Origin of the sequence: Bacteroides rodentium JCM 16496, from assembly GCF_000614125.1 — a bacterium.
Lineage (GTDB): Bacteria > Bacteroidota > Bacteroidia > Bacteroidales > Bacteroidaceae > Bacteroides > Bacteroides rodentium.
Window position 1 is genome coordinate 1 of record NZ_BAKJ01000015.1, and the last position, 57,671, is coordinate 57,671.

Consider the following 57,671-nt stretch of genomic DNA (forward strand, 5'->3'; position numbering starts at 1 on the left):
GCTCCGGTATTTTCCCCGAAAACCTTGCCTGTGGAGGCGGTCCGCATCCTGGCCCCTGAAATTGGAAATGACATGTTTCACCTTTTAATAGCAAATGATCATGAAAGCAAAGGAATGTATCGAAAAACCGAGAACCGGCAAATGGATAAAAAGAATGGCACTGGCCGCCGCAGCTTCATAATGTTCAGTTATCTTTATTCAAGAGGGATTTCACCGGTATGGGCGGCAGTCGCCATCGTCTGTTTCAGGGGATTCTTCAGGTTCCTCTATAAAATCGCCTGCCTTCTGGTAGCGGCGGCGATACTTTTCTGCATCCTCAGCTGCCTGGTATTCTGATTCCACCGGCATACAATATCGGGAAATGAAACAAATGCGGCATATAAACCACTGCAACACCTTGCAGGACAGGGCTGTCCCAACGGACGGCTCTTTTGGTATCCCATACTTTATGAAGACAAGGATGACGGGATCAGGGACGGAAAGGAAAGAGAGGCATATACAGCCATTGGCAGACCGGGAACTACAGGGCAAAGTTGGCAAACGCTTCTTTTCGGACGGCAAGGCCGGGACTTCGGGTTTCGCGGAAAATCATCCTCGCCCGGAGGGCTTGCGGTATTTTTCCCGAAAGCTTTGCCTTTCCGGAAGCGTCTGCCGTAAAGCCCATGTAGTTCAACGGGCTGCCAAAGCCCGAGTATCCACAATTAAAATGATAAAGTCATGAATCAAGCAATCATCTCAAGACCGCCGACGGCACCGGTACAGATACCAATGCCGATACCGGCAAGAAGAAAGTACCATGTCCCGGAACCGACCGTCAAATTCCCTCCACGGGAAAAGGGCGGACCCGTACACATCTCCACACTGCTGGACCCGATACTGGAGATAAGCAGTCATCCTGACCGGAACAGGCTGCTAGCAGAGTTCTTCAACAGATAGAAAGAATACGGTTATTCACACTTTAATCCATATAATTATGTTTTTTACAGCAATCAACCAGATGATGACAGAAGGAGTCGACCTGACACTCGTCATCCGTAAAGCGAACGGACAAATGGCGGTATCCGTACTGCCGAAGTCAAACGGGCTGAAAGACGAAGCCCAGAACCACATTATCCCGTTGACCCTCAAGGGAGTTCCGCAGGAACTGGATACCGGATTCCTGCAAGCCGTCGCCCGGCCGGTGCAGAAAGCCACGGGACTGATCACCAACATGGCGCAGTTCGAGGCACAGACGGAAAAGGCCGCTTCCGAGAGCAAGGCGGCGAAGGATGCAAAGGCCAAGGAGACGAAAGAGGAGAAAGAGAAACGGGAGAAGTACGAGAAGCATCTCAAGAAAGCTGAGGAACTGATTGCCGCGGGAAACCATAAGGATGCAGTGACGGCTCTCGGACAGGCCCGACTTTATGCCAAGCCGCAGGACCAGAAGAAGATTGACGAGATGCTGGAGCAGCAGAAAAAGGCCATGAACCGGGGAAGCCTGTTCGAGCTGATGGAAGAATCGCCTGCACCGCAACAGCTTCGGTCACAACTACCGGCAGCAACGGCACAACAGTTGCAGCCTGCACCGCACTGTCCACCGCAATCCCAGGCATCAGGACCGGCGGGCGGACAAATTCCTGACGGGCAGCAGCAGACAATGTGGCCGCCACAGCAGCCTGCGCAAAGGCCGGCACCGCATCAGGCTCCCCCACAGCCGCAATACGCCGGACAACGGCCGATGAGCCGCCAGCTCCCTCCACAGCCTGCATACGCGGAACAACAGATTTCATACCGGCAGGAACAGGAGCAAAATCCCGAAGACCTCTATCCGTACTATCAGAGGGGACAGGAAGTCCCTACCTACCGCCCGGAAGATTATGAGGAATATCCCGATTTTCCGCAATCCATGTTAGAACCCAATGTTTCACATTATCAAAGCATTTAATATTATGGCATTAGAAATCAAGGGAATGACACGTTCATTCACATTCAAGAAAGGCAACGGTATGGTCACACTCGATGACCCGAACACGTCGGACAGCCCCGAAATGGTCATGAACTACTACTCGAACTTCTATCCGGAACTGACCACGGCAACGGTGCACGGGCCGGTCATCAAGGAAGACAAGGCGGTGTATGAATTCAAAACTACCATCGGGACAAAAGGATAAAAGCAATGGGAAAGGACAATAAAAAACAGAAGAAATCATGTGTACCATTGGACGAACAGCAGGTGGAACGGCTTGCAAGGCTCATCATCGGACAGACCGTACGCAATATCCATTACAGTACGGACAGGAAAGAAAGGATTACGGCACCGGGGGGTGCCGTTCCTCTTTTCTGAACGCCACGTTTCAGCCAAAACCTTTGCCGAGTCTTGTCGTGGAAGATTCCGACGGGAAAAGGCATAATCTCATCACGCGGGACAACTACAGGTTCCTGCGTGACTCCTTCTTCAGATATGCCTGCCTAATGGAGAAGGAGGCGGTACATACCCCGGGCCGGACGTTCGGGGAAGGGATCGCAAGGCTGCACGAGGAGATGGATGCCCTTGTCGGTGAGGGCTGAACGTCAATATCGAAGAGCAAGACGGACGGTTGCTGTTCAAGCTCTGGAAAGCCCATCATTGGGGAAAACTGACACTGTATTATTTCCCGATGAAATTCGTGGAGGCGCTCGGACCGGAATTGAGGCGTATCTCCATCACATTCATCCATGAATTGATGAAGGCAAACGGAATACAGACCGTTCTGGACGAGGACGACACGGAATATGTCCTGACCTGGATTTCAGAGGAAGTACCGGAAGAGGCCCCGGAGGAAAGGAAAAAACGGCTGAGGCTCCTGCACTCCTACGAGAACGGCAGAATAAAGAGGCTGCTCCAAAGGGTGGAACGCAAGTGCTACTACAAGAACCTGCCGAAGGCACTTGACAGGTATAAAGCCCAGAACGACTACGAACGGTCGCTGGTCTCCGCCATGAAGGAGGGGTTACAATTCCTGTCACCGGAACGCGGCATCATGGAATACTGCTACGATCCTTTTTATGAGGAGGAACCGGAGTTCCACCCCATGTACCTCTACCAACAGATACGTGTAATCTATGACAGTTACGATATGGTGACGGACTATCTCGTGAATTGTTACAATTCCCACAGCAGGGAGACCTACGACATCATACCGGTCACGACACTCGCCCTGTCTCCCGAAACGGGAGAGCTGTTCCACATGGATGACTACCCGGAACGCTTTTTCAAATGGGCGGACAAATTCATCAACATAATAATTTGAACACTATGATGGAGACAAACGAACTTACAAGAACTTTGAAGACCCAGCTTATCCCCAAGGCGGCACTGATAGCCTACGTCTCGGAGGATGACAAGAATTTTTTTCTGGAGATACGGGACATAAACGATCGTGGAAACATGGCGGAAGGCAGGCCTATAACGCAGGAATTCATGAACGAGCTTGTAAAGGGATATTCGGAAAGGCATAGCAGCACGCCTTACGGAAAAGTACCGTCCAACCTGATCTATTGCGATTCACGCAAGGGCAGCGAGCGGTATGTATGGTACAATCCCCCGCATAAACGGATGATGTTCTTCAGTCCGGGACTTGAAATAGAGAATGCGGAATACAACCTGCCGGGAGTCGTTTATGAGGCGGGAGAACACGGAATGAGGATATATGCCTACAAGGGTGACATGCCCGGCAAGGACACGCCGCTATATGCCGCGCCGTTCTTTAATGTGACCGGCTCCAGTGTATGCCTGGGTTCTGCCAATATAGACTTGCCCAAGGACCTGACATACGAAAGCCTGCTGCAATACTGGGAAAAGAAATTCTGGCTGACGGAGTTCTCCCATCTGGGAGGTGACGGAAACCCGACCAGATCCAACCTGGTTCTGGTAACGAAAGCAGCCAGGGACATGCCTTTCAATCTCGATGAACTGAAACCGTTGAACAATATGAAACTTAAAGACATACTGACATGAAAAGAGTACATTATACCGACAGTTACCTGATGAGTCCGCAGCATCCGGTAACGGTAAACCTGATCGGAGCGGGAGGAACCGGGTCGCAGGTACTCACCTGCCTGGCACGTCTTGACACAGCTCTGAGGGGACTCGGACACCCGGGACTGTTTGTTACACTGTACGACCCTGACACCGTGACGGAAGCCAACATCGGTCGCCAGCTTTTCGGACCGTCCGACCTGGGACAGAACAAGGCACAATGCCTCGTCACCCGGATAAACAACTTTTTCGGGAATGACTGGAAGGCGCAAGCGGACATCTATCCGGCAGTATTGAAGGATACCAGACGGGACAACCTGGCCAATATCACGATTACCTGTACCGACAACATCAAGTCACGGATTGACTTGTGGAATCTGTTGAAGCTTTGCCGCAACCGACATACTGCACTTACGAGACCCCGCTGTACTGGATGGATTTCGGGAACACGCAGACCACGGGGCAAGTCGTGCTGGGTACCGTACCGAAGAAAATCAAACAGCCGGCGTCCAAACTCTATGAGACCGTCAATTCGCTGAAAGTCATCACCCGCATGGTGAAATACACGAGAGTGAAGGAAACCGATTCCGGTCCGAGCTGTTCGTTGGCTGAAGCGTTGGAAAAACAGGACCTGTTCATCAACTCCACACTGGCACAACTCGGATGCGGCATCCTATGGAAAATGTTCCGAAACGGAGTGATCGAGCATAACGGATTGTACCTGAATCTGGACACGATGAAAGTGAATTCGATAATCATATAGACAGGTCAGCGGTTATAAATTCTTTCGCTCGAATGGAAAGAACTCAGGAAACAGCCTTTCCATTTCGAGTTTTCCATTTTCTATATGGCAAGATATTCTTTGCATTGGCTCTGACACTCCGTTTCAAGTCTTCACGCAATATACAGAACGCGGTCTTTTACTTTGTCATATTATTCAATATAATGCTTTTCAGAGATAAAAATAATTAAAGCGTTTTTTATCAATCAAGAATAGTTTAGCAGGAGATATACATAACAGCTTGAAGTTTTTTGAATTGCTTCCTGTTTTTATTCCATATGTTAAACTAATAATTGATTATTTATGACTAGTGTAAAAGTAAAATTCACTCCTTCATCCGTTATCCTTAAAGAGGGAACGGTTCATTATCAAATAATTCATCATTGTAAAGTACGGCATATCCGCACCGGTTACAAACTGTTTCCAAGTGAGTGGATTTCTGCTTCTAGTGAAATCAATGTCTCGGCAGGAAGTGGAGAAGGCCGAAAAAGCTATCTTGTTGCATTAAAAAATCAAATTGATAAAGACCTTTTCCGAATAAAGAAATGCATTAACCGATTGAATCAGGAGAACAGCCCTTTCACAGTAGACCGTATAATAGAACTTTACACTACTCCAGAAGGAAATTCCACCTTTCTTCTATATGGAAAAGAACTGCTGGTTGAATTGAGGCAAATAGGTAAGGTGCGTACAGCTGGTACCTATCAGAGTGCCTTGAACAGCTTTGAACGTTACTTGAATAACCGTGGAGATGTCCCGTTGGACGAAGTGGATTCCAATCAGATGATAGCCTATGAAAGCTGGCTCAAAGGGAATGGCATCTGCCCGAATAGCTGTTCGTATTATATGCGTAACCTCAGGGCCATTTATAACCGGGCCGTGAATGAAGGGCTTGTTGTTCAACGAAATCCCTTCAAGCATGTCTATACCGGTATAGACAAAACGAAGAAACGGGCGGTTTCCCTCAGCGTGATTCGAAGAATACGGGATTTGGATCTTAATAAGAAGTCTCTCATTTTTGCCAGAGACATCTTTATGTTCAGTTTTTATACACGTGGAATGTCCTTTGTGGATATGGCATTCCTGAAAAAGAAAGACCTCCAGAATGGAATCCTGACCTATCGGAGAAAAAAAACCGGTCAGCAATTGTTTATCAAATGGGAAAAGCCCATGCAGGAACTTATTGATAAATACAATACCTCTGAAACTTCCTACCTGCTACCAATTATTCAGAACAATGGTGTGGACGAATGGCATCAATACCAAAATGAAGCGCACCGTATCAACAGAAATCTGAAACTGATTGGCAAACAAATAGGTTTGGGTATTCCACTTACCACCTATGTTGCCCGCCATGCTTGGGCCAGCATCGCCCAAAGTAAAAATGTTTCTTTGCCTGTCATCAGTGAGGCACTGGGGCATGATTCGGAGCAAACTACCCGAATTTATCTTGCCTCTTTAGACACATCTATTGTAGACAAGGCAAATAGTCTCATTTTGATGTCTATATAAATAAATACCGAAAATGGTACATATCTTCTTAAGAGAAGTACATCTACATATAAAACTTGAAAGAGTAGCTACGGTCACTTTATCTTCTTAAGAGAAGTACATTTTGAGTGCAAAAATACAAAAAAAATCTAAAAATCAAGGTATAAAGTGAACTCTTTTTTTATTACTTATTTTTAAGAATCTTCAACATAATGTGTAAAATGAAAAACAATCATCCCCATATATCCTCTAACATGACTTTGTTTATCAAGTTATTATCGCTTTATAACTAAAAGATGTACTTCTCTTAAGAAGAGTAGTATGTTTTAGTATAAGTGAACACTTGCCTTTTAGAATAGCGATGCAAGGGATGATTAAAGGAATAAAAGATTCCTACTTTTGGAAAGTGTTTTGTAACTGCTTGATTATTAACAAATAAAATAATCATGCAGGATTGGTGATATTTGCCTGAACTAAAGTATATCAATGGGAAATACTGAATACGCACAATGGTATGTCATGCGTGATTTGAAACGGTGCAATGCTAAAAAGCCGGCATACAAACAATTGCAAGAAGCGGGTGTAAAGGTATTTGTCCCCTTGAAATGGCAAATCATTTTGCAAAAGGGCAAAAAGGTGCGTGAGAAAGTTCCGGCCATTCAAGATTTGCTCTTTGTTTATGATTCCCGTCAGCATTTGGACTCCATTGTGGAAAGAACCAAAACGCTTCAATACCGTTGGTTGCGGAATACGTTCCGGGAACCTATGACTGTGTCTGATTTGGAAATGGACAGATTCATACAAGCCGTCAGCAGTTCCGATTCCCCCAAATATTATTTGCCGGAAGAGATAACCCCTCAGATGTGCGGACGCAAAATTCGGATTATAGGAGGTCCTCTCAATGGATATGAGGGCTGTTTGCTTAAAATACGAGGCAGCAAGATAAAACGCTTGCTTGTCGAATTAAAGGGTTATCTCGCTGTTGGTGTGGAGGTTCTTCCTGAATATATTCAATTTGTCTGATACGATATTTATGACTGTTATTTTGAATGTAATGGACAATCCTAGGGCCTTTTGGGTTGTCAATTCCTTGTTTGTATTCGCCTTGAGCGTATTTTGTGCCGGCGTCTTGATTCCACAAATCTTGTTGATATCATTTCGTAAGCGTCTGTTTGATGTGCCTGATGAACGGAAGATCCATCAGGGGGTAGTACCCCGTTTAGGAGGGATAGCCTTCAAACCGGTTGTCTTTTTCTCGGTGGCACTTGCTTTGGGACTCAGTATGTTGTTGGGATACAGTCAGCTTCTTGGTAATATCGGCAGTGAAAGCCGCCCGTTGGCATTCGGCTTCTGTACCATTATGATGCTTTATCTGGTTGGGATGGCTGATGACCTGATTGGTATCCGTTACCGTGCCAAGTTCGCCATACAGATTATTTGCGGATTACTGGTTATTGCAGGCGGGCTGTGGATCAATAACCTGCACGGTTTGCTGTTTATTCACGCTCTTCCTGAATGGATTGGATACCCCATTACCGTATTCGCTGTGGTATTTATTATCAATGCCATCAATCTGATAGATGGGATAGACGGATTGGCTTCCGGATTGTGTGGAGTGGCTATGCTTTTTTATGGATTGGTGTTTTTTATAATAGGCGAATACATTTATGCCCTGCTCGCTTTTGCGACACTTGGAGTGCTCGTTCCCTTTTTCTATTATAACGTATTTGGAGATCCTGCCAAAAAGAACAAAATATTCATGGGTGATACCGGTAGCTTGACGATTGGTATGATGACTTGCATTTTAAGTCTGAAACTGCTTGACGGGTTTCCGGTAAATCACTCTATGCAACAGCCTAATGCTTTCTTTTTAGCCTATTCACCGCTTATCATTCCCTGTTTTGATGTGGTACGGGTTTATTTGCACCGTGTGCGAAACGGAAAGAATCCCTTTTTGCCAGATAAGAACCATATCCATCACAAAATGCTTGCTGTTGGCATGAGACAGCGTACAGTTATGATTGCCATTGTACTGGTATCTGTCTGTTTTACACTGTGCAATATTCTGCTTTCACGTTATATAAATGTAACCTTGCTTTTAATACTGGACATCTTTATATGGACCTTGGGTAATCTATGGTTAACCCGTAGAATCCATATTACTCATTCGAAACTATAGTTTTATATCAATATGAATTTTTGCAAATTTAATTGGGGCAATATTACTCCTGTTTTTAGGAGCTTGCTCAACTTCAAAAGAAGTCACTTATTTTCAAGATTTACGTCCGGGCGAAAGCGAATTGGCGCTAACTGCTCCGGTAGAGATTAAGATTCAACCGAAAGACAAATTGTCTATTTTAGTCAACAGCCAGGATTTGCGCCTGACCAACCTGTTTAACTTGCCAATTGTTTCTCAACAGATCGGCATGGAGGGCTCTTCCGGTTCTAATCGTGGTGTGTCTGGTTATACGGTAGATTCCAAAGGGAACATTGACTTTCCCGTGTTGGGAGAAATTCACATAGCCGGTATGACCCGTGAAGAGGTGGCTGCCTATATTAAGAAAGAGCTACAGTCGCATGATTTGATTAAAGACCCTGTCGTTACGGTGGAATATATGAATCTCAGCGTAGCCGTAATGGGTGAAGTGAACAATCCCGGCCGTTTTAGTATCGACAAGGATAACCTTACAATCCTGGATGCCTTAAGCCAGGCGGGAGACCTCACTATCTACGGAAAGCGGGAAAAGGTATTGGTGTTGCGTCAAGAAGAAGGAAAACAACGGGTTTATGGAGTCAATCTTTGCTCTGCCGAGCATCTTTACACTTCGCCTGCTTATTATCTGCAACAGAATGATGTGGTATATGTGGAGCCTAATGCTACCAAAGCCCGTCAGTCTACCGTAAACGGGAACAATGTGCGCAGCACCTCTTTCTGGATTTCCCTGGCTTCTTTATTGACCTCCATCGCTGTACTTATCGCTAAATAAAAAAGAGAAATGGCTACTATTCAGAATAAATCAACAGTACAAAATACGCAGGATTTCATTACCATACAGGATTTATTTTACCTCTGTCTCAACAAATGGCACTGGTTTGCCATTTCATTGGCCTTATGTTTGGGGGGTGCGACCTTTTATCTGTTAAGAACCCCATCGGTATATGTCAGAACTGCCTCTATTTTGATTAAGGACGATTCCAAAGGGAAATCTTCTTCTACGGATATGGAGTCTTTTTCCGATCTGGGACTGTTCACGACCAACACCAACGTTTATAACGAGATGGGAACTTTGAAGTCTCCCGACATCATGCGTGAAGTGGTGTCTCGATTGCATTTGGAAATGAATTATCAGACAGACGGACGTTTTCATAAACAGACTGTGTATGGAAACCAACTTCCTGTCCAGGTGGTGATTCCTAATCTTTCCGAGAATGAATCCGCAACTTTCGAACTGCATCTGGCAAAGGATGGTGCAGTGGAATTATCCTCTTTTACACGGAATGGAACAGAAATAGAAAATGATGGTTTTGTGAAAGGCAATTTGAATGACAGTATTCAAAGCCCCCTAGGCCCTATTGTCGTTATTCCATCGGCTGCCTATTCAGATAAAACGGTAAGCACAATTTATGTAACCCGCCAGTCTTTGTCTGCGGCATCAGCTGGCTGTTCTGCTCGCTTGAATATATCCCAGAACGATGAGAAGTCCAATATCATCACGTTGTCTTTCCAGGATGTGTCCACCCAACGGGCGGAAGATGTGCTCAATACCCTTATATCCGTTTACAATGAGAACTGGGTAAGGGACAAGAATCAGATAGCGGTTAGTACATCCATGTTCATCAATGAGCGTTTGGGTGTGATTGAGGGTGAGCTTGGCAATGTGGATGATGATATATCTTCTTTCAAAAGTGAGCATTTGCTGCCGGATGTACAGGCGGCGGCAAATATGTATATGACTCAAGCCAATGAAGCCAATGCTGCAATTCGTGAATTGAACAACCAGGCATATATGGCCCGATACATAAAGAACTATTTGACCAATGAAAACAATAAACATCAGTTACTCCCTGCCAATTCCGGCATTGAAAATGCAAGCCTTGCCACACAACTGAATGAATATAATACCAAGTTATTGGAGCGCAATAGCTTGGTGTCTCACAGTAGTGTCAAGAACCCCTTAGTCAGGGAAATGGACAAGTCGTTGGATGATATGCGAAGCGCTTTGATCACTTCCATTGACAACCAAATGGTAGCTTTGCGTGCACAAATCAGAAGTTTGGAGGCCATTGGGGGACAGGCTACTTCGCAGATTGCCTCCAACCCGAAGCAATCCAAATACCTGCTTAGCGTGGAACGCCAACAAAAGGTGAAGGAGTCACTTTACCTATATCTGTTACAAAAACGTGAGGAGAACGAGCTTTCTCAGGCATTTACGGCCTACAATACCCGTATTATAACAAAGCCTGGAGGAAGCATGATTCCTACCGCTCCCGTAAAGAAGAACATTTTCCTGGTGGCTTTTGCTTGGGTATATTGATACCGGTAGTCATTGTGTTCATGCGTGAAAACATGAATACCCGTGTTCGTGGAAGAAAAGACCTGGAGGGCTTGAGCGTTCCTTTTATCGGAGAGATTCCTTTGTCTATACGTGGTAAGAAAAGAGTAAAATCACATGAGGCACATACCATTGTGGTTAAAGAAGGAAGCCGTGATATTATGAATGAGGCTTTTCGTGTCTTGCGTACCAATCTGGAATTCATGATTGGCAAAGATCAATCCTCCAATGTGATTGTAGTTACCTCGTTCAATCCGGGCAGTGGAAAATCGTTCTTGACCATGAACATAGCCATGAGTCTTGCCATTAAAAATAAAAAAGTATTGGTTATTGACGGCGACCTTCGCCATGCCTCTGCTTCAGCTTATATCCATTCGCCCAAAATTGGTTTGAGTAATTATTTAGGAGGACAAATCGACAAACTTTCGGATATTATTGTTACGGACGAGCAGCACCCTTCATTCAGTTTCATCCCTGTCGGCACTATCCCCCCCAATCCGACCGAACTGTTGTTTGATGACCGGTTACGGGAAGCAATCGATACTTTAAAGCAACAATATGATATTGTATTGATTGACTGTCCGCCGGTTGAACTGGTAGCCGATACGCAAATCATAGAGAAATTGGCCGATCGTACGATTTTTGTGGTACGTGCAGGCCTGTTGGAGCGCAGCATGCTTCCAGAGTTGGAAAATATTTACCGAGAAAAGAAGTACAAGAATATGTCTGTAATTCTCAATGGAACGGAAGGATCTGGCGGACGGTACGGTTATCAGTATGGTTACAAGTACGGCTACAATTATGGATATGCCGGATATACGAAGGAAGAGTAAACGGAAAGATGTGGCCTTTCAGAAAGCGTATCAGCCTTGCTGACAGTGGAATCTTTCGGGAATTCACCGACTGGCACTGTCATCTGCTCCCCGGAGTGGATGACGGCGTGCAGACAATGGAAGAGAGTCTGCAAATCCTATCCCTCTATGAACAGTTGGGTGTAAAAGATGTTTGGTTGACTCCGCACATCATGGAGGATATGCCAAATACGACATCCATTCTGAAAGCCCGTTTTGAGGAATTGAAAACTGTTTATCAAGGAAACATCGCACTGCATCTTGCAGCTGAGAATATGCTCGATAACCTCTTCGAGGAACGCTTGGCGAAGAGTGACCTGCTTCCGTTGAGCAAAAACGGGAAGCACCTATTAGTAGAGACTTCCTACTTCAATCCTCCGATAGGATTGAACAACATCCTACTCCGCATCAAGTCGAAAGGATATACACCTGTTCTGGCGCATCCTGAACGGTATAATTACATGGAGGAGAGCGACTACCGTCAATTGAAAGGATTGAGTGTAAAATTTCAACTTAATCTCTTCTCTTTGGTCGGTGCATACGGAACAGAAGTAAGGAAGAAAGCCAGATGGCTGATGAAAAAAGGTTTCTATGACTTGGCGGGCAGCGACACACACGGTTTCGCTGTCTTGGAGTCAACTATATACAAACAAAAATTACCACAAACCGGCTATGAACAGATGTTCAAAGCCGATCTATGGTAACTGAAAACAGATTAAGTAGCAGATTCAATGTTATGGTATTCACACATTCGTAACTATTCAGCAATAAATATTTTCACTAATGGTTGTATTAAGAAGAAAATAGTTTTATGCAAGAAAAATAAAAAAGAATATGTAAACAAATAGAAAGTAGATGTATCTATTTTGCATGCTTTTCTCTTTTTCTTAGCAAACACTATCATCGGAAATATCTGATTATCAACTTTGTTTAATCGCTGAATAGTTACATACATTCTTTTAATTGTTAATTATGTGTAAAGTAAATTTGTATCATGTCAGAAGGACACGGACATGATGTACCGCACCGGACACTTTATCTTTATAATCGAACTCTCCGAAGTCTTCCAATGAACTGCGGATCGTATCCGTGAAATGTTTCTTATTTCTGAAAGCCAAGCCATCATTGCTAACCATTATGACAACATTTATAAAAAAATAGATAGTGTGTCCAGTTTGATGTCCTAGCTTTTAGTTCAAAAAAGATATGATATAAGTTCCAAAGTTTTGATAATCACACCTCTTTAAAACATAATGACCTCATGAATTAGCAATACTTTTTCGTCTGTTAAAATTGTACCTAAAAACAATACTATTTCAGTTAATAATCAATAGATTAAGTTGTTAATTCAATATCAAAAACGAGAACGTAGAACAGGACACCCTAAAAAATAGATGCTTACAAGAGAATGCCTACAGTCGTTGCACGCTTAGAACCAAGTAAGAAAAATGCCGGGTATGGTACGGTTTATTATCGAATCTACAAGGGGCACAATCGGAGGATGGAATTTTCTTCTCGTCTTCACATATCTGTTATTTCTTGGGATGAAGCCATGCGGACAGTAAAAGGAGATAATCCCGAAGCTTGTCGCTTCCGTACCCAAATCCGGACAGACCTTGAACTTTTGCGTAAAATCATTACGGAAGATGATGCCGGTCTTCTGACTATGGGCGACATAATACATATTTTCAAACGCCAAAGAACGGTTTTTAATCATCCAAAATAGAAAGATGGAAATTTTAAAAAAAACTTTTAACGGATGTAGGGACTATGTCAACATGGTGTATAGTAAAATCACTTTGGCTGTAAGTTACTATTAAATTCAGATTCTATATTGATTTTGTTTAACATTTGGCATATTTAAAATATTAAATTAAGACAATCTTTATGAAATTATCAATTATCATACCAGCTTACAACGTTGAGCAATATATAGGTAAATGTCTGGATTCCGTTTATAAATATCCCTCATCTGAAAGGGATTTTGAGGTGATAGTTATTGATGATGGTTCATCGGATAACACCTTGACTATTGCAAATGACATAAAGTATGCACATACGAATCTAAAGGTAATCCACAAGGAGAATGAAGGTGTGTGTACTGCTAGAAATTTAGGATTGGAGGAAGCAAAGGGTGAATATGTCATGTTTGTAGATGCCGATGACTGGATAATGGGGGTAAAACAGCTTATTGAAAGTATAGATAGGCATAAAGGGGCAGAAGTAATAGCTTTTCGTTGCTATTTGGATGACGGGACAACAGAGTTCGGAAAATGGAACTTCCCAACATACAAAGTATATAAAGGAACCGACTTGTTCTTGTCACATAGTTTTGTTCGAGGCAGTGTGTGTGGGGCTTTCTATTCCCTGAAATTTCTGAATAAGTATTCCATAAGATTTCCGCTTGGTATCACACACGGTGAGGACACATTTTTCTCTACCCTTGTAGGAATGTATGCTGAAAACTACCAATTTGAAGACAAACATATATACACCGTTTACGCAAGACAAGGAAGCGCATGCAGGACACATGATATGAAACGGGTATATCGATATAAAAACAACTTGATAACCATTAACGAATATCTGAACGATCATCCAAACCTTACCGAAGAACAAAAAAGCATGATGAGAAATCTCTTATTCAATGTACTAAGTAGTTCCATCATCATGTATATGTTCGTAGGCGGGCGCAATCCATGGTATCTAAAACGAATGTTAGGAATCAAGCAATACCTGCCCATCAGTATCAACGGTGTATCAAACATGATAACGAAAAACAAGATACGGTTAATGAATTTCTCGTACGTACTGTATTTCGTATTGTATCAAGTGTATTTTAAATTCAAGAAAATAATATAGGATTACAATAATGGTAAGCAGTGTAAGAAGCAATTTCCTTTGGAATTTATTACTTAATATATCAGGTTACTTATACTCCATTCTCACATTTCCATATGTAACACGGGTATTGGGAGCTGAAGGACTTGGTATTGCGAGTTTTGCTTTGAGCATCATTGATTATGCAATACTGTTGGCTTCACTCGGAATAAGTGCAGTAGGAATACGCTATATCGCACAAAATAGCGACGATGAGAAGAAAAGGACAGAAGTGTTTAATGGATTGACTTCGATACATTTGACTTTGTCACTTGTTTTGTTGCTAATTTACTTGCTTTGTGTTACTTATATCCCCCAATTAAGCGAATATAAGACGCTTTATTGGATAGGCGGAACAAAGATACTGTTCAATGTCTTTCTCGTGGAATGGTTGTTTCAGGGTATGCAGGATTTTAGATATATTACGCTGAGAACCTTGTTTATAAGAACACTATATATTTTAGGCATCTTTCTTTTTGTCAGGGATAGAGGTGATTATGATAACTACTTTTATGTGACCATTGGTCAAATAGCCGTTAATGCTACAATAAACTGGAAATATTCAAGGAGATATGCCGGATTTAAGTACAGTATTCGGAAATGCAAAGAATATCTTTTTCCTATCTTATCTATGGGAATAGACAAGATACTGCTATCTTTCTACGCTACATTCAATGTTCTGTTTTTGGGATTCAGTTGCGGGAATCTTGCAGTAGGCTACTATACAGCTGCAATAAAGTTATATACAATCATCCTGTCTGTAATCGTTGCATTCAACTCTGTATTTGTTCCCTATCTTAATGATATCTATGCAAAAGGTAACTTGAATGCATTTCGGGAGATAATCATAAGGTCGATACGACTGATTAGTACAGTATCTATACCATTAATTGTAGGTGGAATCATACTGGCACCACAGATAATCATGTTAGTCGCAGGGGCAGGTTATGAGAATGCAGTCTTTCCTTTCAGGGTGATACTCATTCAAGTTTTGTTTGTCGGCTTGGCACAAGTATTCAAAGACCAGATATTATTAACATATAAAAAATTCAAGCAGATACTTTTTGTCACATGTTTGACAACCAGTCTTTCACTTTTGATGATTGTCATATTAGTTCCTCATTATGCAGAAAAAGGAACGGCATTGGCAGTTGCAGTACCGCACCTGATTGAAATTATCATGTTTACTCATTATGCACGTAAATGCATAGACATTCCCCCTATATATCAGCATTTGGCTACTAATTGTCTGATTAGCGTTCCCATCATTGTAATATGCGAAATCGCAAAAACATATATAAACCATTATGTGATAGTATTGGTGACAGCTATCATTATTTCTTTTACCTATTGGACTTTTGTGCAGTTCTATATCATAAAAGACACACTTTTGTTAGATCAAATAAAAAAGATAATATGTCAAGTTATGCTGAAAAAGAACGGATAGCTTGGATTGACTGGGCAAAGGCGTTACTGATTTATTTTGTCGTAGTGGGACATGCCGGTTGTAAAGACAATGTACAAATCATACTGTATGCATTTCATATGCCCGCATTTTTTGTCATTTCCGGCTATCTGTATAGACCTAGGCAATGCCTGAAAACCATCAAGTGTCTGGTCGTTCCCATTATCATCTATTCCACCATTAATTTGGTTTTCAAGTTTGCCTTGGACATGACAAGACAAGGATGCATAGATCTATTCCATTATGCTACGATGTCTTGGAGGGCTTTTTATGCAGTGGCATGGGGGAAGGATGGTTACGTCACCTTATTTGTCGGAGTATGGTTCGTCGTTGTACTCGCCTTGTGCCGTTGTCTTATGGGAGATGTGAAGAACTTCAAATTCATCAGCCAACATTACATTGAATTAGCACTTTTGATGATGTTATGGATGGTTTGTGAAAAATATATATTCCCGACTAATTCGAGTGATATACAAGATATGTATCTTTATAGAGTACTATCTTGTTTCCCATTCATGGCATTAGGGAAATTTATAAAAGAAGAAGAACTACAACTTGTTGGTTTTATGAATTATAAATTCCCCCCCCCCCTAAAAAGCTGCATGGTACATTAAGCATAATACTAATCTTGATATTGGGTATTATTGTTGCACTGGATAATGGATTGGTCTATGTATGGAGTAATGATTATGGTGATAACACGTTCGTGTTTTTCGCAGGTGCAATCATTCTGTCATTCTCATTGTTCAAAGCCTGCAACTATTTAAAAGCAAATATGTTTATCAAGACCATAAGTAGCGGAACACTGATGATATTGGGTGTGCATAGCATAACAATAGTAGTATTTCATAACGCTCTTGAATTGTGTTATATAGCCAATACATTCATCGAACCGTGGATAGTCGGATTGCTAACAATGTTAGTTTGCTACTATCCTATCCGGTGGTTATCTTTAAAATTTCCCATCTTGTTGGGTAAATAAAATCAATCCATGCAGCAGTTTCAGAGTTTATTATGTAACTTCTACCTCTTTGTAAAATATTGCTGGGGGGGGTAAAACGACGTTTGACTCAAGCAATCGTCGTCACAATACTAAAGAACGCGAAAGTTAATTTTCATGAAGAGAGTATTATTTTTTATGGAATGCCTGTCTTGAACATTCAAAAAGGAGCGCATATCTTCATTGGTCGACATTTTATATGCACATCAGGTATACAATATCCAATAGACAACAAAATATGCAGTAAGATTAACGTCATGAAAGATGCCACATTGTCTATAGGGGATGATGTGGGAATGTCGAATACGTGTATTCACTGTCATAAAAGTATTACCATCGAAAAGGGAACAAAGATAGGTGCGGGATGCTTGATTGTTGATACAGACTTTCATAGTCTACATTGGGAGGACAGAGCCGACCATACAGACATAGAAAAAAGACAGTGTAAGCCAGTCTATATAGGAGCATACGCATTCATCGGTACTAACAGTATCATACTGAAAGGCGTAAATATCGGAGAAAAAGCAATAATAGGAGCAGGGAGTGTCGTGTCAAGAGATATTCCTTCCGGTGAAATTTGGGGTGGTAATCCTGCCAAATTTATCAAGAAGATACCATAGTCATGATAAAAGAAATTGAAGTAGAAGAAGAGAGGTTGATATTTCAGGATTATATTCTATTTATCATCATCTTTCTCTGTACATATTTTAATTGGGGGGTCTGGAGTACGGTGACATCGTTTTTGCCGCTACTGAAACTAATGGGTGCGCCATTGTTGTGCTTCATTCTTTCGCTCTACTTATTTTCCCATTCGCTAATGAGGAATTATAGAACCTTGTACCAACCTCTCCATTTATTAATCATCATAGCTTCCTTTTGGACTTTTTTCAAACTTTTCCAAACTATACAAGTCACAGGATTCAATGCCGCTTTTACCGTATATCGCCGCAATTATATCGTTCTACCCTCATTCCTGCTGTGTATGCCCTATATATCAGCAATGAGTATTCAACGTCTTGAAAAATTCGCTGGTCTAATACTGAAATGGATCATTCCGCTGACAATCCTGTATGTACTACAATGCTGTGGCGTTCCATTGTTTTCCAGCAATATTACTTACCAAACAAGTGGAGATGTCACAGTACTTCGCAACATTTTAGGTATGCCACCTGTACTTCCTGTGATTTTGGCATTTTGCTTTGTTTGTTACCTCAAACTCCACGAAAAGAGATTCTTGAAATTTGTATTAATAGCCCTTTTCGTAACCTTTATTTCGTTTACGCGTAGCCTGATTGCGTCTGCTGCTTTTGTAGTTACACTTGCAATGCTATTTTACATTTGGAAAAATGGTATACACTCCCGCTTGTTCATGTTGGTGTTCTATGTCTTACTGGCTACAATGCTATTGATGATCATCTACCCCTCAGCATTTTACTTTTGGGACAATCTGATAGATAACACCCTAAATTCACAGCTTGCCAAGAATCAAGGTACCTATGCCTTTAGACAACGACTGATTGAGAACGTTATCATCAAATTAGAAAATCATGATGATATTCTAACAGGATTAGGCTATGTGAGAGATGTCGCCAAAGGAAAATACAGCTTTGTCTTAGGAGGAGATACATATATCGCTCCCATCCTATGGTGCGAAGGCTTCATCGGACTTACATTACGATGCTTGCCGTTTGTATATCTCTTATGGAGCGGTTTTAAGTTGTATAGTCATTCTTTAGACGAAATGGAAGAAGTAATTGGCATAGTGATTCTGGCTTGCGTACTTTCAGAGATTCCCAATTACGTGCAATCATCGGTTATCATGCATTATAATCATGTGATGGCTATGTTATATATGCTTTTGGTATATGCATATAAAAGGCGCAATGAATTTGATTAAAAATAAGATAGCAATATGCTTAAAATTTCAATTGTAACAGTGTCGTTCAATCAAGGACGATTTATCCGTCAAAATATAGAATCAGTTTTGAATCAGGGATATACGAACTTTGAACATATCATCATAGATGGCGGTTCCTGTGATGAAACCATCTCTATACTGAAAGAGTATTCACACCTAAATTGGGTTTCAGAGAAGGACAAAGGGCAATCAGATGGACTGAACAAGGGGTTCAGAAAGGCGACAGGTGAAATAATAGTCTGGATAAATAGTGACGATATGCTCGCACCTGGAGCGTTGCATATCATCGATAATTTTTTCTCCAATAACCCGGACAAGTATCTGCTTACAGGGCATCAAGTCATCATTGATGGTGACGGAAAGAAACTTCGTGTATTGAAAGCACATCCTTTTACATACGACCATTTACTCAATGAGCCGTCGTCTGTAATGCAAAACTCCACCGTATTCAGACGTTCAGTATTAGAGGATGTTGGCTACTTGGACGAACGATTTCACTACACGATGGATCATGAACTGTTCGTGAGAATAGTCCGTAAATATAAAAGCTATACCGTAGATGCGGAAATTGGTTATTTCCGGGTATGGGAAGAAAGTAAAACGACTACATCTCAAATATGCTTTTTCAAGGAATTAGCCCACATGAAAATTAAACATCATGCACGCTTAATTTCCAAAGGAAATGTTTGGTTGGTTTGGCAATTTATCAAAGAGCCATTCAAACGGATACCGGGTTTTAGAAACCTGATAAGAAGAATAAAAGGAGTGGAACTTATACATTGTTGATTAGTAGAGTAATATGGCTGTAAATGTATTGATCATCTCGTCTGCTATCAGTCCAAATGGAGGTACGATAGGCAAAATACGAAAACTTATAACTACATCCAATAGCATTAATTATTCTATCTATTTTGCGTGCAACAAACAGAATATAGCCAGTGCGAAGGAAGAAGACTGTTTTTATAGGTGCAATGGCATTAAAGCCTTTTATGGCGATTATGGGAGGAATCTGTTTCGTTTTGCTTGGGATATACATAATGTGGTAAAGCAGGAAAAAATAGATATTGTACATTTCTATTTTAATGTTGAACATTCATTTGTTTTGGTTTTAAGGCTATTGTGTCCCAAGACCATCTATGTTCGCTCTTTTGTCGGATATATTCCTCTGTCCGGGCTGCAAAAGAGGCTGATGTCACTGGCTATACGCATGGTTGATAATTATATCTATATATCCAAATACATAGAAGCTATGTATCAAAAAGATTTCAAGCAATTGAAATCAAAAAAAGGGACAATCATTTATAACTGTCCGGTGAATGTAGCTGAGGTTTCAAATAGTCAAGAAAGAAACCTTGTATTGTATGTAGGGGGACTCAATAGGCATAAGAACGTATTCCTTCTTGTTGAGATGATGAACCAAGTTGTGAATACATACAGACGTTCAGACATTATCCTGACAATCATTGGTGACGGACCATATCGTGAGGATTTAGAGAAGATGATACATGAGTACGGTGTTGCAGATAATGTCCGGCTGTTGGGATACAAGAAGAATATAGCGGATTATTTAAACAAAGCACAGATTTACGTGCATCCCGCAACAAACGAGGGATTTGGAATCAGTGTGGTAGAAGCTATGTTTATGAAATGTCCTTGCATGGTAGCGAATGCCTCGGCACTGCCCGAACTAATTGATGAGCATTGCGGATACATCCTGCCGCCATCGGATTCTACAGCCTGGGCAAAACAGTTGATAGCGATGGTAGATAATCCATCATTGTGTTGTAGGATGGGGGAAGAGGCCTCTAAAAGAGCACGAAAAATGTTTTCGGAAGAGGCGTTTGTCCATAATCACGACAATTATTATCGTAGTTTAATTAAAAGTAATCATAGACAATGAAAGAAATTGAAATTGCAGTAATCGGACTTGGTTATGTGGGATTGCCATTAGCAAGATTATTCTCCACCAAATTTAGAACAGTGGGATTTGATATGAACAAGGATCGGGTCGAGAGCCTGATGAGTGGACACGATGCAACTCTTGAGGTAGAAGATTCGTTGCTCCAAGAAGCGATTCAGAAGAATGGATTCAAATGTACCACTGACTTGGAAGATATAAGAGACTGCAACTTCTATGTCGTGGCAGTTCCAACTCCTGTGGATGAGAACAACCGACCCGACCTCAAACCATTGTGGGGTGCGAGCGAGACCGTGGGTAAGGTAATATCTAAGGGCGATATTGTGGTTTACGAATCCACTGTATATCCCGGTGTGACCGAAGAGGAATGTTTGCCCGTGGTGGAACGTGTGAGCGGATTAAAATTTAATGTTGATTTCTACGCCGGTTACAGTCCTGAACGCATCAATCCCGGTGATAAACTGCATACCGTCGAGAAAATAAAGAAAGTAACCTCGGGGTCTACACCCGAAATTGCCGATATCGTAGATAGTGTGTACAACTCAGTACTCATCAACGGCACGCATAAAGCACCTTCGATAAAAGTTGCAGAGGCATCGAAGATAATTGAGAACAGCCAGCGTGATGTAAACATTGCCTTTATGAACGAGTTGGCCAAAATATTCAATGCCATGGGAATCGACACGCATGATGTTATTGAAGCGGCAGCCTCGAAGTGGAATTTCATCAAGCTGAGCCCGGGTCTTGTGGGAGGACACTGTATCTCGGTTGACCCCTATTATCTGATTCAGAAAGCACAGGTGTATGGTGTGCTGCCACGTGTGATGTCGAATGCACGTCGCCTTAACGACGGCATGGGAGAGTATGTGGCACAACAGGTCATCAAACTGATGAATAAAAAAGGTGTGCTGGTAAAAGATGCGCATATCTTACTATTGGGCATCACATTCAAGGAGAATTGTCCTGATATCCGTAATACCAAAGTGGTGGATATTTATCATACACTAAAGGAATATACAGCCAATATGACTGTTTGTGACCCATGGGCTGATGCAGATGCTGTAAAGCATGAATACGGGATTAATATTGTCAAAGAAGTCATAAACGATGAAAAGTATGATGCAGTGGTACTTTGTGTGGCACATCATATATTCCTAAATATGGACATACGCAGTATGCTGCGTGATGAGACCAGCGTAGTGTATGATGTGAAAGGAGTGCTTGACCGTACAGTAATCGATGGGAGACTGTAATATGACAATACTCGATCTTATCAAGACAGATCTCGCAGCCATACACGCAAAGAGTGATATGTGGCATATCATCTTATACTCCCTTTTCAGTCATGATAAGCGTGCCTTACTCCTCATCAGATTAGCAAACCGGGGGGGGTAATTTCAAGGCTTTGCAAGCATATACTTAAACATTATTATTTTATAGAAGCTAATTGTAAGGATATTGGTCCTTATTTCCGGATGCCCCATCCTTATGGAATCATATTGAGTGCAGAAAAAATCGGTCAGAACTGTCTGATAGGGCAATATGTGACATTGGGTGGCAATAATTGCAAAGAACGCCTTGAGGGAGGAAAATGTATAAGGACCCCTATCGTAGGCGACAATGTAAATATCCTTGCAGGAAGTGTCGTGGCAGGACCAATTATTATTGGAAATGATGTAGTCATCGGATCCAATAGCACTGTTACGTTTGATGTAGAAGCCAATACCCTATTATACAATAGACCGATTGTATCAAAACATAAAATCATTGTCCCTGGCTATAAAGGGGCATTTATTAAGCAAGAATGAATCATACATCCCGTCTGTTAGTTTTCCATCGCACCATTGCGCCATACCGCATTGATTTCTTCAACGATTTGTCGGAGGCATTTGATGCGCGCGTGTGTCTACAGTACAAGAATCTGTTGAATCAGAAATTCGATTACGACAAGATAATCAAGCAGTTTCGTTTCAATCCCATCTATCTTAAAGAACTGGTACGTGTAAAATCGCTCATCATTAGCTGTAACTATTGGAAACAACTGGATGAACACCGCCCGGATGTTGTATTGGTCAGCGAGTTCGGTCTTGACTGCATTGCAGTGCTGTTGCATCGCTGGCTGAAACGAAGAGCATACAAGGTGGTATCGGTCTGTGACGATAGTTATAATATGGTGGCGGAATACAACGACTTCTCCGCACTGCACCGTCGACTCCGAAAATGGATAACTCCCAAATTGGATGAACTGATTCTGGTGGAACCGAAAGTGACGGAATGGTATAGAAACCACTATGGCAAAGGTTATTGTTTCCCTATATTGAAAGAAGACCATCAGGCTCGTGAGGTGTACAGTCGCCTGCTCCTTAAAAGCAAGATATTGGCAGAGCGGAATCGATTGACAGGCAAACGTGTGATTCTCTTTGTAGGTCGTTTGGTGACACTGAAGAATGTGGAGACGATAATTGAAGCATTCACCGCCATACAAACGGATGAGTGTGCTTTGGTGATTGTCGGTGACGGACCCGAGCGGAAGAAGTTGGAGCATTTGGTCGCTGGAAAAGATGCTCAAATTCTTTTTACAGGACGCTTGGAAGGCGATGAACTGTATGCTTGGTATAATATCGCAAGTACTTTTATATTAGCAAGTTACCAAGAGCCTTTCGGGACTGTGGTCAATGAAGCACTACTGGCAGGATGCAAGAGTCTTGTATCACGCCGCGCCGGATCGTCCTGCTTGATAGAAGAAGGAAAAAACGGATACACATTCGATCCAACTGATGTGAATGACTTAGTTGCAAAGTTGAAAAAACTGAACGCTAAAGTACAACCCGCTACTTTTGATACGTTACGATCGTCACAGATGAAACAGACCTATGGAGCGTCTATGCAAGGACTTATACATCATCTTAAGACTTTATAAAATCGACAATATAGGAATGAAACCGAATACTATTACCTTGTCGCTGTTCAGACTGCTGAACGAGCGGCAGGTCAGCTATTGTGTGCTACGCCACTACGAAGAATTGCCTGAATCGACAAATAAGAGTGATCTTGACATCTATGTAGCCCCCAAAGATCACAACGCTTTTATTCAGATTTTGGATGATGTGTGCAGAGAGACTGGGGCTAAATTGGTGTCATATAAAGCAGATAAAATGTGTCCACAGTTTGCATTGTGTGCATATCTATCTGGCTTGCAGATAGATATGTACGATGGCTTTGCAAACCATCGTACATGTGTTTACATAGATGAAGATATTATTACTGCCAACACGTTCGTCACAGAAAAGGGCATTCGGGCTCTCGCGCCTGAAGCTGATGGTTTGATGAGCTTTCTGAAGGAGACGTTGAATAATAAGAAATGCAAAGATGCCTATTGTCGGAAAGCGCAAACGAGCATAGCCGGAAAGGATGAAGCAACAATCAATCATATTCTGAAAGCTTTCTCGCCTAAAGTGAGAAAACTGATTGTTGATACGTTGCGAGAAGGACGCTTCGATAAGCGGCATATCAGAGAGGTGGGTATCGCTGCCTCCAATGATCTGCAGAGTATGGCTTCGCGCATACACTACTATCTCGGTCAGTTGGGTAAGCTGAAACGATTCGGGAAACCACTGGGTTACACCGTGGCTTTCCTTGGTACTGACGGCTCGGGGAAGAGTACTATCATAGAAGCCGTTACGCCTGTACTCGGCGAGGCATTCCACAAAGGCGTTCATTACGAGCATATGCGCCCCAACTACTTGCCTGCACTGGCAGTGCTAACGGGAAAGCGATGCAAAAACGCACCGCCGGTGGTGTGTAGCGACCCGCATGCAGGGAATACCTCGGGGGTCTTGGGTTCACTGTTGCGCATCAGCTATTACTGGATAGATTATACCTATGGTTATTTCAGAAAGATATATATGGACAAGGCGGTGAAAAATCACGTATGGATATTTGACCGCTATTTCTACGATTATATTAACGACCCTCAGCGTGCCTGTATCGGTTTGCCTAAATGGTTGCTGAAGTGCTATGGGCTGTTTGTACCAACTCCTGATCTTGTCATCTGCGTAGGTACAGACCCGGAGAAGATACACCAACGTAAGCCCGAACTGCCGATAGAAGAGGTGCGCCGACAAGTGGAGACACTGCGGAAGTTTGCCGATAAAAACCCTCGTGCCGTATGGGTAGATACGGGAGGCAGCATCGAGGAGAGCGTACATCAGTCCATGACGGCAATTCTCAACATGATGTCGAAACGATTTGAAAATATACCCCTCCGATGAAGATATTAGTCAGTTGTTACGCCTGTTCGCCCTACAAAGGGTCTGAACCGGGCATGGGATGGAACTTCGTGCGAGAGATAGCGCGAAGACATGAACTGCATATTTTGGTGGAAAGCAAGTTTCAAAATGATATAGAACGATACTTGGCGCAATACCCGAAAGAGTGCATCAATAAGCATTTCTATTTTATCACCAAGCAGCGTCATAAATTGCTTCGGAAATTATGGCCCCCTTCGTATTATTGGTTCTATCAGGAATGGCAAAGGAAAGCATACCGCAAAGCTTTGGATTTGGACAAGATACATCACTTTGATCTCGTTCACCAACTCAATATGGTGGGTTACCGTGAACCTGGCTATCTGTGGAAATTGGACAAGCCATTGGTGTGGGGACCTATCGGAGGATTCAACATCACTCCGTGGCGGATGCTCTGCTCCATGGGACTGAGAGGTGCGGTGTTCTATTTCTCACGGAATGTGATTAATCTGTGGCAGATGCATACCAATCGGCGCGTGAAAGCGGCAATGCAGTACGCCAAGGCTCTGATAGCCGCCACGCAGAATGAGGCTGATACAATAAAGGGGCTTTATGATCGTGAATCCACCATCATACCAGAGGTGGGGTTTTCGGGTAAAGGAGAGGTATACGCATCTTATGGCAAAAGTAAAGTATTGAAAATCTGCTGGTCCGGTCAATTTACACCCCGAAAGTCACTGAACCTGTTGATAGAGGCTGCGGCACAAGTGCAGTCTCCCATTGAACTGCACATCATCGGCAACGGAGCGTGCGAGAAGCGATGGAAAAAGATGGCGGCACGCTATTCTCAACTCCGAATTGAATGGTATGGATGGGTGGAGAAGGCAAAGGCTATGGTTATCATGCAAAAGTGCGACTTGTTTTGCATCACCAGCTTGTCAGACTTGACCTCCACCGTGCTATTGGAAGCACTTTCTTATGGATTGCCGACAATAGCATTGGATCATTGTGGCTTCACAAATGTAATAACAGATGAATGTGGTATCAAAATATCTATCCGTGGAAAAAGACAAGTGATAAAAGACATAGCTAAGGCTATAGATGAAATAGCAACAGACGATGAAAGAAGGAAGAGAATGTCTATTGCGGCCTATCGTCGTTCATTAGCGTATGGTTGGGAAGAGAAAGGCAGACAGATTGACCGAATTTACAAAAAAGTTTTAGAATGAAATACTATCGATTCAAAACATTCCGTACATCCTATTATTTCCCAAAAACAGATTTGCGGTCGAGATTCCTATACGGCATTTATCATCCATACGGGAGTCTGCCGGTGAGACTTTACTGGAAGATGTTCACGTCTTGCAAATGGGTACGTGCTCTATCTTCTATAGATGAAAGCCGATTGGATTTTCCTTACCGGAAGATTATGGATATGTGTCCGGAAAATGCTTTGGTTTCATTTAATTTGGGTACGCCGGGAGATGAACAGAAGATTTCCATGTTAGGGTATATTCCCGAAGAAAACAAAAGCTTTTTCGCCAAGTATTCTATCAAAGATAAGGCTAAAACCCTATCAAGGAATGAAATACGGGTTTTAAGGGAATTAGAGGGCAAGAATCTTTCTCCGGCATTGCTGAATGTTAAGGATAACGGTGAAGAAGTGTTCTTTGTCACTTCAAGAGTGTGTGGAAGAGCTTATTTTTCGTTTGACTTGTCCGACCAAATTCTAGATATACTTATTTCTTTAGGTGCAATCAAATTGGAAGATGATACAACAAGCGAGTTGGAGACTTGTCTTTCCCATGGTGATTTCTGTCCATGGAATATGTTGCAGGATAGTACGGAGATTCGGTTGATTGATTGGGAAATGGCGACTAACCGTCCTTTGGGTTACGACCTATTTCTATTCATTATACATACTCGGTTGGTGATGGGGGCTGATGAAAGTAAAATACTGGGACTGCTGAAAGAAAATGTCGATTATATTCTTAAATATTTCAGTGCGTTCAATATCTCCGACTATCGCCCTTATCTTCTTTCTTTCCTTACAACACGTTTGAAGAGTGAAAAGGATAAAGGGAACATACAAATGGCAAGATGTTATCAGCAAATACTTCTAAACATATAAACTGCGTTATGATGGCAAAAAAAAGGATTCTTTTTATCACTCCTCTTCCGCCTCCAGTTCACGGCTCTGCCATGATGAGCCAATACATTAAGGAGAGCAAGCTTATAAACGGGGCGTTTGATTGTGACTTTGTGAACCTTTCCACTTCACGACGGATGGATGAGATTGGCAAGAAGCCACTACTGAAAATGGTACGTTTTGTATGGGCTTATTGTTTAGTCTTAGAAAAATTGATTCACCGTCGTTATGACCTCTGTTACTTGGCAATAACCTGTCATGGAATAGGTTTTTTGAAAGATGCTCCGTTTGTGTTGCTATGTAAACTATTCGGAAAGAAGATCGTGATCCATCAGCATAATAAAGGGATGAGTCGGGATGTGGAGCGGTGGCCTTATCGTTGGCTGTTGCCTCTGGTTTATCGGAATACGAAAGTGATATTGCTTTCTTGGCGGTTGTATCCGGATATAGAGAGTGTGGTAAGAAAAGAGCAGGTATTGATTTGTCCTAACGGTATTCCGGAAGAGACGCATAGGATGAAAATCACATCTCATACCATTCCTTGTATTCTCTTTTTATCTAATCTACTGATAGATAAAGGTGTTTTAACTTTGTTGGATGCCTGCGAAATGCTGAAGAGCAAAGGGAATAAAATCATTTGCCGATTTGTTGGTGGCGAAACGAAAGACATAGACAGCAGAATGTTTGCAGAAGAAACAAAGAAACGCCGTATAGATGATTGCGTGTTTTACGTAGGAAAAAAATACGGTAAAGAAAAGGCAGAAGCGTTTGGCGATGCTGATATTTTCGTGCAACCCACGTTTGATGATTGTTTCCCATTGACGGTATTGGAAGCCATGCAATATAAGTTGCCAATAGTAGCTACAAGTCAAGGTGCCATTGCCGAAATGGTGGAACACGGTAAAACGGGATTAATTTGCCAAACGAAGGATGCGGCAGATTTGGCTGGGAAATTGAAAGTGTTATTGGATAATCCACAATTAAGATTACAATATGGGGAGGCTGGTTACGAATGTTTCAAATCCCGATATACGCTGGACAGGTTTGAAAAATGTATGGTTTCGTGTCTGTCTTTCTGCGTAAATGAATAACTAATATGCAAACTTATTTCAATATCCGTTACGAGTTCGATAAAGAACTTGTAAGAACTCGTATTGCCCAACAAGTGAAAAAGAAAGAGGCAGACTATATCTGTGTGGCCGACGGTGTGATACTGAATGTGGCAAATCGAAACCCTAACTATCTGAAAGTGGTGAATGGGGGAATGTTCTCTATCTGTGATAGCAGTTATGTCCCATTGTATATCCGTTGGATTTACGGAAAGCGGTATGAGCAATATTGCGGAAGCCAAATCTTCATGGATATTATCCGCAGCAAGAGATACCGGATGATTTTCATGGGAACTTCGCAAGCCACGCTGAAAGGTTTACAAAACAATCTACTGAAAGAAAATATAGACGTGAAGGATATGACATTTCTGGAACTTCCATATAGGACGGTAGAAGACTTTGATTATGAAAGTATTGCTAAAGACATAGAAGCGGATAAAGCCGACATTATATGGATAGCTTTGGGCGCTCCCAAGCAGGAGATATTTATGAGTCTACTGAAACCCCATTTGGAACGAGGGTGATGATTGCGGTGGGGGCTGTCTTCAAGTTTTATAGTGGAACGGACACCAAGCGTGCTCCGCAATGGATGATAAGATGGCATTTAGAATTCGCACATAGGATATTCAAGGAACCAAAAAAACAAATAAAACGGTGTAGCATGATTTTGTTGACATTGCCTAAACTGTTTATGAAAGAGATGATATGTAAGCATAGAAAAAAGATATGTAGAATAGAAAACGATACTATTGTCTGATTTGCTCCTTTCGTTATCCTCGACTGGGTTTTGTTAGCAGAAAACTGATAGCATTGGAATATTATGTGGATTCGGATATGATCACTACCATCACCAGACAAAAAATGTGAACAGACAAAGGAGGACAAACTATACGGTAGAAGCAAACGGAAAAGTCACGGTAACAGCAAACCAATTCACATCCTCCTCTCCGCTTTGTACTGCAACCAGTACTTAATTAATGACTTCTGAAACTCTCAACTGAGTGGGATAATCTATACGGGGGTGGTGACATATCGCTCCTTTCCGTATCCTAATTCTTACAAGATAGGTACAGATATTATCTCTTCCGGCGCAAGCAAGATTACTTCTTATCTGATAGAAATAGTGGTATGTATCGCAGGTTTTGGCGTGACAACAGCAACAGGTACTTATCTCATCAATATGACCTTACTGGTTGGTGCAGCCATGAGCATTAGCAACCAGCAGGAGGTGACCACGCTAATCGCATTTGCACTTGAGGGAATCGTTTTCGACAGATAGTACAGAACAGTGTATGTAATCACAAGAACCTGGATTCGTAATCATATAGGAGATGGAAATATCGGATAGATGTAAATGAATTTGATTACTTTACTGAAAAATATACTTAATAACTGATATTGTTGGAAGGTATTGTGCAATCATATATTTCGATACCCTCTAATTTATTTTTATAAACATGAAGAAAATAGCTTTAATTACTGGAATTACAGGGCAAGACGGTTCGTTTCTTGCAGAATTTTTGTTGGACAAAGGATACGATGTTCATGGTATTATCCGTCGTTCTTCGGTAGATTATCGGGAACGTATTGCTCATTTAGAGGGAAAACCTCATTTTCACTTGCACTATGCGGATATGGGGGACTCCATGTCTTTGGTGAAATTGGTTGGAAAAGTACAGCCTACGGAAATTTATAATTTGGCAGCGCAAAGCCATGTGCAGGTATCGTTTGATGCGCCTGAATTTACGGCTGATGTAGATGCGGTGGGGGTACTTCGTATCTTGGAAGCTGTTCGCACCAATCATTTGGAAGAGAGTTGTAAGATTTATCAGGCTTCCACTTCCGAACTTTATGGCAAGGTGGAGGAAGTCCCTCAGAATGAGAATACCCCGTTCCATCCTTATAGCCTTATGCTGTGGCTAAGCTTTATGGGTTTTGGATTGTGAAAGAGTATCGTGAGGCTTATAATATGTTCTGCTGTTCGGGCATCTTGTTTAACCATGAGAGCGAACGCCGTGGTGAGACTTTTGTGACACGCAAGATAACCCTTGCCGCCGCACGCATCGCACAAGGCAAGCAGGACTGCCTCTACCTGGGTAACTTGGATTCGCTGCGCGATTGGGGATATGCCAAAGATTATGTGGAATGTATGTGGTTGATTCTTCAGCAGGAGAAGCCGCAGGATTTCGTCATTGCAACAGGTGTACAGCATACTGTTCGTGAATTTGCAACATTGGCTTTTCATTATGCCGGCATTGAATTACGTTGGGAAGGTGAGGGGATTAACGAGAGAGGTATCGACGTGAAAACCGGTAAGGTACTGGTGGCAGTGAGTGAGGATTTTTACCGACCGACGGATGTTGTTAATTTGTGGGGAGATCCGACGAAAGCTAAGAATGAATTGGGCTGGAATCCGCAATCTACTTCTTTCGAGGAACTGGTAAAGATTATGGTCGCGCATGATATGCGAAAGGTGGCAGCGGAACATGTGGTCAGTGTAATGCATACCAACTTGGCTGAATACCTGGAGAAAGGGATTGTAAAATGATGGATAAGAACGCAAAAATATATGTGGCAGGACACAAGGGAATGGTGGGCTCTGCCATTGTCCGTGAGTTACATCGGCAAGGGTATATAAATATTATCACTCGTACTCATGCAGAGTTGGATCTGACACGGCAGAAAGCTGTTGAAAAATTCTTTGCAGAGGAAAAGCCGGAATATGTCTTTTTGGCAGCAGCCAAAGTAGGTGGCATCATTGCCAACCAATCTGCATTGGCTGATTTCATGTATGACAACATGATACTGGAGATGAATGTGATTCACGCAGCTTGGAAGAATGGCTGTAAAAAGTTGGAGTTCTTAGGCTCTTCATGTATTTACCCGCGTTTGGCTCCTCAACCCATGCCGGAGTCTTGTTTGCTGACATCAGAGTTGGAGAAAACGAATGAAGCGTATGCTTTGGCAAAAATCTCGGGCTTGAAATATTGTGAATTTTTGAATCGGCAATATGGTACGGATTTCATTAGCGTGATGCCTACTAATCTCTATGGTCCCAATGATAACTATCATTCTGAACATAGTCATGTACTTCCTGCTTTAATCCGCCGTTTCCACGAAGCAAAAGAGGCGGGTTTGAATGAAGTGACTTGCTGGGGCGACGGAAGCCGCTTCGGGAGTTTTTATATGTAGATGATCTGGCTAATCTGTGTGTGTTCTTGATGAATAACTATTCGGGGAATGAAACAGTAAATGCAGGAACTGGCAAAGAATTGACTATTAAATCCCTTACAGAATTGGTGGCTAAGGTTGTAGGATTTACAGGCGAAATCAAATGGGATACCTCACGTCCGAATGGCACACCCCGAAAGCTTTTGGATGTATCGAAAGCAACGGCTTTGGGGTGGTCTTACCAAACTGAATTGGAAGATGGTATCCGATTGGCTTATGATGATTTCCTGCATAATCCCATGCGTGCAGAAAGGTAACGATTTAAAACATTATTTATGCAAATTCTTTTATTATCCGGAGGCTCTGGGAAACGTCTTTGGCCTCTATCAAATAACAGTCGTTCCAAACAGTTTATAAAATTACTCAATTCTCCCGATGGTCAAAAAGAGTCGATGGTACAACGGGTTATTCGTCAATTGGGAGAATCCGATTTAAAAGGTCATGTAACCGTGGCTACCAGCTTGTCTCAGGCTGATGTTATTTACAATCAGCTGGGTGAATACATCGATGTAGTGGTGGAGCCAGAAAGACGTGATACATTTCCAGCCATTGCTTTGGCAGCTTCATATCTGAAATATGAGAAATCATGTGCCGATGAAGAAGTAGTTGTTGTTATGCCTTGTGACCCTTTTACGGAAGCTGGATATTTCAAAGTTATTGAGCAGATGGTGCATGCGGTGGATGACAATGTAGCCGAGCTGGTTCTTATGGGGATTACTCCAACCTATCCATCTGCTAAATATGGATATGTAGTGCCTGATGAATCGAAACTGAAAGGTGGAATCTTTTCGGTCAAACGGTTTACGGAAAAGCCGAATGTAGCTACAGCGGAATATCTTATAAAAGAAAATGCATTTTGGAACGGTGGCGTATTTGCTTTTAAGTTGGGATATATGATGAATATTGTGGAGCAATATATCCGGGCTGTTTCTTTTTCGGAAATCCGTAACAGATATAGTGAATTCCCCAAAATCAGTTTCGATTATGAGGTGGCAGAAAAGGCCAAATTGGTAGCAGTAGTTCCTTTCTCTGGCAAATGGAAAGATTTAGGGACTTGGAATACACTTACAGATGAGTTGGAAGACCATGTAATCGGTAATGTTATCACTGATGGAGAGGCAGAAAATACACATATCATTAATGAATTGGATCTTCCGATTATGTGTATAGGAACCAAAGATTTGGTGATTGCAGCATCGAATGACGGTATTTTAATTTCCGAAAAGAGCAAGAGCGAGAACATAAAAAAATACGCAGACCGGCTACAGTGTTGTCCAATGTATGAGGAAAGACATTGGGGAGAATACAAGATTATTCATAATGTTCAATATTCAGATGGCTTTCAATCGTTGACGAAGCAATTGATTATAAAGGCAGGAAAAAGTCTCACATATCAAGCTCATCATCTACGGAAAGAGGTATGGACGGTTGTTGACGGAGAGGGACTGTTGGCTATAGAAGGAAAAATTACCCCAGTTAAGCAGGGAGATACTGTTTGTATCCTTCAAGATATGCGCCACGGTCTAAAAGCCATAAATGACTTGACCCTGATAGAAACGCAAACCGGAAGCGATCTTCTTGAAGATGATGTGGAATTGTTTGATTGGAATTGGCAAAAGTAGCTACAAAGTTTGGCGAGAACTTCCAGATAATCAAATCCGATTAAATATTTTACACAAAATTTAGAATTATAAAAGGCAAGGGCTTTTGTGATTCTTCCATTGATTATGAAAATCGAGTTTATGGGAGAATCAAAATTTATATTGCATTCCAAAAATGCAAATGTTCAGTGGATAGTATCAAAATATTCCGGTGTTAATCCATTAAGAATTTATCTTATGCTATTTCGTATGGGAATGAAGAAAGAACAAGAAGTGTTGGAACAAACTGCGTCTTGTACATCACTTTTTGTTCTTTTGATATCTTGAAAACATTGATTGTATAACATGGTTTCTTCGTTATCGGTTTATTATCGAAAACTTGCTTATCACGTAATAGAATCGGACGGCTTCCTATGGGTCGGATTCAAGCCGGGAATGGTACATTTTATTGCTAAAGAGGTTTGGAATATTCGCCCCTTGACCCGAACGGACGTTGAGAGATATTATGAGGAGTTTACAGTATTAACCCAAGGTAAAGGGAGTCTTTATTTTCGGATTGTAGCTCATGGTGGATTTCTGAAAGAGGCGTTGGTTTATGAGTTGCATGGTTTGACTGTTTCTGACGACAACTACCTCAGAAGCCTTAATTCCGGCAGACATGTAGAACTTTACCCGCATAACGAGAAAGCTTATCGTGCTATTATAAAAGGCTTTGAACAGCATCGTATCGGTACCGTTGTGCAAGCGACCGGGACGGGAAAGTCATATCTGCTGGCTCGTTATATATCAGAACATGCCACAGAACGAATTTGCGTATTTGCTCCAAATGTCACAATCCTGGAGGAGATCAAAAAGGCGGTAGGCTTTACCTCTCCTTATATCTGCTATCGAACGTTTCAGTCATTGATATATTATCGAAAAAATGATAAACAACTCAAAGCAGATCATATTTTGATTGATGAGTTTCATCATTTCGGTGCAGAAATATGGGGGGCTGCTTTGCAGGAGGTAATTGAATCCAATCCGCAGGCCTATATATTAGGAACATCGGCCACTCCTATTCGCCCGGAGGGAATGATTGATACGGTGGATCTTTATTTCGAGGGAAATCTGTTTTATGAACTTACCTTACCTCAGGCTTGGTATTACCGTATTTTACCAGTCCCAATCCTGGTACAAAGTGCCTATGGATTAGACGGTGAACTGAATCGTTTACAAAAGCGATTGGATCGAAGCGGATGTTCAATTCGACGAAAAGAACAAGTCCAAAAGAAACTGGATGTGGCTCGCGTTGATTTTAAAGGGGCGTTAGGAGCTCCTGAGGTAATCCGAAAGTTCTTGCCCAAAGATGTATGTAAACTGCTGGTTTTTTGCCGTGATCTTACCGACCTGAAACAGATGGTTCCTGAGGTGTGTGGCTGGCTGACACAAGCCGGACGGGTAATCATACCATTTGAGATCCATCACACTCAAAGCGAACGGACTAATAATCAAATACTAAAGGCTTTCCAAAAAGAATCTGGGAAATTGCATGTATTGTTCTCTGTCAATATGCTGATAGAAGGACTGCATGTGGAGGGCATAGATGCCGTCTTGTTTCTACGGCGGACAGAATCCTATATTGTTACCCTGCAACAGCTGGGCCGTTGCTTGGATGCCGGAAGCGGGAAACAGCCTGTCGTATTGGATTTTGTGAACAACCTATCGGGCAAATCTGTATATGACATGATGGCCTTGCACATGGAACGCCTTGCCTGTCAGCCTTCACCCAAGGGATTTGAAGGGGTGACCTCTTTTCTGACCACAGGTTTCCTATCAGACATACGGCTTCGTATTGAGGAGATATTGACAGAGTTGGAACCTTGGCAGATCATGTATGAGAGGCTTATTGAGTTCCGTAAGAAAGAAAATGACTGGCCTTCGGTTACAGAGGGGAAGCTGGGCTTGTGGTGCAATACGCAGCGCATGGCTTACAAACGGGGAAGACTCTCGGAGGAGCGTTACAAACTGCTGGAGTCTGTCGGCTTTGAATGGAACTTGCTGGATTCAAACTGGATGAAGGAATTCCAATCATTGAAAGTCTTCTTTGCGACTCAAGGCCGCTGGCCCAAACGGGAGGATGGAGCTTTGGCTACCTGGTGTTATACTCAACGGGAAAGACGCAAGAAAGGACGTTTGAGCAAAGAACGTATTCGTGTGTTGGATGAGATCGGATTTGTGTGGAGTCAGGACTTGAACGGTGAATGGATGAAAAATTATGAAGCGTTGAAAATCTTTCTTGACAAACAGCAGCGCTTTCCCAAATCAGCCGAAGGTTATTTGGGCGAGTGGTGCAGTAGACAGCGGAAAATGCGCAAGCAAGGGAAACTTTCCCCTGATCGTCAAACACTATTAGATCGAATAGGATTTGTCTGGTCGGTGGAGCAGATCTGGCGAAGCTACTTGGAACAGTTGCACCAGTTTCATGTCCAAAATGGGCGGTGGCCTGGATGTCGTGAAGGGGCGTTGGGGCGTTGGTGTACGGTTCAAAGACGGAATTATCGAAGAGGAAGCTTGTCGGATCAAAAAATCGCCCAATTGGAACAAATAGGATTTATACCCTTGAAAGGAGACAAGTAATACAGAAGAAATGGAAATACTCTCATTTCATACGAAACAATAGAGTTTCCGCAGCCTTATTATCGCAGTTCAAAGTACACTATGATTTTAGAATACAATATACCCAATCGCTTTTCGTACTAATAGGCATATTACCGTTTATACAAGCCACCCTTAAATTTCGGATAGAAGGACTGGTTGCTTTCCACATACATATAGTGTCTAAATAAACAGCAAATATTGATAAATGAGTATTCAATATAAAATCATCTTTGGATATATGGTGTTGATTGTGGCTATAATCGGTATGATTATAATCATGGTACGTGAGCGGAATAGGGTTTTGGTGATTGAAACTGAGGCACAAACAATTCATCGGGTTCAACACAATGGAAATATAGTCCAGCATCACATCACGATTCTCTCAACTTATGGTGAAACAGCCCTTTCTTGGGAAGAGGAGGATTTTGCGAACTATCATTCTCTTCGTCTGCATATCGATTCCATGTTGCAGGCCATGCACAAGGGGTATGAGGAATTTGTCAGCCAAAGTCAAATAGACTCGCTGCGCTATCTATTATCCAGTAAAGAAGAGCATTTATACCAAATTATGCAACTTTTCCATAGTCAGAACAGTCAGGAAGGTATGCAATTCTCTCATTTACCAGCGGAAGCTCAACCGCGTACTGTTATTCGTAAAAAGAAAGGTTTTACAGGATTTTTAGGGGCAAAAGAAACTCTGGAGATAGTTCCTTCCGCATCTACAATTCTCAAGACATTGAACAAGGAATTGCTATCCATGCAGGAAGAACGGCAGGAAAGTATCAATGCTTATACCGATAGCCTTCGCAACCACAACAAGGAACTCAACCGAAAGCTTCGCCATCTGATAACCACGATGAACAACCAGACAGAACGTGTACTTGAAGCGAAGGAATGTCATCTTAGAGAATCTTACAACCGTTCCATATGTGTCATCTCCTGGCTGATTATCTCTGCCATTATTCTGCTTGTCATATCCTATCTGATTATTCAAAAAGATTTACGGGAAAAGGCAAGAACAAGGAAGCGTTTGGAAGATACGATACAACAAAACACTGCGCTGTTGGAAATGCGCAAGAATATTATCCTGACCATATCGCATGACATACGTGCCCCTTTGAATGTCATTGACGGCAGTGCCGATCTGGCAATGGATACACGTGAAAAGAAACGGAGGAATATCCATCTGAATAATATAAGGAGGGTGTGCAAGCATGTGGTACATCTGCTTAACAACCTGTTGGATGTGTACCGGTTAAACGAGGCGAAAGAAATACGGAACGATGTCCCATTCGACCTGCATGAATTATTGGAACGTACCGCTGCCGGTTTTTCTCATATAATCAATAATAAGGGTATCCTGTTCAATTGTGATTTTAAGGATACGGAAGTCAAGTTATATGGTGATGCAGACCGCATAGAACAGATTATAGACAATCTGCTTACCAATGCAGTTAAGTTCACGGAGACCGGCACAATCAATTTCAATGTGCACTATCTCAATGGACTGCTGGTCATGGAAATAGTGGATACCGGTGTTGGTATGAGTGAGGAGACACTTTCCCGTATCTTTCGTCCTTTTGAACGCCAGACCTCTGCAACCAATGCGGACGGATTCGGATTGGGGCTTCCGATCACGCAAGGACTTGTCAATCTTCTTGATGGGACAATAGAAGTAACAAGTTTGATTAATTGTGGAAGCACATTTCGTGTGACCCTTCCCATGCCGGAAACGGATGAACCGTTGGAAAGCGAAAAACATGTCCCGGCGCATTTCACACACCTGCATCACAATGTACTTGTTATTGATGACGACAGTATGTTGCAAGCTGTCATTAAAGAAATGTTAGAGCGTAATGGCATGACCTGTACAACTTGTACCACAGTCAAAGAGGTAGTAAAAGCCATGCGGGAAAAAGATTATGACCTGTTGCTTACAGATATCCTGATGCCTTACACCAACGGGTTTGAATTGTTGACTTTGTTACGTAACTCAAGTATTGGCAATTCAAAGACTATACCCATTGTCGCTATGACTGCACGTGGAGAGAAGGAGAAAGATGCTTTTTTGAATGTCGGATTTACAGCCTGTATTTATAAGCCGTTCTCATCTACAGAATTGATCGGTCTGTTGTCAACTATAGAAAGAGGTTGCCCTGACAAAAAGCATGATGTAGATTTCAGCATGATGTTGTGTGAGGTGAGCGATAAGATAAAATTATTATGTTCCTTTATTGACCAGTCGAAAAAAGATGTTGAAGAACTCAATTCGGCCATAGAAAATTGTAATAGGAAGAAATTGCGTGAAACGGTTCACCGTATGCTGCCGATGTGGGAATTATTACATAATGAAGAAATGTTGTTCGCTTATCGTTCCCTTTTAAAAGATGAAAGGGCCAGTGACACTGCTTTAAAAGAATATACTCAACGGATAATAAATCATACCGATATGTTGATGGCAGCAGCAAAAAATGAAATGAAAAAGACAGACAAATGAAACGGAAAATACTGATAGTTGAAGACAATATCAGCCTGTCTCAGATGCAGAAGGACTGGTTTGCACAAGCTGGTTATGATGTCGTGACAGCTATGAACGAACCGATAGCCCGTTCACTGATACGCAAAATACAATTTGATCTGATTCTATCGGACGTACGTCTACCCGAAGGACGGAATATCTCTACTGGAATGGCTGCGCAAGGAAAGAAAGGATATTCCTTTCATCATCACGACCGAGTATGTGTCGGTTCCCGATGTGGTGCGCACTATTAAGTTGGGAGCGATAGACTACCTTCCCAAGCCGGTACGCAAGGAACATCTGCTGGAACTGGCAGAAGATGTGTTCCGCCCCATGGTTACGGTACGGAAACAGGAAAAGGTACTGTTTCACCGTACAAGTCCGAAGATCCTACAAGTGGAGAAACTTGCCAGACTGGTAGCTCCATCGGAAATGTCGGTGATGGTACTTGGTGCCAACGGTACAGGGAAGGAGTCGGTGGCACAGAGCATCCATCTGGGCAGCGAACGCCGGGAGATGCCTTTCGTGGCGGTGAACTGCGGGGCACTGCCACGTGAACTGGCCGCCTCGTTGTTCTTCGGTCACGAGAAAGGGGCATTTACCGGTGCCGACACCGCCAAGACCGGATATTTCGACATGGCGAAAGGCGGAACTCTGTTTCTGGACGAGATAGGTACAATGTCCTATGAGATTCAGTCCATGTTGCTGCGCGTGTTACAGGAGAATACCTATACTCCGATAGGCAGTGACAAGGAACGGGTAGCGGACGTGCGTATCGTTACCGCCACAAATGAGAATTTGCAACTGGCCATCAAGGAAGGGCGGTTCAGGGAAGACCTTTACCACCGCCTTTGCGAATTCGAGATACGTCAGCCTTCATTGGCGGAATGTCCGGAAGACATCATCCCTTTGGCTGAGTTTTTCCGTGAACGCCATTCGAAAGAACTGAAAAGGGAAACACAAGGCTTTACGGAAGATGCCAAGCGCAGGATGCTTACCTATTCATGGCCGGGCAATGTCCGGGACTTACAGAACCGGATCAAACGTGCTGTATTGATTGCGGAGACTCCGATGCTGGATATGGAAGGATTGGATATTGAGATCCGCCAAAGTGGAGATACGCACTCCCCGGTAATTCAGCCGTTGAAGGATGAGTCATTGGAGAAAATGAAAATTATCAATGCTCTTAAAGCTTGCAACGGACACCGGGAACAGGCTGCCGCACTGCTGAACATCAACCCAGCAACACTGTACCGGAAGATGAAGAAATACGGGGTGAAATAAAAATGAGCCTGCCGTTAGTGCAAATCTCACTGAATATGTGTACATTTGCAAACAAATAGAGAAAAATCGACATATTGTCTCTAAGACAATTGCTGACTGTATATGACATAAGACCGCAAGGTGTTTCTAATGGGAATCTGGAAAATTAACATTGAAAGGAACTATTGCGTGATTGCTTATGCTATGCCTACGCATAGCGTGCATTCACCTATTCCTTTCAAAGGCATTCCAGAGCCTCCATTAGAAGTAGCGTGTTTGCACGCTTCTTTTTTTGACGGCTTACGGTCCGGTATCAAAACAGAATTTATGCCAAAAGTCCAAGCTGTAACGGCGATGACACTGGACGGCTTCCTGCCGGAAACCGACAACGTGCTGATGCGATGGGTAATGAACCACAGGAAAGGTTTTGCCCGTTGGCGGGAGCGTTGTGATGCCCGGATTTTACCCCATTACATACTAGACCTTCTTTGTGAAAAAGACACTAAAGGCGATTCCTTTATCTACCTGGCAGAAGTTTCTGATGCAGAAACATTGGATCTCCTGCGTGGCCTCTTCCATTACAATCTTGTGGAAGAACTTATTATCTACCTTTTTCCTTATTCCGCCGGCAAAGGGAATTCCATACAGGCCATCTTTCCCGTCCGGCAATGGCAGTTACACAAGGCCGTTGTCCTGCCTGGTGGCATCTGCCGTCTGATTTATCGTAATCCTTGCAGGATGTAACTTGCAGATTGCGAGAATCCTTGCATCCTGCAAGGTTAATTTCCCATCAAATATTTCTCCTTTATTTTTTTATTGTGCTGTATTTCAACGGAATAGCTATGTCATTTCGTGAAATACAGAGCCATTGGCACGCCGTTAGCCCTATATCATAATATAACCTGTTGCGCGACAAGGTGTAACCAGTCAATTATTTACACTTTAAAGACAGACCGTATTATGATACAGACAGACCGTGAGACCTTCCAGATGATGCTTCATCAGATTATGGAAAGGTTCGACAGGATTGAAGACAGGCTGAGCCGTATGAACCGCCAGACCTCTGCGCTTGACGGAGACAAGCTGCTGGACAATCAGGACATGTGCGAGCTGCTCAGCATTACCAAACGCACTCTCGCGCGGTACCGCCAGAAGAAACTCGTGACCTATTACATGATAGACGGGCGTACCTATTACAAGTCCTCCGAGGTCGAGGCGTTCCTCAACCAAAAGGGCAGGCGTTTGCCGGCGAGACTGAAAAAACAGATGGAAAATTAATATAAATGAAAGAATATGGAACTTGTATGTATTGACAAACAGACTTTTGAAGAACTGCGTGTCCGTTTTTGCGAATTTGAGGACCGGGTGACACGCCTGTGCCGTCCGGTCGAGGATCTCGGCCTGAAAAACTGGCTGGACAACCAGGAGGTGTGCGACGTACTCCGCATCAACAAAAAGACCCTTCAGGCGTATCGTGCCAAAGGTCTCCTTCCTTTCAGTCGCATCAAGAACAAGCTTTTCTACAAACCGGAAGATATACGGAGATTATTGGAATTGAGTTACCACCCTTTAATAAAGAGCAAATTATGAGCTATCATTTTATAGACAAGAAAGACCCACGCATTGACGTGATGTTCCAGGGACTGGAGAAAATGGAGAGGATGCTTTCAGTAATGGAAGATGTACCGAGATCACTCTTCAACGGTGAACGTTTCCTTACGGACGAGGAACTTTCCAAAGTCCTGCGGGTAAGCAGGCGTACATTGCAGGAATACCGTACATTCGGTGTAATCCCTTACTATCTGGTACAGGGGAAGGCACTCTATAAAGAGTCCGATATCATGAAAATACTGGACGATGCCTACAAACGGTGCCGGGAGGAACAGCGCTGGGTATAGTACTGCTTCTTTAATCAAGCACGGAGAAACTGCCCGGCTGACAGCAGGCAGTTTCTCCGTTTTCCATTTCATACAGCCGGTGATTTTATTTTCCGCTTTTTCCTGACGGTGAAATCCTCCTCGCAAAGGTCTATCCTGTTTCCGAAACCTGTGGACCTCAACCGTTTCATGTCCTCGTCCACTTTCGTGTCCGTAACCTGCGCGTAAATCTGCGTGGTGGAAATAGAGGTATGTCCCATCATCCGGCTTACCGTCTCTATCGGAACGCCGAGCGAAAGGGTGATGTGGGTACCGAAATTATGCCGGGCCTGGTGAAAGGTCAAATCAAAACCATATACCTGCCCCAATTCCCTAGTCAACAGGATAAAATACCTGCGGGCATAAATATTGAACACCTTGTCTCCGCTTCTTTGGCCGCGGTATTTCTCTATGATTTGAAGAGGAATATCCAGCAGACGGACAGAAGAGAGCGTATCGGTCTTTTTCCGGTGGATATGAATCCACCATGTGCCGTCGCCGGTCTGCGTGATGTCCTTGTCCGAAAGCCGTTTCAGATCCGCATACGCCAGTCCGGTAAAGGTTGAAAAGATGAACATATCCCGCACGAATTGCAGTTGCGGTTTCTCCACCGGAGTGGTCATGAGTGTTTTAAGGTCTTCCAGTTTCATGTGGCGGCTCTTCCTTTTGGGCAGTTCGGGATGCAGGCGGCAATAAGGGTCGCGTCGCAACGTGCCCTGGCTCACAGCCCGCATCGTGAGCTTTTTCAAACGGTACAGGTGTTCATGCACGCTTTTGGGTTTCAGGTTGCGGTCAGTCCGCAGGAATACCTCGAAATCGTCATAAAACGTCCGGTCAAGGCTTCGCAGCGTCACATCTTCCACGCCTTTCTTTTCCCGGACAAAAGCGGAAAGATGCTTGTAGGAACGCTGATAGGAGTCGTATGTTTCCTGTATGCGGTCTATCCCGACCCGTTTCCTGAACTCCTCGTTATGCTCCTTGAAAAGAGCCAGCAGGGTAAGCGGTTTCTGTCCGATACCCTTGACTGCGTTTTTGACCAGTTCAGCCGTGATGAACCCCAGGCTGTTTCTTATCCGCTCATAATGTCCGGCAATCTCACGTGTCAGGTCATCTATGGCACGGTTCACGGTAACGGCATTCTCGCTCCTTCCGTTGGCACGGCCTTTCTCCGGATTCCAGATGCCCGGATTGACAGAGACTTTGGTTCCTATCTGTGCCCATTCGGCATCAATGCTCACCTTGCACAATAGCTGGCACATTCCGTCCTTTCGCACTTTCGTGCGGTTAATATAAAACAGCACGGCAAAAGTGCTGCGTCGTTTGACATTCTGTTTTTCAGTATTCTTTTCCATATTCTTTCCATTTAAAAGGTTATTAAATGACGACAGAAAAACGCTCCGAGATTTTTCGGTTCAAAGTCTTGGTGTCGGCGTCTATCTTCTCATCGGTCACTTTCGCGTAGATTTGTGTGGTCTCTATCTGACTATGGCCGAGCATCCTGCTGACCGTTTCAAGGGGGACCCCATGAGAGAGTGTGATTTCCGTTGCGTATGTATGCCGTCCTGCATGGAAGACCAACGGACGGTCAATGTGGCAGATTCGGGCAATCTCTTTCAAGTAGAGGTTCAGCGTGGAATTGCAATACATTGGCAGCAGCTTGTCACCGGGAGCTGTACCGCTATATTTCTTCAGAATCTGCAACGGTAAATCCAAAAGAGGAATCTCAAATTCTATCTTGGTTTTCTGCCTGGCACTCTTGATCCACCATATTCCATCTTCCGCAAGGCATAGGTTGTCCTTTGTCAGCAGGCGCATATCTCCGTATGGAATGCCGGTAAAACAGGAAAAAAGGAACATGTCACGGACATGATAGAGGGTCTGCCTGTGAAGCGGGGTGGTCATAATCCTGTGCAACTCTTCTGCCGTGAGATATTTCTGCACGTGCTTCGGGCGCACCGGCTCGTAGCCCATGAACGGGCTGGCGGTAATAATACCGTCAGCAATGGCCTCTCCGACAATGGTTTTCAGTTGGACGGTCAAGTTGATGATTGTTCCGGGAGCGAGGTTCCGTTCCGTCCGGAGATACAAATCATACTTGTCAATGAAAGAACGGTCCAACGCAGAAAACGGAATATCGGAGAGCTTGTATTGCGCCTGCAAGAATCTTTCGATATGGCTATAGGCATTGCTATAGGCTCTCAGGCTTCCTACCGTACGGTTTATCCCCACACGCTTTTCAAAGTTGCGGATGAACCGCCTGAAATATCCCAGAAGCGTTTCCTGCCCGCTTGCCATTCCAAGCAGTATGCCTTTCACCTCTTCGGCCGTCACACCGTCACGGACTGCCGACTGTTCCATATAGATATTCAATGCCATCGCACGTATCTCATCCAGCCGGTTGTTGATTTCCTTTGCCGCCACGCTTTTTCCGGAAGCGCGTCCCGAAGACCAGCGGGATTGCGGGACTTTTATCTTCACACTGAATGCCGCTTCGGAATATTTTCCGACATTCAACTTTGCCATTACGGGGCAATTCCCGTCGGCATCCGCCTCGCTCTTTTTCAGGTAGAACGACACCTTTACATTTGCCTGATTCATAACCAATTCCTTTGTTCGCAAAATTATTATATGCAGAGCAAATGAACGGCATGAAAAATATAGCGGAACGTAGAATAAGACCCCTCGGCCTGCAAACAAAGCCTGTATTTTTTTTTCTGATACGGAAAAATATGACTAAGTTTGCGTCAGCAGACATGGAAAAAACAGCGTTCTTTGCGGTGGTAAACGGGGTAATCAATGAAAGACGAAAGCTTGTTTTTCAAGCCTCTTTTTTTATCCCGAAAAGGCAACGGATAAGTAGTGATTTGTCCTCCTAACTCCACCTAAAACTTGCTAAAAGCCCCCTGCGGAAGAATGTGGTACAAAACGACATATCCCTTTTGCTATCAAACACTTTACATTATTTTCTCCAAAGTTATCCGTATGTGAGCGAGTTTCCTTATATTTGGAGCAACCGAGAAAAAACACCGTGTATGCTGGACGAACTGATGATACTGGCCAGAATAAAGGAGGGCGATATAAAGGCGTTCGAAGGAATCTTCCGCCGGTATTATTCCCCCCTTTGCTGGTATGCTGCGGGCATCACGGGTGATACGGCGTCTGCCGAGGAAATTGTGGAGGAGCTGTTCTACGTGCTGTGGAAGAACCGAGAGCGGTTACAAGTGTTCCAGTCCGTGAAGAGCTATCTCTACCGTTCTGTGAGGAATGAAGCCGTGCAGTTTTGTGAGCATCAGGAGGTCAAGGAACGCTATCGGGCATCTGTCCGTACGGAGTCCGGGCCGGGCTATTCGTCCGACCCCCACGCATATTTGGAATACGAGGAACTCCAGACCCTCATCCGGCATACGCTCGACAAGCAGCCCCGGCGCCGGCAGCAGATTTTCAGGATGCACCGCATGGAGGGGAAGAAATATGCAGAGATTGCCTTGTCGCTTTCGTTGTCCGTCAAGACGGTGGAGGCGGAAATGACCAAGGTACTCCGAACCTTACGAAATGAAATTGATAATTATATCCGGACACAATGATGGAAGTAGATAAAAAGAAGACAAGGACCGACGAGGCATGGGTACGGCTTTATGCCCGCTTCGAAACGGACTGCCTGCTGCCGGCAGATGCGGAACACGCTCCGGCAATGCACCGCAGGCTTTACCTCAAGTGGGGGAACGTTGCGGCAGCCGTGATTGCCGGAATCGTTTGTTTTGCCGCATGGTGGGCCGTACCGGAACAAGGTGGGGACAGTCGTAGCTTGCTGACGGAGGAGAACCGGGAGAAGCCCACACTGGTCAAGACCCTTGAAGACGGTTCGGTGGTATATCTGGCGCAGGAAAGCACGCTGAAGTATCCCGAACATTTTGCGGAAGACAAGCGGGAAGTGAACCTGCAGGGTGAAGCCTTCTTCGATGTGGCAAAGAAACCCGAGCAGACTTTTACGATTGAGACGGCGAGGGTGCGTGTGGAGGTGCTGGGCACGGCTTTCAATGTCAGGAGCAATGAAGAGGTCCCCTTCAGCTTGTCCGTGAAGCGCGGGAAGGTGAAGGTGCTGCTGAAACAAGAGGAACAGACGGTCTTTGTAGAGGCGGGAGAAACGGTTACCTTGCAGGGGGGCAGTCTGCTCGTCAGCGAGACGGAGAATCCGGAGCTTTTTGACCGCTACACCAGCAACATCCGTTTCAAGGACGAGTGCCTGGAGGATGTGCTGCGTGCCATCAATAAGGAGTCTGCCGGCCGGCAGATAGAAGTCGCGTCGCCAACCCTGGGCAAACGGCGGCTGACGGTCGAATTTTCGAATAACTCCCCGGAGTCTGTGGCCGAGCTGATATGCTGGACGTTCGACTTGAAGTGTACACGTCAGGGCAATAGACTGATATTGTCGGAACAATGAATTCAATGAAATGCTTCATTCTCCATTTTTCACTCTTCATTTTCTTCCTGGCAGGCAGTGCAAGAGCGGACGGAGGCGATGTGCTGGACCGCATCGTCCGGCTGCCCGGAATGAAGGGAACGGTTTATGCGCTGTTGGGGAAAGTCTCGGAGCAATCCGGCTATCTGTTTATCTATGACAGCAAGGTCATCCATAACGACTCAGTAGTGAGGGTCAGGAAGCAGGAGTGTTCCGTGAGGCAGGCCATTCATAGGATAACCGGCAGCCGGGACCTCGAATTGAAGGTATTAGGCAACCATATATTGATAACACGGGCGGCAGAAAGGAAGAGTATGGAAGAAACGGTACTCCTGCCGCCCCGACCGGCGTATTCCACCATTGCCGGAATCCTGCTGGACAAGGAGACGGGAGAGCCCGTCGTCAGTGCGTCGGTCATCGCACAAGGAACCTCACTGGGTAACATTACCAACCAGAACGGTGAATTCCGGCTCAACCTGCCCGACTCGTTGAGGCGCTGCATGCTCTCCTTCTCCCATCTGGGTTATGTGGGGCAAACGGTGGAAGCCTCTGCTTTGGAAGGACGCAGCAATGTCCTGAGCCTTGAGCCGAAAGTCATTTCCTTGCAAGAAGTGCTTATCCGCCTGGTGGAGCCTAAAAAGTTGCTTCGCGAGATGATAGAGCACCGGGATAGGAACTGCTCCACTTCTCCGGTCTATCTGACCACCTTCTACCGGGAAGGCGTACAACTGAAGAACAAGTTCCAAAGCTTGACGGAGGCGGTTTTCAAGGTCTACAAATCGCCCACGCTGGAGCCCGGACTGAAGGACCAGGTGAAGTTGCTCAAGATGAGCAAGATAGACAACCGGGAGCAGACGGACAGTGTGCTTGCCAAAATCAGCTCCGGGGTGGAGGCGTGTCTGCAGTTGGACATCATGAAGGATCTTCCTGACTTCCTCTTGCTGGAATCCGGCGAGGAACTTTATACCTATACTTCGGGCGACATCGTATCGGTGGATGACCGTACTGCCAACGTCGTCTATTTTGAGCAGAAACGTGGGGTAAAGGAGCCTTTGTTCTGCGGAGAACTCTATATAGACTCGGAGAACAGCGCCTTGCTGCGTGCCCGCTTCGAAATTCATCCCCGGTATGTGAAGGCCGCCACACGGCTTTTCGTGATACGCCAGGCTCCGAAAATCAGGCTGACAACGGAGAAACTTGTCTATACCGTCTCATACAAACCCTGGAACGGTACCTATTATGTCCACCACATCCGTGGCGACCTTTACTTCAAGATGAAGAGAAAACGCATGCTCTTCAGTAATCCCACTCTGTATACCTGGTTCGAGATGGTGACCTGCCGGATTGACGGGGAGAACGTGACGCGCTTCCCGCGTGCGGAACGGCTGCCGGTGCATACCGTCTTCTCTGAAACCGACTTCAAGTATGACGCCGATTTCTGGGGCGACTTCAATGTGATTCCGCTGGAAGAGGAGCTTGGAAAGATTATCGAAAAGGTGTCCTTGAAGATAGAGCAGACGGAAGCTCCGTAAACATGGCCCTCAATCGTTTGCGGTGGTTAGATTGTATATTCTACACTAAAATTATCTCTATGTTGTTTTTTTATCGTAATTTTGCCCCCGGTATTAGTTTAAATTTAAAGATTGTAACTATGAGATTACCTGAGGACCCGGTGATGCTGTACAGCTTCATCAACATGAAACTGCGTGATTTCTATCCTTCGCTGGACGCGCTCTGCGAGGATATGAACGTAGAGAAAGAGGACATTGTACGAAAATTGAAGCTCGTGGGATTTGAGTATAATCCTGCAAAGAACAGATTTTGGTAAATAATGTTTCTGTATAAAACAACTCCCGTTGCTTGTTGTTGTAAAGCGCAAGTTAACGGGAGTTGTTTTATTATGAAACTATGGGATAAGGCAGAACGTCTTTGGACGAGGGTCAAGAACTGGAAAACAGTACGCGGCTGGCACATCTGGAAGTTGAAGCTGGTGGATGCCCGGCTGTATTTCGTCAGCATGTTCGTCGGTTTGCTGACGGGACTGGTCGCTGTGCCCTATCACTATCTTCTCTATTATCTGTTCCACCTTCGCAGTGGTTTCTTCGCCTCGCATCCGGCCTGGTACTGGCACATTCCACTCTTTCTGTTTTCTTGGGGCATTCTCGTCTTCGTCATGTGGCTCGTGGGGAAAATGCCGCTTATCGGCGGGGGAGGTATTCCGCAGACACGCGGCGTGATTAACGGGCGCATCACTTACCGGCATCCTTTCATCGAGATGGTATCCAAGTTTGTAGGGGGCATTCTGTCCTTCTCGGCGGGGCTGTCTTTGGGGCGCGAAGGGCCTTCCGTGCAGATAGGCTCTTATGTGGGTAGCCTGGTATCCCGCTGGACCCATATCCTGAAAGGCGAACAGAAACAGTTGCTGGCAGCCGGGGCGGGAGCGGGGCTCGCTGCGGCTTTTGCAGCACCACTGGCTTCCTCGCTCATTGTAATAGAATCCATTGAACGCTTCGATGCCCCTAAGACGGCCATCACTACCTTGCTGGCAGGCGTTGTGGCAGGAGCCGTGGCAAGCATGGTCTTTCCCGTGAATCCTTACCATCTGATAGAAGTAACGGAACCGGTTTTCGCCTTCTTTGTCCAGATGAAGTATTTCTTGATATTGGCGGTGATTGTCTCCGTATGCGGGAAGTTCTACTCCTCCACCATGAATGCTTTCAGGCATGTGTATGCCAAAGTCAATTCTCCGGCGTATGTCAAGATGTTCTATCTGGTGCTGGTGGCCTACATCATTTCGCTGATGCAGGTCAATCTGACCGGAGGCGGGGAGCAGTTTCTGCTGGCCCAGGCGCAGAACGGCAGTACGCAGATTATGTGGGTGACGGCTGTCATGTTGCTGCATTTCGTCTTTTCCGTTTTCTCTGTCTCTTCCGGATTGCCGGGCGGCAGTTTCATTCCGACGCTGGTTACGGGAGGGTTGTTGGGACAGATTGTCGGGCTGGTGGGAGTGAGGTATGGCATTATCGGGCAAGAGAATGTCAGTTATGTCATGCTTGTTTCCATGTCGGCTTTTCTGGTGGCCGTGGTCCGTACACCGCTCACGGCCATTGTGCTGATTACGGAGATTACAGGGCATTTTGAGGTCTTTTACCCTTCGGTGGTGGTAGGCGGGCTGACTTACTATTTTACGGAACTGCTGCAAATGAAGCCTTCCAATGTCTCCCTCTATGAAGATATGATTCATGCTCCCTATTTTAAGGAGGAGAAGCGCTATACGCTTTCAGTGGAGATTATGACGGATTCTTATCTGGACGGGAAACTGGTGGACGAACTGTCCCTGCCGGAACGTTGCGCCATTATCAATGTGCATCGGGATGGAAAAAATCTGGTCCCCGCAGGAACTCGTTTGATTCCGGGGGACCAGGTACAGATTGAGATGGACTCGCAGGACATAGAGAAACTCTATGAACCGCTTGTCAGTATGGCGAATATCTACTAAGCCAAATTGCCTATCTCGTCCAGGTTCTTCTGGATGTCGGCATCCGTCAGCTCGTAATTCACTAAATCGCCGGACAAATACTTGTCGTAGGATGCCATGTCGATAAGTCCGTGACCGGAAAGGTTGAACAGAATCACCTTCTCTTCACCCGTTTCCTTGCATTTGTTTGCTTCGCGGATGGTGGCGGCAATGGCATGGCAGGACTCGGGGGCGGGGATGATGCCCTCTGCTTGCGCAAACAGACAACCGGCGTCGAATGATTCGAGCTGCTTGATGTCCACCGCTTCCATATAACCGTCCTTCAGCAGTTGTGATACGATGACACCTGCACCGTGATAGCGTAGGCCGCCGGCATGGATATTGGCGGGGGCAAAGTTGTGTCCCAGTGTAAACATGGGCAGCAACGGAGTGTATCCGGCCTCGTCACCGAAGTCGTATTGGAATTTGCCGCGTGTCAGCTTCGGACATGAGGCAGGCTCGGCAGCGACAAAGCGTGTTTTCTTTCCTTCGAGGATGTTGTGGCGCATGAAGGGGAAGGCGATACCGCCAAAGTTGGAACCTCCTCCGAAGCAGGCGATGACGGTGTCGGGATATTCACCCGCCATTTCCATCTGCTTTTCGGCTTCCAGCCCGATGACGGTCTGGTGCAGGGTCACGTGGCTCAATACGGAGCCGAGAGTGTATTTGCAGTTTGGGGTGGTCTGTGCCAGCTCTATGGCTTCGGAAATGGCTGTCCCCAGAGAGCCTTGATGGTTGGGATGGGCGGTCAGTATATCTTTTCCGGCACGGGTAGACATGGAGGGCGACGGGGTGACTTGCGCACCGAATGTCTGCATCACGCTCCGGCGGTAAGGCTTCTGTTCGTAACTGATTTTCACCTGATATACGGCGGCTTCCAGTCCGAAGAGACGGGCGGCGTATGCCAGGGAAGCACCCCATTGTCCGGCACCGGTCTCGGTGGTCACGTTGGTCACTCCTTCCTGCTTGCAATAGTATGCCTGCGGGATGGCGGAATTCAGCTTGTGCGAGCCCATCGGGCTGACGCTCTCGTTCTTGAAGTAGATATGTGCCGGTGTGCCGAGTGCTTTCTCCAATCCATAAGCGCGCACCAGCGGAGTGCTGCGGTAGTATTTGTACATTTCGCGGACTTCTTCGGGAATTTCAATCCACGCGTCGGTCTGATTCAGTTCCTGGCGGCAGAGTTCCTCGGCAAAGATAGGATACAAGTCTTCTGCTTTCAGCGGTTGCTTGGTGCCGGGGTGAAGCGGCGGCATGGGCTTGTTCACCATATCGGCTTGTATGTTATACCAGTACTGTGGGATTTCCTCTTCCGGGAGAATGAATCTTTTCTTTTTGTTGCTCATAGTGGTTAAAATTATTAATAATTCAATGCCCAAATGTAGCTATTATTTTTGAACCAATTTCTTTTTCCTTTTGTTTTTTGTATATCAAGGTATATTTGTCTAAGTTTGCCGCGTTTCATTAATCGATGCATTTATGAAGATTTATCATAAATTCCTTTTGTATCAAAATAAATGGATTCACCCTTACGTACGGATGACAGTGGGAGTAATGACTTCCATCACTTATTTGGCCTCCATCCTGCTGATTGTCGGCGTGGTCTATGAGCATGGCTTTACGATTTCCGAGGCCGAGGCGCATCAGCTCCAGCGCTTGTATCATGGGGTGTGGATTGTTTTCCTGGCAGACGTCACTCTGCGCATTTTGCTGGAATACAAGGATACCCGGCGCACGTTCAGTAAGCTCACCTGGATACTGACCATTCTGCTCTATCTGACCCTTATCCCGGTCATTTTCCATCGTCCGGAGGAGGAGGGCGCCATCTTGCAGTTCTGGGAATTTCTGCATGGCAAGGCCTATCACCTTGTCCTGCTGCTGGTGTTTTCCTTTTTCAGCCTTTCCAACGGGCTGGTACGGTTGCTGGGGCGGCGTACGAACTTCGCTTATCCTGGCTGCCAGTTTTTTGATAATCATAATGATAGGCACGGGGCTGTTGATGTTGCCACGCTGCACGGTGAACGGCATATCGTGGGTCGACTCGCTGTTCATATCCACCAGTGCGGTGTGCGTCACGGGGCTGACGTCTGTCGATGTGGCGTCCACTTTTACCCCGACCGGTTTTGTGGTAATCATTCTGCTGATTCAGATAGGCGGTCTGGGAGTGATGACACTGACGAGCTTCTTTGCCATGTTCTTCATGGGTAATACCTCGTTGTACAATCAGTTGGTGGTGCGCGACATGGTGAGTTCTAATTCCTTGAATTCCCTGCTCTCCACCCTGGTCTATATTCTGGCCTTTACGCTGGTGATTGAAGGAATAGGGATGCTTGCCATCTGGGGAGACATTCACGGGACGATGGGGATGGACCTTCAGGAAGAGCTGGCCTTTTCCGCTTTTCATGCCATTTCCGCTTTCTGTAATGCGGGATTCTCCACGTTGCCCGGAAATCTGGGTAATCCGTTGGTGATGACGGGGCACAATCCGTTTTTCATCTATATTTCCCTGTTGGTTATTCTGGGTGGCATCGGTTTCCCCATCCTGGTGAACTTCAAGGATATTATTCTTTACCATCTGCGTCGTCTGTGGCACTTCCTGCGTACGTGGCATTGGGACGGCAGGCGTTTCTACCATCTGTACAACCTGAATACAAAGATTGTACTGATAGTCACCTTCCTGCTGCTGGTGCTGGGCACGGTGGGCATTGCTGTCTTTGAGTGGAATGCCGCCTTTGCCGGCATGTCGGTGGCAGACAAATGGACGCAGGCGTTTTTCAATGCCACGTGTCCCCGTACGGCAGGCTTTACCAGTGTGGACCTGGCCGGCTTGGGGGTACAGACATTGCTTATTTATCTGTTCCTGATGTGGGTGGGAGGCGGTTCCCAGTCTACGGCAGGCGGTATCAAGGTAAATGCCTTTGCGGTAGTGGTGCTGAATCTGGTGGCTGTGTTGCGCGGCACGGAGCGGGTAGAGGTGTTTGGACGTGAGCTGTCACACGATTCCATCCGTCGTTCCAATGCCACGGTGGTGATGTCGTTCGGCATTTTGTTGCTGTTTGTTTTCATCATTAGCATTCTGGAGCCGGGTACGTCGCTTTTAGCCATTACCTTCGAGTGTGTGTCGGCATTGAGCACGGTGGGGTCCAGTTTGAACCTTACCCCGCAGCTGGGGGACGACAGCAAGCTGCTGGTGTCGTTGCTGATGTTTGTGGGGCGTGTGGGGCTAATTACGCTGATGCTTGGCATCATCAAGCAGAAGAAGCATACGAAGTATCAGTATCCAAGTGGTCAGATTATAATCAATTAAATAAGATGAAGTATATTATTATCGGTTTAGGGAATTATGGTCACGTGCTGGCAGAAGAGCTTTCTGCACTGGGGCACGAAGTGATAGGTGCGGACATGAGCGCCGGTCGGGTAGACAGTCTGAAGGAAAAGATTGCTACAGCCTTTGTCATCGATGCGACGGACGAACAGGCGCTGTCCGTGTTGCCGCTGAACAGTGTGGACGTAGTGATTGTTGCCATCGGCGAGAATTTCGGTGCATCCATCCGTGTAGTGGCTTTGCTGAAGCAGAAGAAGGTGCAGCATATCTATGCCCGCGCCATTGACGCTGTCCACCGTTCCGTGCTCGAGGCCTTTGAGCTGGAACGGATTCTTACTCCCGAGGAGGATGCCGCACGCGGACTGGTACAGTTACTGGAATTCGGTGCCGATATGGAGACCTTCCGCGTGGCACCGGATTATTATGTAGTCAAGTTCACCGTTCCGGACAAGTTCATTGGCTATTATGCCAACGAATTGAATCTCGATAAGGAGTTTGGTCTGAAGATGCTCGCCTTGAAACGTGCCGAGACTTTGAAGAATTGCCTGGGCATCTCGTATGTGGAACACAATGTACTGAACGAACTGCCGGAAAATGACCAGATACAAGCCGGCGACCAGTTAGTGTGCTACGGACGGTATAAGGATTTCCAGAAGTTCTGGAAAGCACTATGATAATTGGTAGTTGGAAATGTGTTAAAAGTGGTATTCACCACAGATTACACAGATTTGCACAGATAAGCATCCTTTGATTATCAGTAGATTAAGTCCATTCTGTGTTAATCCGTGTAATCTGTGGTGAATTTTGACACACCCCCATTTTCAACTAATCAAAGTCCTTCTCCCGACACCGATAGTGGAAATAATCAGTCAGGAAGTGTGCATTCTTGCGTATGAACTCTTGTCCGTATTCTTTTCCTTGCAAACTGTTCAGATAAGCATCCGGAAGCATGCCTTCGTCTTGCAGGATGCAACTCAGTTGGTAAGGGATAATGTCTGGGTTGACGATGAACATAATGGCGTTTTTCTCTGCTTCCTCCTTATTATAATTGGGGTTGTCCGGAGATTTGATGCATTCGCACAGCTTGAATTGGATATGTAGGCCGGTGTGCGGGTTGGCCATCAGCATGGCTCCGGTTTCTGTATGTATGCGTGGTATGTCCAGGTCTTCTTTCAAGCCGTATCCCATCTTGTTCAGCAGAAAATCAGAAATTTCCTCTTGCGATTGGCAGAATACAAAAGATTTCCCGCCGGATGCTTTTATGAAATCATGGAATGCAGCCTTTTCATTCGTCTTTTCTTTCTGTTTCGTCAAGTCGTCCACATATTCCGCCATTTTCTGGTCGTACTTGTTTTCGAGAAGCATGCCGCACTGCCACCATGCGTTGCCAAAATAAATCAGTTCGCAGATAAGGGTGCTTTTCCCTACCTCTCTGCTACGGATAGCCGAGAGGTTCAAGGACTTCTTGGTTATCTTGAATTCGCCTTCGTCTTCACTACACAAATCTTTGACGTACAGATATTCATCGTCTTCTTTCTCCAGCAGATAGCAACTGTTTTCCCGTGCCTTCACCTTGCCCCAAAGCTGATGTTCGGGATGGGCTTTGCTGATGAGAGCCAGCCATTCCGGTGAGGTCAGTGACAGCAGGTTGCGGCGGCCTTTGAACGTCAGCGAGGTGCGTGTGGCATATATGAGGGTCTCTGCCATTTCGGGAGTAATCTCTTCATCATCCAGCAACCGTTCAGCTTCGTCCCGGTATTGGGCGACATTTTCGATGTTGAAGTAACATTGGTAGTGAAACCAATCCAGTATCTCCCGGTAGCGGAAGAAATCTTCTTCTCCCATGGCAGAGTGGTATAGAAATTCCTGCATCCTTTCATTTTCGGGAGCGGTTTCGTATTCCTCTGCAAGCAGTCCGTATATCTCTTGTGCAGTCTGCTCTATTCCGGGATTCTCGGGGTTGATGGCGCTTATTCCCCGGCACAGATATTGTATATGGTGCCAAAGCAGAAAGCGTATGTCCTCCAGATTAATTTCATCCGGAAAATAATCGCCTTTGATGGGGTAGAAGGGCAGATAGGCCCCGTATCGCTTCCGGCACTCGGCAGTGAATGTCTGCCAGATGCCGGTCTGGGAGATGACGTCCTCAAACCATGCGGCGAGGCAAAGGCTTGTATAGCGTATGTTTCCCTCTTCTTCGAAGGCGTCGGCTATCGTTGAAGAGTAAAGTCTTTTGTGGATTTCGTTTGCAATGCCGACGTAGTACTGGTCAACGCTGTTTGTCTGCTTGTACGGATGCAGTTCCAACCATTCTTTGGGATATATTTTCTTCATGGCTCTAAAGTGAGTTTGGTGTGTATTTTTTATATGTTTCATTTCCGGTGTAAAGATATGCTTTTTATGGGAATTTTCTTGCTTTTAGAGGTATGTACAGACTTCATTTTGTTTTGTTTTTCGGTTTTCTCCCTGCTTGTTTCCTGTTTTCCCCCTATCTGCTCCGTGTATATGTAGACGGACCAAATAGGGAGCAGGTAGGGAGCGGATAGGGAGAAGGTAGGAAAATGTTCTGTTTGTCGGTATTTCCGCATGATTTAATTCTGCCAATGGGTAATATATATGAGTGCGTATTACGGCCTTTTCAAGAAACCCGACGTCTGCCAAACCGGCGAGCAACAATCCCTTTATGCCTGAGCCTTATCGTACAGTATCTGGACGAACCTTAATATTCTTTTCAACCTCATTTATTATGTTAAAGCGGGAAGTTGCGGTTAAACTTCCCGCTTTTGTTTTTGTCATAGATACGTTGCAACACGATAGGTATAGCTGATACCAAGTATTCATTTAAAAAAAGAAGAAGTTATGAAAAAATTTATTTTGATAGGAATGGCTGCCTTTCTGATGGGCGGCATGGCGATGGCACAACAGCAGGAAAACCGCAATGGCAAGAGACCCGACCCGAAAGTGCGTGCCGAGCGTATGACAGAACGTATGGTGAAGGAATACTCCCTGAACGATACGCAGAAGAAGCAACTGCTTGAAGCCAACTTGGAGCTGACCGAGAAAATGAAAGATATGCCGTGAGTCGCAGGGCAGATATGAGAAAAGGCGGAAGTGACAATGGTTGTTGTTGCTGTTGCGACAAGAAGTGCGATGCAAAAGCACGCAAACATCAGAAAGCAAATAGGCACCAACGGCTGACAGACGAGCAACGCGCACAGAAAAAAGCGGAGATGGAAAAGAAGCGTGAAGAGATGAAGACTGCCCGTATTGCTTATGATTCACAACTCCAGAAGATTATGACGGAAGAACAATATGCTGCATACAGCAAGAAAGTGCAGGATAGAAAAGCAAAAATGGAATCTAAAAGAAAATAAATTTTCTATTGCATTCAATTTGTACTATTTTTGTCCGGTCAACTACTAAAAAACAGAACGATGAAGAATATAGTCTATATTTTAGTGTGTGCATCGGTCATCTTCTTCACTGCTTGTTCGTCGCAAGACAAGAATAAGAAAGACGGTACGCAGGTATTGATGCAGGATAGTACAGAAATTGCCGGCCCACAGCGCATGCAGGTGTCTGATGTAAAAACATCCTTTACGTATAAGGGAAAAGAGTATCAGTCTTCTGTAGTGCGCCGGCCGGATGAATCTCTGCCGATAGTGAAAAACGAGCAGGGGGAGAAATTTGTGGATAACCGTATCACCTTGCGCATCACGTGCGGCGGGAAGCAGGTGGTGGATAAAGTGTTCACCAAAGATAATTTTGCTTCGTTGGTGGATGCCAAGTTCATGAAGTACTCCATTCTTGAGGGGCTGGTCTATGACAAGACCACTCCGCAAGGAATCATATACGCGGCGAGCGTCTGCTATCCGCAATCCGACCTTTATGTTCCCATCAGACTGACCATTACGGCTGACGGGAAAATCTCCATGGCAAAAGAAGAACTGATGGAGGACTATCAGACAGACAGCATTGATTAGTGGATAGTTTTCCAGATTGTTTCCAGTTTTGCAGACCATCTTTGCCGGTATGAAAATCCTGATTGTAGAAGATGAGCAAGATTTGCGGGAAACCATCCGCACTTCGCTCTTGAAAGAAAAGTTTGTTGTAGAGACCGCTGCCGACTATTTTTCGGCATTGGATAAAATCAATGACTACGATTACGACTGCATTTTGCTGGATATCATGTTGCCTGGCGGGAGCGGTCTGGACTTGCTGCGTGAGCTGAAACGGCTGCACCGCAGTGACAGTGTGCTTATTATCTCGGCCAAAGACTCGCTGGACGACAAGGTGGACGGGCTGGAACTGGGAGCCGACGATTACCTTACAAAGCCTTTCCATCTGGCAGAACTCAATGCACGTGTCAAGTCATTGATACGTCGGCGGCAGGCGAAGGGAGATGTGACCGTCACCCTTGGAAATCTTTTGCTCTACCCCGACAAACGGCAGGTAGAGATAAACGGAAAACCCTTGCAGCTGAACCGCAAGGAGTTCGACCTGCTTTATTATTTTGTAGTCAACCCCGGCCGGGTCATCAATAAAATGAGCCTTGCCGAGTCGGTGTGGGGAGACAATATAGACCAGGCGGATTCGTTGGATTTTATCTACTCGCAAGTGAAGAATCTGCGTAAGAAATTGAAACAAGCTGAGGCTACCATAGAATTAAAGGCTGTCTATGGATTCGGCTACAAACTCTCCGAACTATGAAGCTGCTGAGCTACACCTACCGCAAACTTGCATTGCTGCTGTTTCTGTTGATGGCGGTGTGGGGTGTGCTGTTCTATTACGCAATCATTGACGAGGTGGTGGATGAGACGGACGATACGTTGGAGAATTACG

The 57,671-nt window shown here is 44.6% G+C and carries 47 protein-coding genes and 11 pseudogenes (1 of these 58 running past the window's edge); 53 read left to right on the forward strand and 5 right to left on the reverse strand.

All coding sequences use genetic code 11. The features are described 5' to 3' along the window. Positions 1-100 precede the first annotated feature (100 nt). Positions 101-336 (forward strand): annotated as a pseudogene (locus tag JCM16496_RS23060) (hypothetical protein). Between the two features lie 184 nt (positions 337-520). Here JCM16496_RS23060 and JCM16496_RS22670 read toward each other — a convergent pair. Then, complete coding sequence (locus JCM16496_RS22670) at positions 521-664, reverse strand: hypothetical protein (protein WP_159102441.1); 144 nt, start codon at positions 662-664, stop codon at positions 521-523. Positions 665-717: 53 nt separating this feature from the next. On the opposite strand from JCM16496_RS22670, the gene JCM16496_RS23605 reads away from it, so the two are divergent. The 41 genes and pseudogenes from JCM16496_RS23605 (at position 718) to JCM16496_RS08775 (ending at position 41,510) form a co-directional block, all read left to right on the forward strand. Next, complete coding sequence (locus JCM16496_RS23605) at positions 718-936, forward strand: hypothetical protein (protein WP_005644267.1); 219 nt, start codon at positions 718-720, stop codon at positions 934-936. 37 nt (positions 937-973) lie between these two features. Next, complete coding sequence (locus JCM16496_RS08570; RefSeq protein ID WP_025833621.1) at positions 974-1,924, forward strand: PRTRC system protein E; 951 nt, start codon at positions 974-976, stop codon at positions 1,922-1,924. Between the two features lie 4 nt (positions 1,925-1,928). After that, the gene (locus JCM16496_RS08575) at positions 1,929-2,150 is read left to right on the forward strand and encodes a PRTRC system protein C (protein ID WP_005644262.1); all 222 of its coding nucleotides are present in this window, start codon (positions 1,929-1,931) and stop codon (positions 2,148-2,150) included. Positions 2,151-2,155: 5 nt separating this feature from the next. Next, on the forward strand, positions 2,156-2,323 hold the full coding sequence (locus JCM16496_RS23610; RefSeq protein ID WP_244440284.1) for a hypothetical protein: 168 nt from the start codon (positions 2,156-2,158) through the stop codon (positions 2,321-2,323). A gap of 38 nt (positions 2,324-2,361) precedes the next feature. Beyond that, positions 2,362-3,269 (forward strand): annotated as a pseudogene (locus JCM16496_RS08580) (hypothetical protein). Between the two features lie 5 nt (positions 3,270-3,274). Further along, positions 3,275-3,976 carry a prokaryotic E2 ligase family D protein gene (locus JCM16496_RS08585; RefSeq protein ID WP_025833628.1) on the forward strand — a complete coding sequence of 234 codons (702 nt, stop codon included), beginning with the start codon at positions 3,275-3,277 and terminating at the stop codon, positions 3,974-3,976. Beyond that, positions 3,973-4,760 (forward strand): annotated as a pseudogene (locus JCM16496_RS08590) (PRTRC system ThiF family protein). Before JCM16496_RS08585 ends, JCM16496_RS08590 begins: the two are co-directional and overlap by 4 nt. Positions 4,761-5,081: 321 nt before the next feature. Beyond that, on the forward strand, positions 5,082-6,290 hold the full coding sequence (locus JCM16496_RS08595; RefSeq protein WP_025833629.1) for a tyrosine-type recombinase/integrase: 1,209 nt from the start codon (positions 5,082-5,084) through the stop codon (positions 6,288-6,290). 465 nt (positions 6,291-6,755) lie between these two features. Next, on the forward strand, positions 6,756-7,292 hold the full coding sequence (locus JCM16496_RS08600; protein WP_025833630.1) for a UpxY family transcription antiterminator: 537 nt from the start codon (positions 6,756-6,758) through the stop codon (positions 7,290-7,292). Between the two features lie 10 nt (positions 7,293-7,302). Next, positions 7,303-8,448: an MraY family glycosyltransferase gene (locus JCM16496_RS08605; protein ID WP_025833631.1), complete on the forward strand. Its 1,146-nt coding sequence runs from the start codon at positions 7,303-7,305 to the stop codon at positions 8,446-8,448. 16 nt (positions 8,449-8,464) lie between these two features. After that, the gene (locus JCM16496_RS08610) at positions 8,465-9,256 is read left to right on the forward strand and encodes a polysaccharide biosynthesis/export family protein (protein ID WP_025833632.1); all 792 of its coding nucleotides are present in this window, start codon (positions 8,465-8,467) and stop codon (positions 9,254-9,256) included. Positions 9,257-9,265: 9 nt separating this feature from the next. Further along, positions 9,266-11,655, forward strand: a pseudogene (locus tag JCM16496_RS08615) (GumC family protein). Positions 11,656-11,663: 8 nt separating this feature from the next. Beyond that, on the forward strand, positions 11,664-12,377 hold the full coding sequence (locus JCM16496_RS08620) for a tyrosine-protein phosphatase (RefSeq protein ID WP_025833634.1): 714 nt from the start codon (positions 11,664-11,666) through the stop codon (positions 12,375-12,377). A 704-nt stretch (positions 12,378-13,081) separates the two neighbouring features. Next, positions 13,082-13,399 carry an Arm DNA-binding domain-containing protein gene (locus tag JCM16496_RS08635; RefSeq protein ID WP_025833638.1) on the forward strand — a complete coding sequence of 106 codons (318 nt, stop codon included), beginning with the start codon at positions 13,082-13,084 and terminating at the stop codon, positions 13,397-13,399. A gap of 161 nt (positions 13,400-13,560) precedes the next feature. Then, positions 13,561-14,535 carry a glycosyltransferase family 2 protein gene (locus JCM16496_RS08640; RefSeq protein WP_025833640.1) on the forward strand — a complete coding sequence of 325 codons (975 nt, stop codon included), beginning with the start codon at positions 13,561-13,563 and terminating at the stop codon, positions 14,533-14,535. Positions 14,536-14,545: 10 nt separating this feature from the next. Further along, on the forward strand, positions 14,546-16,000 hold the full coding sequence (locus JCM16496_RS08645) for an oligosaccharide flippase family protein (protein WP_025833642.1): 1,455 nt from the start codon (positions 14,546-14,548) through the stop codon (positions 15,998-16,000). Beyond that, the gene (locus JCM16496_RS08650) at positions 15,970-16,632 is read left to right on the forward strand and encodes an acyltransferase family protein (RefSeq protein WP_025833643.1); all 663 of its coding nucleotides are present in this window, start codon (positions 15,970-15,972) and stop codon (positions 16,630-16,632) included. The genes JCM16496_RS08645 and JCM16496_RS08650 overlap by 31 nt, the downstream gene beginning before the upstream one ends. A gap of 451 nt (positions 16,633-17,083) precedes the next feature. Beyond that, positions 17,084-17,638, forward strand: a complete 555-nt coding sequence (locus JCM16496_RS24790; protein WP_025833646.1) for an acyltransferase — start codon at positions 17,084-17,086, stop codon at positions 17,636-17,638. Positions 17,639-17,640: 2 nt separating this feature from the next. Further along, on the forward strand, positions 17,641-18,915 hold the full coding sequence (locus JCM16496_RS08665; protein WP_025833647.1) for a hypothetical protein: 1,275 nt from the start codon (positions 17,641-17,643) through the stop codon (positions 18,913-18,915). A 15-nt stretch (positions 18,916-18,930) separates the two neighbouring features. Then, positions 18,931-19,722: a glycosyltransferase family 2 protein gene (locus JCM16496_RS08670; RefSeq protein ID WP_025833649.1), complete on the forward strand. Its 792-nt coding sequence runs from the start codon at positions 18,931-18,933 to the stop codon at positions 19,720-19,722. A gap of 13 nt (positions 19,723-19,735) precedes the next feature. Continuing rightward, a complete protein-coding gene (locus JCM16496_RS08675) occupies positions 19,736-20,836 on the forward strand; it encodes a glycosyltransferase family 4 protein (RefSeq protein WP_025833651.1) in 1,101 nt (366 codons plus the stop codon). Continuing rightward, positions 20,833-22,107 (forward strand): nucleotide sugar dehydrogenase, encoded by a 1,275-nt coding sequence (locus JCM16496_RS08680; RefSeq protein WP_025833653.1) that lies wholly within the window; start codon positions 20,833-20,835, stop codon positions 22,105-22,107. Before JCM16496_RS08675 ends, JCM16496_RS08680 begins: the two co-directional genes overlap by 4 nt. Positions 22,108-22,353: 246 nt before the next feature. Further along, entirely contained in the window at positions 22,354-22,662 is a 309-nt protein-coding gene (locus tag JCM16496_RS08685; RefSeq protein WP_159102444.1) for an LbetaH domain-containing protein, read from the forward strand. After that, positions 22,659-23,774 (forward strand): glycosyltransferase family 4 protein, encoded by a 1,116-nt coding sequence (locus JCM16496_RS08690; protein ID WP_025833657.1) that lies wholly within the window; start codon positions 22,659-22,661, stop codon positions 23,772-23,774. Before JCM16496_RS08685 ends, JCM16496_RS08690 begins: the two co-directional genes overlap by 4 nt. A 16-nt stretch (positions 23,775-23,790) precedes the next feature. After that, a complete protein-coding gene (locus JCM16496_RS08695; protein WP_128809511.1) occupies positions 23,791-25,125 on the forward strand; it encodes a hypothetical protein in 1,335 nt (444 codons plus the stop codon). Further along, a complete protein-coding gene (locus JCM16496_RS08700; RefSeq protein WP_025833661.1) occupies positions 25,122-26,330 on the forward strand; it encodes a glycosyltransferase family 4 protein in 1,209 nt (402 codons plus the stop codon). Before JCM16496_RS08695 ends, JCM16496_RS08700 begins: the two co-directional genes overlap by 4 nt. Positions 26,331-26,536: 206 nt before the next feature. Continuing rightward, positions 26,537-27,232, forward strand: a complete 696-nt coding sequence (locus JCM16496_RS08705) for a phosphotransferase (protein ID WP_159102445.1) — start codon at positions 26,537-26,539, stop codon at positions 27,230-27,232. A gap of 8 nt (positions 27,233-27,240) precedes the next feature. After that, complete coding sequence (locus JCM16496_RS08710) at positions 27,241-28,341, forward strand: glycosyltransferase family 4 protein (protein WP_025833664.1); 1,101 nt, start codon at positions 27,241-27,243, stop codon at positions 28,339-28,341. A 104-nt stretch (positions 28,342-28,445) separates the two neighbouring features. Continuing rightward, positions 28,446-29,116: pseudogene (locus JCM16496_RS25395) on the forward strand (WecB/TagA/CpsF family glycosyltransferase). Positions 29,117-29,380: 264 nt separating this feature from the next. Then, complete coding sequence (locus tag JCM16496_RS08720) at positions 29,381-29,638, forward strand: hypothetical protein (protein ID WP_025833666.1); 258 nt, start codon at positions 29,381-29,383, stop codon at positions 29,636-29,638. A gap of 178 nt (positions 29,639-29,816) precedes the next feature. After that, positions 29,817-30,907 (forward strand): annotated as a pseudogene (gene gmd, locus JCM16496_RS08725) (GDP-mannose 4,6-dehydratase). 41 nt (positions 30,908-30,948) lie between these two features. Continuing rightward, positions 30,949-31,559: pseudogene (locus JCM16496_RS24905) on the forward strand (GDP-L-fucose synthase family protein); the annotation flags it as partial. Between the two features lie 18 nt (positions 31,560-31,577). Beyond that, positions 31,578-31,847, forward strand: a complete 270-nt coding sequence (locus JCM16496_RS24910) for a Rossmann-fold NAD(P)-binding domain-containing protein (RefSeq protein WP_369346656.1) — start codon at positions 31,578-31,580, stop codon at positions 31,845-31,847. A gap of 18 nt (positions 31,848-31,865) precedes the next feature. After that, the gene (locus JCM16496_RS08735) at positions 31,866-33,212 is read left to right on the forward strand and encodes a sugar phosphate nucleotidyltransferase (protein WP_008779495.1); all 1,347 of its coding nucleotides are present in this window, start codon (positions 31,866-31,868) and stop codon (positions 33,210-33,212) included. 324 nt (positions 33,213-33,536) lie between these two features. Further along, on the forward strand, positions 33,537-35,810 hold the full coding sequence (locus tag JCM16496_RS08745; protein ID WP_008779496.1) for a Helicase associated domain protein: 2,274 nt from the start codon (positions 33,537-33,539) through the stop codon (positions 35,808-35,810). A gap of 226 nt (positions 35,811-36,036) precedes the next feature. Beyond that, positions 36,037-38,350 (forward strand): annotated as a pseudogene (locus tag JCM16496_RS08750) (hybrid sensor histidine kinase/response regulator). Next, positions 38,325-39,633 (forward strand): annotated as a pseudogene (locus tag JCM16496_RS08755) (sigma-54-dependent transcriptional regulator). The pseudogenes JCM16496_RS08750 and JCM16496_RS08755 overlap by 26 nt, the downstream one beginning before the upstream one ends. 306 nt (positions 39,634-39,939) lie before the next feature. Further along, complete coding sequence (locus tag JCM16496_RS08760; protein WP_025833677.1) at positions 39,940-40,356, forward strand: hypothetical protein; 417 nt, start codon at positions 39,940-39,942, stop codon at positions 40,354-40,356. 216 nt (positions 40,357-40,572) lie between these two features. Further along, positions 40,573-40,890 (forward strand): helix-turn-helix domain-containing protein, encoded by a 318-nt coding sequence (locus JCM16496_RS08765; RefSeq protein ID WP_008779500.1) that lies wholly within the window; start codon positions 40,573-40,575, stop codon positions 40,888-40,890. 15 nt (positions 40,891-40,905) lie between these two features. Continuing rightward, positions 40,906-41,202 carry a helix-turn-helix domain-containing protein gene (locus tag JCM16496_RS08770; protein WP_008777759.1) on the forward strand — a complete coding sequence of 99 codons (297 nt, stop codon included), beginning with the start codon at positions 40,906-40,908 and terminating at the stop codon, positions 41,200-41,202. Further along, entirely contained in the window at positions 41,199-41,510 is a 312-nt protein-coding gene (locus JCM16496_RS08775) for a helix-turn-helix domain-containing protein (protein ID WP_005644200.1), read from the forward strand. Before JCM16496_RS08770 ends, JCM16496_RS08775 begins: the two co-directional genes overlap by 4 nt. A 68-nt stretch (positions 41,511-41,578) precedes the next feature. Here JCM16496_RS08775 and JCM16496_RS08780 read toward each other — a convergent pair whose 3' ends face one another. After that, on the reverse strand, positions 41,579-42,880 hold the full coding sequence (locus JCM16496_RS08780; protein ID WP_008779502.1) for a site-specific integrase: 1,302 nt from the start codon (positions 42,878-42,880) through the stop codon (positions 41,579-41,581). A 22-nt stretch (positions 42,881-42,902) separates the two neighbouring features. Then, positions 42,903-44,126 carry a site-specific integrase gene (locus JCM16496_RS08785; RefSeq protein WP_025833683.1) on the reverse strand — a complete coding sequence of 408 codons (1,224 nt, stop codon included), beginning with the start codon at positions 44,124-44,126 and terminating at the stop codon, positions 42,903-42,905. Between the two features lie 434 nt (positions 44,127-44,560). Between JCM16496_RS08785 and JCM16496_RS08795 the strand changes: the two genes are divergently transcribed. From JCM16496_RS08795 to JCM16496_RS08815, 5 genes are all read left to right on the forward strand, one after another. Then, positions 44,561-45,112 carry an RNA polymerase sigma-70 factor gene (locus JCM16496_RS08795; protein ID WP_025833686.1) on the forward strand — a complete coding sequence of 184 codons (552 nt, stop codon included), beginning with the start codon at positions 44,561-44,563 and terminating at the stop codon, positions 45,110-45,112. Beyond that, positions 45,109-45,969 (forward strand): FecR family protein, encoded by an 861-nt coding sequence (locus tag JCM16496_RS08800; protein WP_025833688.1) that lies wholly within the window; start codon positions 45,109-45,111, stop codon positions 45,967-45,969. Before JCM16496_RS08795 ends, JCM16496_RS08800 begins: the two co-directional genes overlap by 4 nt. Next, positions 45,966-47,519, forward strand: coding sequence for a carboxypeptidase-like regulatory domain-containing protein (locus JCM16496_RS08805; RefSeq protein ID WP_025833690.1), 1,554 nt, complete (start codon positions 45,966-45,968; stop codon positions 47,517-47,519). The genes JCM16496_RS08800 and JCM16496_RS08805 overlap by 4 nt, the downstream gene beginning before the upstream one ends. Positions 47,520-47,638: 119 nt before the next feature. Further along, positions 47,639-47,815 (forward strand): DUF4250 domain-containing protein, encoded by a 177-nt coding sequence (locus JCM16496_RS08810; RefSeq protein WP_005832662.1) that lies wholly within the window; start codon positions 47,639-47,641, stop codon positions 47,813-47,815. A gap of 72 nt (positions 47,816-47,887) precedes the next feature. Beyond that, complete coding sequence (locus JCM16496_RS08815; RefSeq protein WP_025833695.1) at positions 47,888-49,486, forward strand: ClC family H(+)/Cl(-) exchange transporter; 1,599 nt, start codon at positions 47,888-47,890, stop codon at positions 49,484-49,486. On the opposite strand, the gene JCM16496_RS08820 is transcribed toward JCM16496_RS08815, so the two are convergent. Continuing rightward, positions 49,483-50,850 carry a TrpB-like pyridoxal phosphate-dependent enzyme gene (locus tag JCM16496_RS08820; RefSeq protein ID WP_025833697.1) on the reverse strand — a complete coding sequence of 456 codons (1,368 nt, stop codon included), beginning with the start codon at positions 50,848-50,850 and terminating at the stop codon, positions 49,483-49,485. The genes JCM16496_RS08815 and JCM16496_RS08820 overlap by 4 nt on opposite strands. Positions 50,851-50,983: 133 nt before the next feature. Between JCM16496_RS08820 and JCM16496_RS08825 the strand changes: the two are divergent. Together JCM16496_RS08825 and JCM16496_RS08830 are read left to right on the forward strand one after the other, a co-directional pair. Next, positions 50,984-52,811 (forward strand): annotated as a pseudogene (locus JCM16496_RS08825) (TrkH family potassium uptake protein). Between the two features lie 5 nt (positions 52,812-52,816). Further along, positions 52,817-53,503: a potassium channel family protein gene (locus JCM16496_RS08830; RefSeq protein ID WP_025833699.1), complete on the forward strand. Its 687-nt coding sequence runs from the start codon at positions 52,817-52,819 to the stop codon at positions 53,501-53,503. Between the two features lie 151 nt (positions 53,504-53,654). Here JCM16496_RS08830 and JCM16496_RS08835 read toward each other — a convergent pair whose 3' ends face one another. Then, entirely contained in the window at positions 53,655-55,163 is a 1,509-nt protein-coding gene (locus tag JCM16496_RS08835; RefSeq protein WP_025833701.1) for a DUF3843 family protein, read from the reverse strand. A gap of 525 nt (positions 55,164-55,688) precedes the next feature. Here JCM16496_RS08835 and JCM16496_RS25265 point away from each other — a divergent pair. From JCM16496_RS25265 to JCM16496_RS08860, 4 genes and pseudogenes are all read left to right on the forward strand, one after another. Continuing rightward, a pseudogene (locus JCM16496_RS25265) lies at positions 55,689-56,203 on the forward strand (DUF4890 domain-containing protein). A 60-nt stretch (positions 56,204-56,263) separates the two neighbouring features. Next, entirely contained in the window at positions 56,264-56,812 is a 549-nt protein-coding gene (locus JCM16496_RS08850; RefSeq protein WP_005831701.1) for a DUF4738 domain-containing protein, read from the forward strand. A 49-nt stretch (positions 56,813-56,861) separates the two neighbouring features. Continuing rightward, positions 56,862-57,539 carry a response regulator transcription factor gene (locus tag JCM16496_RS08855; protein ID WP_005832639.1) on the forward strand — a complete coding sequence of 226 codons (678 nt, stop codon included), beginning with the start codon at positions 56,862-56,864 and terminating at the stop codon, positions 57,537-57,539. Then, positions 57,536-57,671 carry the beginning of a sensor histidine kinase gene (locus JCM16496_RS08860; protein WP_025833705.1) on the forward strand. The gene runs 1,154 nt beyond the window's last position, so 136 of the gene's 1,290 nt are visible here — the first part of the coding sequence; its start codon is at positions 57,536-57,538; its stop codon lies beyond the right edge, outside the window. Before JCM16496_RS08855 ends, JCM16496_RS08860 begins: the two co-directional genes overlap by 4 nt.

What these genes read in the sequence shown, in the direction of transcription:
- JCM16496_RS22670 (WP_159102441.1), bottom strand. Translation starts at nt 664, where the DNA reads ATGGGCTTTACGGCAGACGCTTCCGGAAAGGCAAAGCTTTCGGGAAAA.
- JCM16496_RS23605 (WP_005644267.1), top strand. Translation starts at nt 718, where the DNA reads ATGAATCAAGCAATCATCTCAAGACCGCCGACGGCACCGGTACAGATA.
- JCM16496_RS08570 (WP_025833621.1), top strand. Translation starts at nt 974, where the DNA reads ATGTTTTTTACAGCAATCAACCAGATGATGACAGAAGGAGTCGACCTG.
- JCM16496_RS08575 (WP_005644262.1), top strand. Translation starts at nt 1,929, where the DNA reads ATGGCATTAGAAATCAAGGGAATGACACGTTCATTCACATTCAAGAAA.
- JCM16496_RS23610 (WP_244440284.1), top strand. Translation starts at nt 2,156, where the DNA reads ATGGGAAAGGACAATAAAAAACAGAAGAAATCATGTGTACCATTGGAC.
- JCM16496_RS08585 (WP_025833628.1), top strand. Translation starts at nt 3,275, where the DNA reads ATGATGGAGACAAACGAACTTACAAGAACTTTGAAGACCCAGCTTATC.
- JCM16496_RS08595 (WP_025833629.1), top strand. Translation starts at nt 5,082, where the DNA reads ATGACTAGTGTAAAAGTAAAATTCACTCCTTCATCCGTTATCCTTAAA.
- JCM16496_RS08600 (WP_025833630.1), top strand. Translation starts at nt 6,756, where the DNA reads ATGGGAAATACTGAATACGCACAATGGTATGTCATGCGTGATTTGAAA.
- JCM16496_RS08605 (WP_025833631.1), top strand. Translation starts at nt 7,303, where the DNA reads ATGACTGTTATTTTGAATGTAATGGACAATCCTAGGGCCTTTTGGGTT.
- JCM16496_RS08620 (WP_025833634.1), top strand. Translation starts at nt 11,664, where the DNA reads ATGTGGCCTTTCAGAAAGCGTATCAGCCTTGCTGACAGTGGAATCTTT.
- JCM16496_RS08635 (WP_025833638.1), top strand. Translation starts at nt 13,082, where the DNA reads ATGCCTACAGTCGTTGCACGCTTAGAACCAAGTAAGAAAAATGCCGGG.
- JCM16496_RS08640 (WP_025833640.1), top strand. Translation starts at nt 13,561, where the DNA reads ATGAAATTATCAATTATCATACCAGCTTACAACGTTGAGCAATATATA.
- JCM16496_RS08645 (WP_025833642.1), top strand. Translation starts at nt 14,546, where the DNA reads ATGGTAAGCAGTGTAAGAAGCAATTTCCTTTGGAATTTATTACTTAAT.
- JCM16496_RS08650 (WP_025833643.1), top strand. Translation starts at nt 15,970, where the DNA reads ATGTCAAGTTATGCTGAAAAAGAACGGATAGCTTGGATTGACTGGGCA.
- JCM16496_RS08665 (WP_025833647.1), top strand. Translation starts at nt 17,641, where the DNA reads ATGATAAAAGAAATTGAAGTAGAAGAAGAGAGGTTGATATTTCAGGAT.
- JCM16496_RS08670 (WP_025833649.1), top strand. Translation starts at nt 18,931, where the DNA reads ATGCTTAAAATTTCAATTGTAACAGTGTCGTTCAATCAAGGACGATTT.
- JCM16496_RS08675 (WP_025833651.1), top strand. Translation starts at nt 19,736, where the DNA reads ATGGCTGTAAATGTATTGATCATCTCGTCTGCTATCAGTCCAAATGGA.
- JCM16496_RS08680 (WP_025833653.1), top strand. Translation starts at nt 20,833, where the DNA reads ATGAAAGAAATTGAAATTGCAGTAATCGGACTTGGTTATGTGGGATTG.
- JCM16496_RS08690 (WP_025833657.1), top strand. Translation starts at nt 22,659, where the DNA reads ATGAATCATACATCCCGTCTGTTAGTTTTCCATCGCACCATTGCGCCA.
- JCM16496_RS08695 (WP_128809511.1), top strand. Translation starts at nt 23,791, where the DNA reads ATGAAACCGAATACTATTACCTTGTCGCTGTTCAGACTGCTGAACGAG.
- JCM16496_RS08700 (WP_025833661.1), top strand. Translation starts at nt 25,122, where the DNA reads ATGAAGATATTAGTCAGTTGTTACGCCTGTTCGCCCTACAAAGGGTCT.
- JCM16496_RS08705 (WP_159102445.1), top strand. Translation starts at nt 26,537, where the DNA reads ATGTGTCCGGAAAATGCTTTGGTTTCATTTAATTTGGGTACGCCGGGA.
- JCM16496_RS08710 (WP_025833664.1), top strand. Translation starts at nt 27,241, where the DNA reads ATGATGGCAAAAAAAAGGATTCTTTTTATCACTCCTCTTCCGCCTCCA.
- JCM16496_RS08735 (WP_008779495.1), top strand. Translation starts at nt 31,866, where the DNA reads ATGCAAATTCTTTTATTATCCGGAGGCTCTGGGAAACGTCTTTGGCCT.
- JCM16496_RS08745 (WP_008779496.1), top strand. Translation starts at nt 33,537, where the DNA reads ATGGTTTCTTCGTTATCGGTTTATTATCGAAAACTTGCTTATCACGTA.
- JCM16496_RS08760 (WP_025833677.1), top strand. Translation starts at nt 39,940, where the DNA reads ATGCCAAAAGTCCAAGCTGTAACGGCGATGACACTGGACGGCTTCCTG.
- JCM16496_RS08765 (WP_008779500.1), top strand. Translation starts at nt 40,573, where the DNA reads ATGATACAGACAGACCGTGAGACCTTCCAGATGATGCTTCATCAGATT.
- JCM16496_RS08770 (WP_008777759.1), top strand. Translation starts at nt 40,906, where the DNA reads ATGGAACTTGTATGTATTGACAAACAGACTTTTGAAGAACTGCGTGTC.
- JCM16496_RS08775 (WP_005644200.1), top strand. Translation starts at nt 41,199, where the DNA reads ATGAGCTATCATTTTATAGACAAGAAAGACCCACGCATTGACGTGATG.
- JCM16496_RS08780 (WP_008779502.1), bottom strand. Translation starts at nt 42,880, where the DNA reads ATGGAAAAGAATACTGAAAAACAGAATGTCAAACGACGCAGCACTTTT.
- JCM16496_RS08785 (WP_025833683.1), bottom strand. Translation starts at nt 44,126, where the DNA reads ATGAATCAGGCAAATGTAAAGGTGTCGTTCTACCTGAAAAAGAGCGAG.
- JCM16496_RS08795 (WP_025833686.1), top strand. Translation starts at nt 44,561, where the DNA reads ATGCTGGACGAACTGATGATACTGGCCAGAATAAAGGAGGGCGATATA.
- JCM16496_RS08800 (WP_025833688.1), top strand. Translation starts at nt 45,109, where the DNA reads ATGATGGAAGTAGATAAAAAGAAGACAAGGACCGACGAGGCATGGGTA.
- JCM16496_RS08805 (WP_025833690.1), top strand. Translation starts at nt 45,966, where the DNA reads ATGAATTCAATGAAATGCTTCATTCTCCATTTTTCACTCTTCATTTTC.
- JCM16496_RS08810 (WP_005832662.1), top strand. Translation starts at nt 47,639, where the DNA reads ATGAGATTACCTGAGGACCCGGTGATGCTGTACAGCTTCATCAACATG.
- JCM16496_RS08815 (WP_025833695.1), top strand. Translation starts at nt 47,888, where the DNA reads ATGAAACTATGGGATAAGGCAGAACGTCTTTGGACGAGGGTCAAGAAC.
- JCM16496_RS08820 (WP_025833697.1), bottom strand. Translation starts at nt 50,850, where the DNA reads ATGAGCAACAAAAAGAAAAGATTCATTCTCCCGGAAGAGGAAATCCCA.
- JCM16496_RS08830 (WP_025833699.1), top strand. Translation starts at nt 52,817, where the DNA reads ATGAAGTATATTATTATCGGTTTAGGGAATTATGGTCACGTGCTGGCA.
- JCM16496_RS08835 (WP_025833701.1), bottom strand. Translation starts at nt 55,163, where the DNA reads ATGAAGAAAATATATCCCAAAGAATGGTTGGAACTGCATCCGTACAAG.
- JCM16496_RS08850 (WP_005831701.1), top strand. Translation starts at nt 56,264, where the DNA reads ATGAAGAATATAGTCTATATTTTAGTGTGTGCATCGGTCATCTTCTTC.
- JCM16496_RS08855 (WP_005832639.1), top strand. Translation starts at nt 56,862, where the DNA reads ATGAAAATCCTGATTGTAGAAGATGAGCAAGATTTGCGGGAAACCATC.